The organism is Ensifer sp. (assembly GCF_035999185.1).
GTDB lineage: Bacteria > Pseudomonadota > Alphaproteobacteria > Rhizobiales > Rhizobiaceae > Ensifer.
The window spans coordinates 1-51,375 of sequence record NZ_DASYHB010000133.1 but is presented as its reverse complement, the minus strand read 5'-3'; the positions used below and the strand labels follow the sequence as shown (position 1 = coordinate 51,375).

Genomic DNA, 51,375 nt, shown 5'->3' with positions numbered 1-51,375 from the left:
CGCCTTCGAAAAGCAGACCAACATGGCGCTCCACAATGCCGGCTATCCGCTGGTTCGTGGCGCGGCAAAGGTTCCGGAATCCAAGCTTGACGGCTTCGTCGCCGCCAACCCGGAGCTTTCGCTCGATGCGGCCGCTGTTCGCGGCGGCGAAAAGACCATGGTGCCGGCCGAGAAGTTGATCGCCGACAAGCTGCTGACCAAGGATGAAGTCGGGGCGGCGACCGAAATGGCCGTCTACACGATCGCCGGCGGTGGCACCTACGCCATGGTGGCAGATCCTGCCGCCGTCAACTGGACGACGATCATCGCGGTTCTCACCGTGCTCGTCATCTACGTGACGATGGTCTACGGCCCGATCGCAGCACTGCTGGTCGAACTCTTCCCGACCCGCATCCGCTACACCGGCATGTCGTTGCCCTACCACATCGGCAACGGCTGGTTCGGCGGTCTGCTTCCGGCAACGGCCTTCGCGATGAGCGCTGCCCAGGGCGATATCTACTACGGCCTCTGGTACCCGATCGTCTTTGCAGGCATCACCCTGGTCATCGGCATGCTGTTCCTGCCGGAAACCAAGGATCGCGACATCCACGCGATGGACTAAGGCTTTCCGTCTTACGGTTCCGGGGGGAGCCAGTGATGTTTCTCCCGGAACCGATCAGTAACTTCCCCGAGCTTTTACGGCTCTCCTGACTCCGGCGCGGCCTTCCGCGCCGGCTTTTTTTATGCGCCGGGATCGCCGAGCCGGACCAGCGGCCACCCGCCCGGACCCAGGTGGAAGAGCCGATCGTAACGCGCAAACAGAAACGCCATCATCACCGAAGTCCATAGACCGAGCAGCAGCCCGGCGGCGACATCGCTCGGATAGTGCGCGCCGACGATGACGCGGGAAACGCCGATCGTCAGCGCCAGGACCAGAAACATCGGCCTGAGCTTCGGCAGCAGCATGGCGAAGACGCCAAAAAACGCGCCGGCCGCGGTCGAATGGCCGGACGGGAAGCTCTCGTACAGATCCGTGGTGGCAAAGGGCGTCAGACTGTAGGCGCCGAGTTCGGCAAAGAGTTCAGGCCGGGCGCGGCCAAAGAGGAATTTGAAAGTATGGACCAGAGCGCTGGCTGTGCCGATCGTCAGCAGGAAGTAGGCGGCGAGATCGCGGGCGGCGCCAGCCTTGCGTTGCAGAGGGCCCTGGCTTGCAGCGCGGCGCAAGACGAACGCGGCCGCAAGGATGACGCCGGAAAGGTAGATCATCCAGCCGAACGTGCCGAAATCGGTGATCATCGCGTTGAAGTCGACGATGCCGTCCGGCAAGGCTTGCGCCCTTTGTGAGAGAAGCGGATCCAGCGGGACAAGGGCGAAGACAAGGACGAATGTCGTCAACACAATCCATCCGGTGGCCGCGAGGGGTCGGTTCATACTTCTCCGTCCTGCCGCAGCGCATCGTGGCTTGCAGCGAAGGTTGACTTGACGGGCGGCATAGGCCGCCTTTCTCCCCCGATGTGTCGGTTCTTTCGACAAATTCAAGGCTGACAAACGCAAAACACCTCCGGATGAGCTCCGGAGGTGTTTTTGTCGCATGCGTGAAGACGCCAGCGTGGCGCCTGCGGGGATCGTTCGTCGCTTACTTCGACAGCGCCTTGAATTCGGCAAGGATGGCGTCGCCCATCTCGGTCGTTCCGACCTGGCGCGCACCTTCGGCCATGATGTCGCCGGTGCGGATGCCCTGGTCGAGCACGTTGGCGATCGCCTTTTCCAGATTGTCGGCTTCCTTCACGAGGTTGAAGGAATAACGCAGGCACATGGCAAAGGAGGCGATCATCGCGATCGGGTTGGCAATGCCCTTGCCGGCAATGTCGGGTGCCGAGCCGTGCACCGGCTCATAGAGCGCCTTGCGCTTGCCGGTGACGCCGTCGGGCGCACCGAGCGAGGCCGAGGGCAGCATGCCGAGCGAGCCGGTGAGCATGGCGGCCACGTCCGACAGCATGTCGCCGAACAGGTTGTCGGTGACGATGACGTCGAACTGCTTGGGCTGGCGCACCAGCTGCATGCCGCCGGCATCGGCCAGCATGTGCTCGAGCTGGACATCCGAATACTTCGCCTTGTGCGTTTCGGTCACCACCTGGTTCCACAAGACGCCCGACTTCATGACGTTGCGCTTTTCCATCGAGCAGACGCGGTTCTGTCTTGTGCGGGCGAGCTCGAAGGCAACGCCTGAGATGCGTTCGATCTCGTAGGTGTCGTAGACCTGGGTGTCGATGCCGCGCTTCTGGCCGTTGCCGAGATCGATGATCTCCTTCGGTTCGCCGAAATAGACGCCGCCGGTGAGCTCGCGCACGATCAGGATGTCCAAGCCTTCGACCAGCTCGGGCTTCAGCGAGGAAGCAGCAGCCAGCGCCGGATAGCAGATCGCCGGGCGCAGGTTGGCAAACAGCTGCAGGTCCTTGCGCAGGCGCAGCAGGCCGGCTTCCGGGCGCACCTCATAGGGCACCGCATCCCACTTCGGGCCGCCGACGGCGCCAAACAGCACCGCATCGGCGGAAAGCGCCTTTGCCATGTCCCCTTCCGAAATCGCCTGGCCGTGGGCGTCATAGGCCGAACCGCCGACCAGGCCCTCGTCGGTCACGAAGCCGGCCGAAAGCTCGGCGTTCATGTAGGCGATAATTTTGCGGACTTCCGCCATGGCTTCCGGGCCGATGCCGTCGCCGGGCAGAAGGAAGAGGTTGCGCACAGTCATGGATAGTCCTTCTCGCGGGGGAAACGACTGCATGTTTCCTTAAGTCGTTGCCGATCTAAGGGCAAAAACATGCAGCTTCAAAAGTGTTACGGCGACCTTGGTGCGTCTGAACAGACGCACGGCGCTGTAGGCCGCGTCTTAGCGCAACTTCGTGTCGAGGGAAATCGGCGAAACGAAAGATTTGTGCGCGCTCGCGAGCGGCACGTTCCCGGCGGAACAGCCGCTCTGCCGAGGAGGTGCAATGTTCGTGCAAAGGCTGCGCACCTGCTCGGCCATCGACCCCTTCGAGGAGACAGACATGCGCAAGTTCGTCCACGCAGTCGCCGCACATATCCGCGCCACGACCAGAAACTTGACCTTTGCCGGCACGCAGCGAAGCAAGCGGTCACCCGCGTCTTCATATAGCTGGCTTAGCTTTCCTCTTGACTGAATCAGTGCCGCCGGATCGAATGCCCGGGTTCAACCCTGGGGATCCGCCATGTCCGAGACGCTGTTGACGGGGGCCTTTCTCGCCGCCCTCTCCTATACGCTCATTCCCGGTCCTGCCTTTCTCGCGCTGCTCGGCATCGGTGCCGGCCAAGGGCGCAAGGCGGGCGCCCTGTTCATGGGCGGACACCTCGCCGGCGACATTCTCTGGTCGACCCTTGCCCTGGTTGCGATCGTCGGCGCCCGTTCGGTTGGCTCGACCATCTTCGATATTCTGGGGCTCTTCTGCGGCCTTTATCTCGGCTGGATCGGCTGGACGGCGCTGCGCGCGCGGCCGGCCGGAGAAAACCGCGCGCTGATGACGGTCGAGCGGCCGCTCAGACGCGGACTGATCTTCGGGCTCACCAATCCCAAGGGGTATCCGGTGGCGCTCGCCACCTTCACCGCGCTGCTCGCCGGCTCGGCCAATGCGCTCGATTTTGATGCTCTGCCGGCGCTGCTCGGCGTTTCGCTCATCGGTTTTCTCGTTGCCGACCTGATCCTCATCGTGATCATCGGCGCTTCGGTTGTGCGGCGCTTCTACCGCCGCCACGAGCTGGCGATCGTCCGGCTGTCCGGTCTCCTTTTCATCGGCTTTGCCATTCAGGCGGTCTGGCATGCCGCGCCGGGTCTTCTCGGGCTGCGCAAAGCTTGACGGCGGACGCGCCGGCAACCACCTACATTTTTGCCGCTTCCTCCTGTCATGGTCGGCGGTCTCCCTCCCCGGCCCCGCGCCGAGCCTGCATGCGAAAGGATTTCTGATGACCAATCTCAACCCCGCGCTCACGCAATGGACCGGCCACGAGGGCCTGCCGCGTTTCGACCTGGTCAAGGACGAGGATTTCGCTCCGGCGTTCGAGGCGGCGTTCAGAGAGCATGAGGCAGAGATCGATGTGATCGCCGATAACCCGGAAGCGCCGACCTTCGGCAACACCATCGTCGCGCTGGAGATTGCCGGCGACAGCCTTTCGCGCGTCTCGTCGATCTTCTGGAACAAGGCCGGCGCCGACACCAACGAGACGATCCAGGCGCTGGAACGGGAGATCGCGCCAAAAATGTCGCGGCACTACTCCAAGATCGGCATGAATGCGGCGCTGTTCAAGCGCATCGACACGCTGTGGGAAGCACGCGAGACACTAGGCCTCGACCTCGAAGCGACCCGCGTTCTGGAGCGGCACTGGAAGGGCTTCGTCAAGTCCGGCGCCAAGCTCGAAAAGCCTGAGCAGGAGCGGCTGGCCGCAATCAACGAGAAGCTTGCCGGCCTTGGCGCCAAGTTCGGCCAGAACGTGCTTGCCGACGAGAAAAGCTGGGTGCTGTTCCTCGCCGGTGATGAGCAGCTTGCCGGCCTGCCGGAATTCCTGCGTGACGCGATGGCGGCGGTTGCTGCAGATCGCGGCCAGAAGGGAAAATACGCTGTCACCCTGTCGCGCTCGATCATTGAGCCGTTCCTGACCTTCTCGGACAATCGTGAACTCAGGGAACAGGCTTTTCGCGCCTGGATCGCACGCGGCGAGAATGGCGGTGAAACGGACAATCGCGGGCTCATTGCCGAAACGCTGGCGTTGCGTGCCGAGAAGGCCAGGCTGCTCGGCTACGAAAGCTTCGCGGCGCTGAAGCTCGATGACACCATGGCAAAGTCGCCTGATGCGGTGAACGGTCTCCTGATGCAGGTTTGGGATAAGGCCGTTGCCCGCGCCCGTGAGGAAGAGGCGGAGCTGTCGCGGCTCGTCGCCGCCGAGGGGCGCAACCACGATGTCATGCCCTGGGACTGGCGCCACTACGCCGAAAAGCTCAGGGCCGAGAAGTTCAACTTCTCCGAAGGAGAGCTGAAGCCTTACCTGCAGCTCGAAAAGATCATCGACGCGTGCTTCGATGTCGCCAAGCGCCTGTTCGGCATCACGGCGACGGAGAAGAAGGGCATTGCCGCGTACCATCCCGATGTGCGGGTTTTCGAAATCAGGGATGCCTCCGGCAGGCTGGTGGCGCTCTTCCTCGGCGACTATTTCGCCCGGCCGTCGAAGCGCTCCGGCGCCTGGATGAGCTCCTTCCAGTCGCAGCACAAGCTCGCGCTAAAAAACGGTGCCAAGGGCGAGCTGCCGATCATCTACAACGTCTGCAACTTTGCCAAGCCGGCGGAAGGCAAGCCCGCTCTCTTGTCGCTCGACGACGCCCGCACGCTCTTCCACGAGTTCGGGCACGCGTTGCATGGCATGCTATCCAACGTTACCTATCCGTCGGTTTCCGGCACGGGTGTTTCACGTGACTTCGTCGAGCTGCCGTCGCAGCTCTACGAACATTGGCTGACGGTACCGGAAATCCTCAAGCGTTACGCGGTGCACTACCAAACGGGCGAGCCGATGCCGGAGGCGCTGCTCGAAAAGGTGCTTGCGGCGCGGACTTTCAATTCCGGCTTCGCGACGGTCGAATTCACCTCGTCGGCGCTTGTCGACATGGCGTACCATACGGCCGAGACGGCTCCCGAGCCGATGGCGCTCGAAGCCAAGAAGCTCGATGAGATCGGCATGCCGAAGTCCATCGTCATGCGCCATCGCAGCCCGCATTTCCTGCACGTCTTTTCCGGCGACGGCTACTCGGCGGGCTACTATTCCTACATGTGGTCGGAGGTGCTCGATGCTGACGCCTTCGCCGCCTTTGAGGAAACCGGCAACGCCTTCGATCCGGCAATGGCCGCTCGCCTCAAGGACCACATCTATTCCGTCGGCGGCTCGGTCGATCCGGAGGATGCCTACAAGGCATTCCGCGGCAAGCTGCCGAGCCCGGATGCGATGCTGGCGAAGAAGGGGCTGGCCGCCTGATGGTCGCCAGGTGACGGCGATCGACCGGTCACGCCGCCCGGCGTGATCGGCTTGCCCAAAGGCCGCGAGCGGTTTCGCAGGCCGCATCGAAATCATCGGTTTCACCAAGGCTGACAAGTGCGGCCGCAGCGGTGGTGACGATGGTCGTCTCCGCCCGCTGGTCACGGGCAGCTCCGGTCCAGACCGCCTGCCAATATTCGCGGCTGCTCAGTCCGGTGCGCGCTTCGGCCGGTGGGGCCGTTCTTGCCGGAACGACGAGATCCGTGGCTGCTCCATCGATGAGGCGGAAGAGTGTCGTCTGGCGATAGGGCGTGAATTCGGCATGGTCGCGCGTGTTGCCAAGGATCGTCAGTTGCTTGGCACCAAGCAAGAGGGCGATGTCGCGGCTCAATGTCAGGCTCGACGGATTGGCGACCCCGAGCAGGCTTGCGCGCGCGCCCATCGGGTTGATGAGGTGGATGGCCGCATTCAACGGCAAACGCATCTCCATCAGACGGTAGAGACCCAGCAGGCGATAGATCTGGGGGCCAAGCTCCGATAGCGGCAGGTAGGCTATGCCAGCCGATGCCAGCGCCGCGTCGGCAGCATCGATCGACCGGCAGATCGGGATGCCCGCGGATGCGGCTGCGACCTCCAGCTTGTGCCTTTCCTCACTGTCCTGGCCATAGTTGCCGTGCAACACGACGCGGTAGCCGGCGGCAGCGACGAGACGTGCCGCATGCAGAAACCAGGGCGCCGTCTTCAGCTTCGGCGAGAGATAACACGGCCAGTCGAGGTCCGCGGCGCCGCTTCCGGGCTCGATCCCGCCGATGTATCGGCGCATGGCGCGCACGAAGCCTGCGATTTCGACCGCGGTTGGTCCACGATAGTGCAGCACCGTCATCAGCGCGCCGATCTGTACCGGGTCCGCTTCGCCGGCAAGAATGATCGCCAAGGCATCTTCCGCCTCGTCTTCGCTCAAAGGGCGGCTGCGGCCCGCTCCGGTGCCGATGGTGGCGATGCAGCGGGCCAGTCGTTTCTCCGGCGCGGCGTTGCCGTCGATTTCGGCCAGTTTGAGCGCGAAATCCTCAGGTGCCGGTTCGCCCTCCAGCAATCGGCTGGGTCGAACAGCCAAGGGTGGCGTGTTGCTGAGCCCCTGCCCTCTCCAGCCGGAGTGCCTGGCTTGCTCTGCCGTCGCTGCCACATCGCCATGATGTGCACCGAGCAGTGCCTCCGTCTCTGCGGCAAGGGCACGCACACGCAGCCGCAGGGACTCGGCGAGCGGTGTCGGGCGGAGGCCATGGCCGGTGCGCAGGAACAGCGGATCGTCATAGTCCTTGCGCAATTGGCCGAGCAGCCGGCTCATCGCCGAGGGTTGCAGCCCGACGCTTGCAGCCGCGCGGCTGACGCTGTTTTCCCGGAGCAGCGCGTCAAGTGCCACGAGCAGCCGCAACTTGCCGAGGTCTGTCTGGCGTTCGTTCGAGAGCGGCCTATCCATCGTCCCGTCCGCCGTTTCTTTCGCCATCGTTCCTGCCGCCCTCATGTCTCATCCGGCATATTCGCAGGCCGTGTTTTGCGCCTATTCAAATTTAGAACGGTTCCAAAACAGCAGCGTTGCCGCCGACTTCGCCAATATCTAAGTGGACTGCATTACTCAAGATATATGTGGGGCGAAGATGGTGAAGCGGATGGGGCTTGCGATGGAAACGGACTGCGTGCGGCGACAGGCTGCGCGGTCGTTCCAACGCGGTTCGCATGGTTGGTCGCGGCATTTCATGAGCATCTGCCTTGCCGGCACGGCGCTGGCGATACCGATCGAGGCTCAGGCCCAGAAGGCCAAGGAGAAAGACAAGGACCAGGCGACCGAGCTCGAGCAGATCGTGGTGACGGCGACCGGTTTCGAGCAGAACGTCAAGGACGCACCGGCGAGCATCACGGTGGTATCCGGCGAAGACCTGCAGAAGCGTTCGTTCCGTGATCTGACGGATGCGCTGAGGGATGCCCAAGGGGTGGCGGTAACCGGCGTTGCCAACGAGCGCGACATCTTCATTCGCGGTCTGCCCGGCTCCTACACCTTGATCCTCGTCGACGGCAAACGGCAGAGCACGCGTGACGCCCGCACCAATGGCAATTCCGGCTTCGAGCAGAGCTTCATTCCGCCGGCCGCAGCCATCGAGCGGATCGAGATCGTGCGTGGCCCGATGTCGTCGCTCTATGGTTCCGATGCCATGGGCGGCGTCATCAACATCATCACCCGCAAAGTTGCCGATACCTGGACCGGTTCGGTCACGACCGACGGTACGATGCAGCAGCACCAGCGTTTCGGCAATTCCGGCCAGATGTCGTTTTACACAAGTGGCCCGATCCTGAAGGACACGCTTGGCATGCAGATCTGGGGCCGTGGGCTCAAGCGCGGCGAGGACACGTTTCTTTCCGGTATCACCGGCTCGAAGGAGCATGATCTGACGGCGCGCCTGGCCTATACGCCGAACGAGGACCACGACTTCTTCCTGGAAGGCGGCAAGGCCCGGCTGAAGCGCGACGCCAATGTCGGCAACACCATCGCTCCGGGTCCTCGGGCTGTCAGCACCTACAACGAAAACGACCGCGACCACTGGTCGTTTTCCCATACCGGGCGCTGGGGGCCGACGACCTCTGAATTCTCGATCCTGCAGGAGTGGGCAGAGCGGAGGAACTACAACTATAGCCAGGCCGACGGCCGTTTCGTCAAACAGCCCCGCGCGCCTCAGGTGCGCAACACGGTCATCGACGGCAAGTTCACCACGCCGTTCGAGCTCGGCGGAAACCATACGCTTGTGACCGGAGGGCAGTATTTCGAGGCGCGGCTGTCCGATCAGAACCCGGGACGGCGGACGGGGCGGAACGAAACCTTCTCGGCCACGCAATGGGCGCTGTTTGCCGAAGACGAGTGGCGTATGGTCGACAGCTTTGCGCTGACGACCGGCCTGCGTTTGGATCACCACCAGGAGTACGGCTATCACCTGAGCCCGCGCATCTACGGCGTCTGGGATGCGACCGATCAGTTGACGGTGAAGGGCGGTGTTTCCACCGGCTTCCGCGCTCCCGATATCCGTAGCATCGCGCCGGGTTATGCCTACACCACAGGCGGCGGCGGTTGCACCTACGGGCCGACCGGCACCTGCGGCGTGATCATCGCCGATCCGAACCTGAAGGCCGAATCAAGCACCAGCTATGAGATCGGCACGGTCTGGGACAATGGCGACGTCATCCTCGGCGGCACCTATTTCTATACGGATTTCAAGGACAAGATCAGCAACTTGCCGGTGATGGACGCCTCCGGCAATCCGGTGCGCTGGAGCGAGGATCCGAACTACCGTCTCTGGTACAACTACAACATCGACGACGCGGTCATTCAGGGTGTGGAACTGACGGCGACGTGGAATGCGACCGCGGACCTGACGCTTCGAGCCAGCTACACCTACACCCAGTCGGAACAGAAGACCGGGGATTTTGCCGGCTTCCCGTTGGCGCGCACGCCCGAGCACATGGCCAATCTCCGGGCCGACTGGTACACGCCGGTCGAAGGCCTCGAGGCCTGGGCATCGATCAACTATCACGGCGAGGAAATCTCTGCCGGGCCACGTGTCTCCACCACCAGTGGCAAGCCGGTGAAGATCAATGGCAAGACGGGGTACAAGTACGATGCCTATGCCACTGTCGATATCGGCACAAAGTACGATGTCGGCGAAGGGCTGACGCTGAACGCGGCCGTGTACAACCTTTTCGACAAGCAGGTCGAACCGACGGATTTCAATGCCGTCGGCGAAGGCCGCCGCTTCTGGCTGAGCGTGACGGCGACGTTCTGACCGGGCCATTGCCCCGATAAAGTGAACGGCGCCTGGTGGGCGCCGCTCTGGCATTTTTCTTAAATCATTTCATTGTTTCGTCGAAACAGTGAAATGATCTAACTCTCTCATATTACGCCATTCCGTACGGAAAACCGTTCTACACTTTTCCTGGAATTGCTCTAGGCGTTCTGGTCAATTCCGAAAGTCGATAGCAGGCTTTGCATCCGCTGCGCCGCCAGTTCCGGCCGGTCGAGCACGTTCGCCCGGTCGGCCAGCCGGAAGATATCGGCGTAGTGCAGAACGCCACGGGCGGACTGCATGCCGGCGGGCATGGTGAAGTGGCGCTGATGGCCGTTCAGCCAGGCGAGAAAGACGACGCCGGCCTTGTAGTACTGCGTCGGCGCTTCGAAGATCTTGCGCGACAAGGGCACGGTCGGCTCGATCACGCTCCGGAAGGTCGAAAGATCATTCCTGGCGAGCGCTGCCAGCGCCTTTGACGCGGAGGGCGCCACTGCGTCGAAGATGCCGAGCAAAGCGTGGCTGTACTTGCGGCCGTCGCCTTCGATCAGTTCCGCATAGTTGAAGTCGTCGCCGGTAAAGCAGAGCACGCCTTCGGGCAGGCGATCGCGCAGCGCCACCTCCCTGGCGTTGTCGAGCAACGAGATCTTGATGCCTTCGACCTTGTCACGGTTGGCTTCGATGATCGACAGCACGGTATCGAGCGCCTGGTCGAAATTCTCAGAACCCCAGTAACCCCGAAGCTGCGGGTCGAACATGTCGCCGAGCCAATGCAGCACGACCTTGTGCTGCGTCTGGCCGAGGATTCGCCCATAGACATGACGATAGTCATCGGCAGACCGGGCAACGCGGGCAAGCGCCCGGCTCGCCATCATGATCGCCCTGCCCCCCTCGCCTTCGACGAAGCCGACCTGCTCCTCGTAGGCGGCAATCACGTCGTCCAGCGACCGTGCATCCGTCGGCGCCAGATGATCGGTGCCGGCGCCGCAGGCAAGATCGGCGCCCGGAACCTGCCGCGCTTCACTGATTGAGCGGCGGATCAGTTGCTGCGCCCCCGGCCAGGCGAGGCCCATGCCGCGCTGCGCCGTGTCCATGGCTTCGGCGATCTTGAAACCGAGGCTCCAGAGATGGTGGCGAAACGCCATCGTCGCTTCCCAGTCGATGGCCGGATTGCCCCAGGGATCAAGATCGGCAAGCGGGTCGGAGACGACATGGGCGGCCGCATAGGCAATCCGGTTGAAGGTCGGCGGCGTCAGTGGCCGTTCGATCGGCGTTCCCGTCAATCGGAAGTGTTCAAGCGAACCGTCTTGGCGCGGCAGCGTCAGGCTTGTCATCGGGATGGATCTCCTCCGCGGAATTCTCTCTTGGAATACTTTGGATCGTTCCAAATGGCAAGCGGCAATCTTTTGGGCGAGGCAGGCTTTTCGGTGTCTTCCTCTGAGATTTTCATTAAATAATTGGTATATAATGATAAAAGTCTCAGCGTTGGCGAGAGATTTGCGGTCAAGCGATATCGATCGCGCCTATGACATTCCGTTAATCGGGAAAAAAGTGATCGACGCGCTCTTGACGGAATTGGAACGTTCCAATTATGAAAGAGAAAAGCGGCTAAGAGAATTCGGGAGGATGCTGTGGTCAAGGAACGGGTGACGGTCATCGATATCGCGCACGCTGCCGGCGTGTCGAAGTCGACGGTGTCGCTCGTTCTTCAGGGCAGTTCGCTCGTCAACGAGGCGACGCGGGCCAAGGTCAACGCCGCCATCCGCGATCTCGGTTACGTCTATAACCGCGGTGCCGCCAACCTTCGTCAGTCGAGGTCCAAGATCATCGGCATCGTCGTCAACGACCTGACCAACAGCTTCTTTGCCGAGCTTGCCGTCGGCGTCGATGCCGTCGTTCAGTCTGCCGGCTTCGTTCAGTTTCTTGCCAATACCGGCGAGAAGATCGAGCGTCAGCGCGAAGTCGTCGCATCGATGCGCGAGCATGGGGTTTCAGGCCTGATCGTGTCGCCGGCGCGCGGTACCGAAGCGGCAGATCTTGCGCCGCTGGTCGAGAGTGGAATTCCTGTCGTACTCGTCGTGCGCGATATCGCCGGTGCCGAGGTCTCCTCTCTGATTTCCGACAACCACGCCGGCGCGATGGCCGCGGTGCGGCACCTGATCGAGCGCGGTCACCAGCGCATCGCCTTCCTCGGTGGTTTTCCGGATACCGCCGTCTTCGAGGCGCGCATGCGCGGCTATCGCGATGCGCTGATCGAGGCGGGCATGCCGGTTTCTGACGCGATGATCATCGGTTCGGCGCCGTCGCGTGCCGGTGGCGTGACCGCTGTCGAGCAGGCGATGATGCTTGCAGATCGGCCGACGGCAGCGCTCTGTTTCAACGATGCGGTGGCCTTCGGCGTCTGCGACGGCTTGAGGGCGCGGCGCCTGGAGCCGGGTGCCGACTTTGCCGTCATCGGCTTCGACGACGTGATCGAGGCGAAGACCGCGGTGCCGGCCCTGACGACGGTATCCGTCGATCCTCAAGGGATGGGCCAGCGGGCGGCCGAACTGCTTTTAAAGCAGATCAAGGCCGGCAAGGCGGAGCCGGAGGCGATCGTCGGTTCGGTCCGTCTCGTCGTTCGCCAGAGCTGTGGCGGGCAGGTGGAAAGAAAAAGGGAGGCACTGGCATGACGCGATGGGGTCTGATCGGCGCAAGCACGATTGCGCGCGAATGGGTGATTGGCGCGATCCGCGCCGCCGGCGGCGAGGTCGTCTCCGTGATGAGCACCAGCGCGGAGCGTGGTGCTGCCTATGCCGAGGAGAATGGCATCCCGAAGTCGGTAACCTCGGTCGAGGAACTGGTCGGCGATCCCGATGTCGACGCGGTCTATGTGTCGACCACCAATGAATTGCATCGCGAGCAGACGCTGGCGGCAATCGCCGCCGGCAAGCATGTGCTCTGCGAAAAGCCCTTGGCGATGACGCTGGAGGACGCCCGCGACATGGTCCAGGCGGCGCGTGAAGCGGGTGTCGTGCTCGCCACCAACCACCACCTGCGCAACGCCGCCGCCCACCGCGCCATGCGTGAGGCGATCGCGGAAGGCAAGATCGGCCGGCCGATCGCCGCGCGAGTCTTTCATGCCGTCTATCTGCCGCCGCATCTGCAGGGCTGGCGGCTGGAGCGCCCGGACGCCGGCGGCGGCGTTATCCTCGATATCACCGTGCACGATGCCGATACGCTGCGCTTCATCCTCAACGACGACCCGATGGAGGCCGTGGCCATCAGCCACAGCGCTGGCATGGGCAAGGAGGGGCTGGAAGACGGCGTCATGGGCGTCATTCACTTCCGCTCCGGCGTCATCGCCCAGTTCCACGACGCCTTCACCACGAAATATGCCGAAACCGGCCTTGAAGTGCACGGCACAGAGGGCTCGCTGATCGGCCGCAACGTCATGACGCAGAGGCCTGTCGGCACGGTGACGCTGCGCAACGCCGATGGCGAGAGCGAGCTGACCCTCGACCACCGCAATCTCTACGAAACGGCAATTTCCGCCTTCCATGCCGCTGCCCAAGGCAACGGCCGTCCGTCGGCGACGGGCGAAGACGGCGTCTGGTCGCTGGCGACAGGCCTTGCCGTCGTCAAGGCGGCGGCCACCGGCCAGGCCGTGGCGATCGAAACGGGACTTTGAACGGATGTCGATGAACAAGCACATATCGCCGGCTGAAGCGGCTGCCCTGATCCCGGACGGTGCGGTGGTTTCCGTATCGTCGTCGAGCGGCCTCGGTTGCCCGGACCTGATGCTCAAAGCCATCGGCGAGCGCTTCGAGGCGACCGGACACCCGCGCAACCTCACGACGCTGCATCCGATCGCAGCCGGCGACATGAGCGGCATCAAGGGTGTCGACTACATCGCCAAAAAGGGTCTGCTGAAAAAGATCATCGGCGGCTCCTATCCCTCCGGCCCGTCGAGTGCGGAACCGCCGCTGATCTGGCAGATGATCGGCGCCAACGAGGTGGCTGCCTACAATGTCCCTTCCGGTATCCTGTTCGACATGCACCGCGAGGCGGCGGCCAAGCGCCCCGGCGTGATGACCAAGGTCGGCCTCGACACCTTCGTCGATCCGTCGCGCGAAGGCTGCGCGATGAACGCTTCGGCCGCAGCCGAACCGGTCGTGAAGAAGGTTTCGTTCGAGGGCGAAGACTGGCTCTATTTCAAGGCGATCGCGCCGCAGGTGGCGATCATCCGGGCGACGACGGCGGACGAGCGCGGCAACCTCACCTATGAACACGAAGGTGCTTATCTCGGCGGTCTCGACCAGGCGCTCGCCGCCCGCAACAATGGCGGCATCGTCATTGCCCAGGTCAAGCGCATCACCAAGGAAGGCTCGCTCAAACCCCACGATGTGCGGGTGCCGGGCGTGCTGGTGGATTATGTCGTCGTCGATCCTGACCAAAAGCAGACGACCCAGACGCTTTACGATCCCGCGATCTCGGGCGAGATCTTCCGGCCGCTCGACAGTTTCCGCGTGCCGGAATTCAACATCCAGAAGGTCATTGCCCGCCGCGTGGCGCAGGAGTTGCAAGCCGGCAGCGCCGTCAATCTCGGCTTCGGCATTTCGGCCAACGTGCCGCGCATCCTGCTCGAAGAAGGGCTGCACGGTGCCGTCACCTGGGTGATCGAGCAGGGCGCCGTCGGCGGCGTGCCGCTCTTGGACTTCGCCTTCGGCTGTGCGTCGAACGCCGATGCTTTCATGCCCTCGCCCTACCAGTTCACTTACTTCCAGGGCGCCGGCTTCGACGCCTCGCTGCTCTCGTTCCTCGAGATCGACCGTCACGGCTCGGTCAACGTGTCAAAACTCTCCTTCCGTCCGCATGTGACGGCCGGCGCCGGCGGCTTCGTCGACATCACCGCGCGGGCAAAGAAGATCGTCTTTTCCGGCATGTTCAACGCGGGCGCAAAACTTGCGATCGCCGACGGCAAACTGGTCATCGAGAAGGAAGGCAAGCTGAAGAAGCTGGTCAACGAGGTCGAGCACGTCACCTTCTCCGGCCGTCGCGGCATCGAGCAGGGCCAGGACATCACTTATGTGACCGAGCGCTGCGTGATGAAGCTGACGCCTGAGGGCGTGATGCTGACCGAGATCGCGCCGGGCGTCGATCTGCAGGCGCATATTCTCGACCAATCGGAAGTCCCGCTGATCGTGTCCGACACGCTGAAGACGATGGATGTCGCCCTGTTCCAGGAAGCACCGATCGGTCTTGAGCTGCCAAAAAAGGCGCAGCGCCGGCTTGACGGAGGCGACCGTGGCTGAGGGACGCATCCGCATCGAGGTGGACGGCGCGATCGCGACGATGACGGTTGCGCGGCCAGAAAAACTCAACGCATTCGACATCGACATGTTGAAGGCGCTGGCCTCGGCCTGCGATGAGGTCGAGGCCGACCGCAACATCCGCGTCGTGATCCTGACCGGTGAAGGCAAGGCGTTTTCCGCCGGCGGTGACATCAAGGCCTGGGGCGGCATGGATGCGCCCGCGTTCGGTCATGACTGGGTGCGTTTCGGCCACCGTGTCTTCGAACGCCTGGCGACGCTGCGCATGCCTGTGATCGCCGCGCTCAACGGCCACGCGCTCGGTGGCGGGCTGGAGCTTGCGGCCGCGGCCGATATCCGGCTGGCCGAGGCGCAGATCAAGATCGGCTTGCCGGAGACGAGCCTCGGCATGGTGCCTGGCTGGTCCGGCACGCAGCGGCTCGTTTCCCGCTTCGGTGCCCAGATCGTCAGGCGCATGGTGCTGGGCGGCGAGATGTTCACGGCCGAGGCGGCCCTTCGCGAAGGTCTGGTCGATGCGGTCGTCGAGACCGGAACCGTTCTTGCGGCTGCCCGCGACTATGCGGCGCGTGTGGCCAAGCGGGGGCCTGCGGCGCTCGAGATATCGAAACTGATGATCGCTTCGGCGAATGGAGAGGACAACGGCTCTGCGGTCGAAGCGCTCGGCTCGATCCTCGTTGCCAAGACCGGCGACCTCAAGGAAGGCGTCGCCGCCTTCACCGAAAAGCGTGAAGCCCAATTCAAGGGAGAATGGTAATGACCGTGCTCGTGAAACCCAAGCCGATCGAGATCCACAAGGTCCGGGCCTTCCAGATGCTGATCGACGGCAAATGGGTGGACAGCGCCGAAGGCCGCACGATCGAGCGCGTGGCGCCGGGCCATGGCGTCGTCGTCAGCCGCTATCAGGCTGGCACCAAGGCCGATGCCGAAAAGGCGATCGCTGCCGCCCGCCGCGCCTTCGACGAGGGTAGGTGGCCGCGCATGACCGCGTCCGAGCGCTCGCTGGTGCTTTTGCGGGCTGCCGACATCATCGCAGAACGTGCCGATGAACTCGCCTATCTCGATGCGATCGAGTCCGGCAAGCCGATCAGCCAGGCGAAGGGCGAACTTGGTGGCGCCGCTGACATCTGGCGGTACGCTGCGGCCCTTGCCCGCGACCTGCATGGCGAAAGCTACAACACGCTTGGCGACGGCACGCTCGGTGTCGTATTGCGCGAGGCGATCGGTGTCGTCTCAATTATCACGCCTTGGAACTTCCCGTTCCTGATCGTCAGCCAGAAACTACCCTTTGCGCTTGCGGCCGGCTGCACCACGGTCGTGAAGCCGTCGGAGCTGACCTCGGCCTCGACGCTGCTGCTCGGTGAAATCCTGGAAGCGGCCGGCGTTCCCGCTGGTGTCGTCAACATTATCACAGGCACTGGGCCAGAAGTCGGTGCGCCAATGACGACCCATCCAGACGTCGATATGGTGTCCTTCACCGGCTCGACCGGCGTCGGTCGCCTGACCATGGCCAATGCCGCGCAGACGCTGAAGAAGGTGTCGCTGGAGCTTGGCGGCAAGAACCCGCAGATCGTCTTTCCCGACGCCAATCTCGACGAGTTCATCGATGCCGCGGTCTTCGGCGCCTATTTCAACGCCGGAGAATGCTGCAATGCCGGTTCGCGGTTGATCCTGCACCGTGACATCGCCGATGAGGTGACGCGCCGCATCGCCGATCTCTCGGCAAAGGTGAAGGTCGGCGATCCGCTTGATCCCGAAACCCAGGTCGGCGCGATCATCACGCCACAGCATCTGGAAAAGATTGCCGGCTATGTTTCTGCCGCGTCAAAGGAAGGCGCTGCGGTCGCCCATGGCGGCACGGTGCTGGATCTCGGCATGGGCCAGTTCATGGCGCCGACGATACTTTCGGGCGTGCGTCCGGAGATGCCGGTGGCGCGTGAGGAAGTGTTCGGTCCGGTCCTTTCCGTCCTGACCTTCGAGACGACGGAAGAGGCGATCCGCATCGCCAATGCGATCGACTACGGCCTATCGGCCGGCGTGTGGAGCCGCGATTTCGACACCTGCCTGACGATCGGCCGCCGCGTGCGCGCCGGCACCATCTGGATGAACACCTTCATGGACGGTGCGTCGGAGCTTCCTTTTGGTGGCTACCGCCAGTCTGGCCTTGGCCGCGAACTCGGTCGACATTCGGTTGAGGACTACACCGAGACAAAGACGCTCAACATGCATATGGGGCCGCGCACTGGCTGGTGGATGCCGCGTTAAGGCTTGGGTTCAGGGAGGAAAAACGATGCGGATCGGGGGCGGAAAACAGGAGCGGAAGGCAGCGCCACGCGGCGCAGCCCTGCGTATCCTCTGCGCCCGGTCAGGCGGAGGAACCGAAGCTTGCGGGGATCTGCGGACAGAGAAGCAGTTGCAGCTTGCTGGTGTCGCTCTCGCCACCGATCTTCTGCAGGAGCACCCGGCCCATGTCCTCGCCGGTTGCGGTCAGGTCCTCGTAAATCGTCTCGACCTGCGGCTGGATGGCGCTCAGCAGGTGCGACGTCTGCTTGGCGACGATGTCGTACTCGCGGCCAAGCGTCAGTCCGCAATCACTCATGCCGGTGATGGTCGCCAGTGCGCAGACCTCGCCGCCGCACATGAAGCTGTCGGGCGGATCGGCCTCGGTATAGCGCTGGCGGACGCGGTCGCGGATTGCCCCGGCCGGGCTGTCGAGATCGATGCCGGTGAGGATTTCGTAGGCGCAGCCCGCTTCGCGCACCGCAGTCATGAAGCCGTGCTGCAGGTGGCCGGTGAAGGTGAAATCGGCCGGTCCGCTGATCAGCGCCGGCTTGCGCCTGCCCTTGGCGATCAGGCGCTTCGTCGCCTGATAGGAGAAGGTGAAATTGTCGTAGTCGACGTAGGGGTGCGGCGTGGAAAGTTCGGTGCGCCCATGGGTCACGAAGGGAAAACCGAGATCGGAGAGCAGCCGGACACGCGGATCGAGCGGTTCGGTGCGCGAGAAGATCAGGCCGTCGGCCATGGCGTTGCGGGTGATGTAGTGCACCGCTTCCACATTGGTCTTGTTGAGGAAGTTCGGCATGACGATCAGGTGGTAGGCAGTGCCCTGCAGCGCCTTGGCGATACCGCTCATGATCGAGGTGCCGTAGCCGAGGATTTCCTCGTGCGGGTCGAGCAGAACGCCAATTACGTTGGTGCGGCCGGTCTTCAGGCGCTGGGCCGCGCGGTCGGGCGAGTAGCCGATCTCGTCGGCGACCTCACGCACGCGCTTGCGGGTCTCAAGCGAGATCTGCGGCGCATCGGAGAGCGCGCGCGAAACGGTGGTGACCGCAAGGCCGGTGATTTCCGCGATCGTGCGAAGCGTCGGCTTGCCGCGCTTGGCGGCAGAACCACTGTCTTCGGCGTGAACGGGCTTGGAAGGGTCGGCCAATGCTGATCATCCTGAAAGCGGGCAAGAGCGGCTTTTGTAACGTGGTGCGAACGCATAGGCAATCGAATCATGAAAACGTTTTAAATCTCGCAATGCGACATTGATTGCTGCGGTGCAATACCCAGAATGCGCTATATAATTCAGTAAATTCAAACGGTTCCGAAGGTGCTAAAATGCAAATTGGCGGAATGCTTGACTTGCTGAATTTATAACGTTTTAAATGGCCAGCCGCTGGCTCAAGCGGCGCGAATTCCGGGGTGGAGGAGGTTCCGCCTCGTTAACTTGCAAACGGGAGGATAACGATGCGCAAGTTGATGACGACGACGGCCGTTGTGGCGCTGATAATGGCGGCCACCGCCGCGCGCGCAGCCGAAAATGTGGAAGTTCTGCACTGGTGGACATCCGGTGGCGAAGCCGCCGCACTCGACGTTCTGAAGAAGGACCTGGAAAGCAAGGGCATTTCCTGGACCGACATGCCGGTTGCCGGTGGTGGCGGCACGGAAGCCATGACCGTTCTGCGCGCCCGCGTCACCGCAGGCAACGCGCCGACCGCCGTGCAGATGCTCGGCTTCGACATTCTCGACTGGGCCAAGGAAGGCGCACTCGGCAACCTCGACGAGACCGCTTCCAAGGAAGGCTGGGACAAGGTGATCCCGACCGCCCTTCAGCAGTTCTCGAAATATGACGGCCACTGGATCGCTGCACCCGTCAACGTTCACTCGACCAACTGGGTCTGGATCAACAAGGCGGCGCTCGACAAGGCCGGCGGCAAGGAGCCGACGAACTGGGACGAGCTGGTTGCTCTTCTCGACAACTTCAAGGCGCAAGGCATCACCCCGATCGCCCATGGTGGCCAGCCCTGGCAGGATGCAACAATCTTCGATGCGGTCGTGCTCTCGCTCGGCACGGACTTCTACAAGCAGGCCTTCATCGACCTCGACCCGGCAGCGCTCGGCGGCGACAAGATGAAGGAAGCCTTCGATCGCATGACGAAGCTGCGCTCCTATGTCGACGACAACTTCTCGGGTCGTGACTGGAACCTCGCTTCCGCCATGGTCATCGAGAACAAGGCCGGCCTGCAGTTCATGGGTGACTGGGCCAAGGGCGAATTCCTGAAGGCCAAGAAGGTGCCGGGCACCGACTTCGTCTGCATGCGCTTCCCGGGCACGCAAGGCTCGGTCACCTTCAACTCCGACCAGTTCGCGATGTTCAAGGTTGCCGACGACAAGGTACCGGCCCAGCTCGCCATGGCTTCGGCGATCGAAAGCCCGACCTTCCAATCGGCCTTCAACGTGGTCAAGGGTTCGGTACCGGCTCGCACCGACGTTCCGGACACGGCCTTCGACGACTGCGGCAAGAAGGGCATCAAGGACCTGGCCGAAGCCAACACCAACGGCAAGCTCTTCGGTTCCATGGCGCACGGCCATGCCAACCCGGCAGCCGTCAAGAACGCGATCTACGACGTCGTGACGCGTGAGTTCAACGGCGAACTGACGTCCGACGAGGCCGTCAAGGAACTGGTCGCAGCCGTCGCGGCCGCGAAGTAACGGGCTCGTTCCGGGGCGCGCTCAAAGCGCCCCGGACACCCACTCCGACATGCAAGCGCCGTCGAACCGCCGTGGCCAATGGGACGCGGGGTGGGGCGCTTTGATACCCAGAACCTCGCGCGGATGCCGATACCAGGGATTTCCCGACGGCCGCGCCAGAAGTGGTGAACGTTCATGGATAGCCGCAGTCGCCTGCAGGACCTGATACCGAAGCTGGTCCTTGCCCCGAGCTTCCTCATCGTCCTGATCTTTGTCTATGGCTTCATTGCCTATACCGGCTTCCTGTCGATGACGGACAGCAACATGCTGCCGTCCTACAATTTCGTCGGTCTAAGCAACTATGCCAAGCTCTGGGCGCTGCCGCATTGGTGGCGGGCGGTGAGCAACCTGGCGATCTTCGCCGCGCTCTACATCGCCATCTGCTCCGTGCTCGGGCTCGGGCTGGCTATCCTGCTCGACCAGAAGATCCGCGCCGAAGGGTTCCTGCGGCCGATCTATCTCTACCCGATGGCGCTGTCCTTCATCGTGACAGGCACCGCTTGGAAGTGGTTCCTCGACCCCGGCATCGGCCTTGAAAACACCATGCACCTCTGGGGCTGGGAGAGCTTCTCCTTCAACTGGATCAAGGACCGCAACTACGCGATCTACTGCGTCGTCATCGCCGCCGTCTGGCAGTCGACCGGCTTCATCATGGCGATGTTCCTGGCCGGCCTTCGCGGCGTCGACAATGAGATCATCAAGGCGGCGCAGATCGACGGCGCAAAGACCTCGACGATCTATCGCCGGATCATCATTCCCTTGATGCGCCCGGTCTTCCTCTCGGCCTTCGTCGTGCTCGCGCATCTGGCGATCAAGGCCTACGACCTGATCATCGCGCTCACCGGCGGTGGGCCGGGGCAGGCGACCGAACTGCCGGCGACCTTCATGTATTCCTACACCTTCACCCGCAACCAGATGGGCATCGGCGCGTCCTCGGCGATCATCATGCTGGTGATGATCTTCTCGATCATCGTTCCCTATCTCTATTCCGAAATCCGGGGAGCAAAACGCTGATGAGCGCTCCGAGCCCAGACAACATCATCTCGCACAACCGCCTCACCCGCGCGTTGATCTACACCGCGCTGATCCTCTTTGCGCTCTATTCGCTGCTGCCGCTCTACGTCATGCTGGTGAATTCGGTGAAGCCGCTCGACGAGATCCGCCAGGGCGGCATGCTCAACCTGCCGCAGTCCTTTACCATCGAGCCCTGGCTTCAGGCCTGGTCGACGGCCCAGATCGGCGTGCAGCCGACGGGCCTGAAACCCTTCTTCATCAACTCGATCCTGATGGTCGTGCCGGCCGTTGCGATCTCGACGATCATCGGCGCGCTCAATGGCTACGTGCTGACGAAGTGGCGCTTTCCCGGTGCCAACATCTTCTTCGGCATGCTGCTTCTGTCGTGCTTCATCCCGTTCCAGATCGTGCTGATCCCGATGGCGCGCATCCTCGGTATCCTCGGGCTCGCCGGTTCGATCTGGGGCCTGATCTTCGTCCACGTGATCTACGGCATCGGCTTCACGACGCTCTACTTCCGCAACTACTACGAGGCGTTCCCGACCGAGCTGGTGCGTGCAGCACAGATCGACGGCGCAAGCTTCTTCCAGATCTTCTGGCGCATCCTGTTGCCGTCGTCCGGACCGATCATCGTCGTCTCGGTCATCTGGCAGTTCACCAACATCTGGAACGACTTCCTGTTCGGCGCGTCCTTCTCCGGACCCTATTCGACGCCGATGACGGTCGCACTCAACAACCTCGTTTCGTCCTCGACAGGCGTCAAGGAATACAACGTCCACTTCGCAGGCGCGATCCTTGCCGCCCTGCCAACGCTCATCGTCTACATCGTGTCCGGCCGCTACTTCGTTCGCGGGCTGATGTCGGGCGCCGTGAAAGGATAAGCTCATGTCTTTCTTGAAAATCAGCAACCTGCGCAAATCCTATGGCTCGCTCGAGATCCTGAAGGACATCAACCTGGAGATTGAAAAGGGTGGCTTCCTCGTGCTCGTCGGCCCGTCCGGCTGCGGCAAGTCCACGCTTCTCAACACCATCGCCGGTCTGGAGCCGATCACCTCGGGCGAGATCGCCATCAATGGCCGCTCGGTCGCCGATCTGCATCCGTCCAAGCGCGACATCGCCATGGTGTTCCAGTCCTATGCGCTCTATCCGAACATGACGGTTGCCGGAAACATCGCCTTCGGCATGGAAATCCGCGGCGTGCCGAAGGAGGAGCGTGAAAAGGCAATCAAGCAGGTCTCGGAAATGCTGCAGATCGGCCATCTGCTCGATCGCAAGCCGAGCCAGCTTTCCGGCGGCCAGCGCCAGCGCGTCGCCATGGGCCGCGCACTCGTGCGCAATCCGCAGGTCTTCTTGTTCGACGAGCCGCTCTCCAACCTCGACGCCAAGCTGCGCGTCGACATGCGCACGGAAATCAAGCGGCTGCACAACCGCATGAAGACGACGATCGTCTACGTCACCCACGACCAGATCGAGGCGATGACGCTGGCAACGAAGATCGCCGTCCTGAAGGACGGGGTGCTGCAGCAATTCGGCACACCGGCCGAGATCTACAACAACCCGGCCAACATGTTCGTCGCCGACTTCATGGGCTCGCCGGCGATGAACCTTCTGACTGCGCGGATCGAAAAGAATGGTTCCGACATCGCGGTCACGCTGGCGCGTCCGAATTCCGAACCGCTGAAGCTCGCGGTGCCACAGGCCAACGGCGCGCTCTCGGCCTATGCCGGCAAGGACGTGGTCTTCGGCATCCGACCGGAGGCGCTGACCGACCCTGACGGTGCCGATCGCAATGCCAAGGTGGTCGCCGAGGGCGAATGCCTGATCGAGGTGGTCGAACCCGCAGGCTCCGATACGTTCGCGGTCACGCGTCTCGGCGGCAAGGAGATCGTTGCTCGGCTCAGAGCCGACGCTCGCATCGCGCCCGGCCAGACCTCGCGTCTCGCCTTCAACCTCGACAAGGCGGTGTTCTTCGATCCGCAAAGCCAGCAGCGGATCGCGTAACGAACAATGCAGGAGCAGCCGGACATCGTCATCATCGGGTCGGGGATCGGCGGCTCCACCATTGCGGCGGGGCTTGCGGGCTCTGGTGCCCGCATCGCCATCCTCGAGCGCGGCGAGCGCCTGCCCGACACGCCGGAGGCGCGCAGCTACAGCTCTATCTTCGTCAAGGGCCATTTCCGGCCGAAGGAGATGTGGCGCGAGCCAGACGGAACCGAGTTCAACCCGGGGAACTTCTACTTCGTCGGCGGCAATTCCAAGCTCTTCGGCGCGGTGCTTCTGCGCTACCGCGCCGAGGACTTTACCGAGATGCAGCATCTCGGCGGCATTTCGCCGGCGTGGCCCTTTGCCTACGAAGAGCTGGAGCCCTGGTACGGCAAGGCCGAGCGCCTGTTCGAGGTGCGCGGTGAGCTGGGCGACGACCCGACGGAGCCATTCCACAGCTCGTCATACCCTTATGGCCCGGTGCCGGACGAGCCGGCCATTGCCCGCGCCCGCGCCGAGCTGAAGGCACAGGGGCTGCATCCGGCGACACTGCCGCTCGGCGTCGATATCGACACGTGGCTGTCCGGCGGGCGCACGCCCTGGGACGGATTTCCGAACACCGGCAAGGGCAAGAAGGATGCCGAGACGGCACCGCTCGCTGCCGCGCTGAACGATCCGAACATCGAGCTGATCACCTCGGCGCATGTCGACACGCTGGAGGCAGGTCCGGGTGGACGGATCGATGCGATCCACTACACGCATCGGGGCGAGAGAAAGAAGCTGTCGCCGAAATTGGTGATCCTGTCAGCGGGCGCGATCAATTCGGCCGCCATCCTGCTGCGCTCCGGCGATGGCAAGGGGCTGGCCAACGCCTCCGACCAGGTCGGCCGCAACTTCATGAACCACAATTGCAGCGCCATGCTGGCGATCAGTCCGTTCAAGCGCAACGACAGCGTCTACCAGAAGACGTTGATGCTGAACGATTATTACCTGACCGGCGGCAGGAACGGTCTGCCGCTCGGCAACGTGCAATTGCTCGGCAAGATCAACGCCGACATCCTCAAGGCCAATGCACCGGGACTTGGCTCCTGGGCGCCACGCTTCGCCTTCGATCTCATGGCCGGCCATGCGGTCGACTGGTACATGATGACCGAGGACCTGCCGAACCCGGAAAGCCGGATCATGGTCGATGGCAAGGGCATCATCATGCAGTGGCGGCGCTCCAACATGGAGGCGCTCTCCAGTCTGGAGGCGAAGATGCGCGAGCATTTCAAGGCGGCCGGTTATCCGATTGTACTGTCGCAAGCGTTCGACAAGCGCACGCCGTCACATCAATGCGGCACGGTGCGGATGGGCGCGGACCCGAAGGACGCGCCGCTCGACACCTATTGCCGCGCCTTTGATCATCCCAATCTCTTCATCGTCGATGCCGGCTGCCTGCCGACGTCCGCTGCCGTCAACCCGGCGCTGACGGTTGCCGCTCAGGCGCTGCGCGTCGCCGACCATATCGTTGCAAAGGAGCTCCGCTCATGACGTCCTCGACGCGTCCCGTCGCCATCGTCACCGGCGGTCGCCGTGGCATCGGTCTCGGCGTTGCCCGCGCGCTTGCCCGCGAGGGTTTCGATATCGCGATCACCGGCCTCGGCGCCGCGGATGCCACGACCGCCCAGACGCTGTCCGAGCTTGCGGTCGATAACGGCCGGGCCATCTACATCGAGGCAAACCTGGCCGATGTCGGCGGTCATGCGGCGACCGTCGAGCGCATTCGCACCGAGCTTGGACCGATCCGTTGCCTCGTCAACAATGCCGGCATCGCCTCGGTGGTGCGGGGCGATTTCCTCGACCTCTTGCCGGAGAATTTCGACACGATCGTCGCCACCAACCTGCGCGGGACGGTGTTTTTCACCCAGGCCGTTCTGATCTCGATGCTGACGGATTCGGCCGGTTCGACACCACGGTCGATCATCAACATCACCTCTGTATCGGCGACGATGACATCGCCCGAGCGGCTCGACTATTGCATGACCAAGGCCGGGCTTGCGGCCTTCAGCCAAGGGTTGGCGTTAAGGCTTGCCAGTTCAGGCATATCCGTCTTCGAGATCCGCCCTGGCATCATCCGCTCCGACATGACCGCCGGCGTTTCGGGAAAATACGACACGTTGATCGATGGCGGTCTGGTGCCGATGCGGCGCTGGGGCGAGCCCGACGATATCGGCAACATCGCGGCCGGGCTTGCCGGCGGCAAATTCGGCTTTGCCACCGGCTCGGTCATCCAGGCGGATGGCGGGCTTTCGATCGGCCGACTCTAGTCACAGACAGGATTTGTAAAAGCTCGCACGCGGGCAGTTCTTGAAGTTATCACGTCGAAAATTTGGAACGTTCCAAATCGCGGCGACGGAGGAAAACAGGGAATGAGTTACGACTACATCATCACCGGTGCCGGCCCGGCCGGCTGCGTTCTTGCCAACCGGCTGTCGGAGGATCCGTCGGTGCGTGTCCTGTTGCTGGAAGCCGGCGGCGGCGACTGGAACCCGCTGTTCCATATGCCCGCCGGCTTTGCCAAGATGACCAAAGGGGTCGCCAGCTGGGGCTGGGAAACGGTGCCGCAGAAGCACATGAAGGGCAGGGTACTGCGCTATACACAGGCCAAGGTGATCGGCGGCGGCTCCTCGATCAACGCCCAGCTCTATACCCGCGGCAATGCCGCCGATTACGATCTCTGGGCGTCTGAGGACGGCTGCACCGGCTGGGACTATCGCAGTGTGCTTCCCTATTTCAAGCGCTCGGAAGACAACCAGCGCTTTGCCGACGACTATCACGCTTATGGCGGACCGCTCGGCGTCTCGATGCCGACGGCGGCGCTGCCGATCTGCGACGCCTATATCCGCGCCGGCCAGGAACTCGGCATTCCCTACAACCACGATTTCAACGGCCGCCAGCAGGCGGGCGTCGGCTTCTACCAGTTGACCCAGCGCAACCGCCGACGGTCGAGCGCGTCGCTTGCGTATCTCTCGCCGATCAAGGACCGGCGCAATCTGACGGTTCGCACCGGCGCGCGCGTCGCCCGGATCGTGCTTGAGGGCACCCGCGCCGTCGGTGTCGAGGTTGTCACGGCCAAGGGCAGCGAGATCATCCGGGCTGAGCGGGAAGTGCTGGTTTCCTCCGGCGCCATCGGGTCGCCGAAGCTGCTATTGCAGTCCGGCATCGGCCCGGCGGATCACCTGAAATCAGCAGGCGTTTCAGTGAAACACGACCTGCCGGGCGTCGGCGGCAACCTGCAGGATCACCTTGATCTCTTCGTGATTTCCGAATGCACCGGCGACCACACCTATGACGGCGTGGCAAAACTCCATCGCACGCTATGGGCCGGCCTGCAATATGTGCTCTTCCGCTCGGGCCCGGTGGCGTCGTCACTGTTTGAGACCGGCGGCTTCTGGTATGCCGACCCCAATGCGCGCTCGCCCGACATCCAGTTCCATCTGGGGCTAGGCTCGGGGATCGAGGCCGGCGTCGAAAAGCTGAAGAATGCCGGCGTGACGCTGAACTCCGCCTATCTGCATCCGCGCTCGCGTGGCACCGTGCGGCTTTCCTCTTCCGATCCGGCCGCTGCACCGCTGATCGATCCCAACTATTGGGAGGATCCGCATGACCGCAAGATGTCGATCGAGGGCCTGAAGATCGCCCGCGAGATCATGCAGCAGGCAGCACTCAAACCCTTCGTGCTGGCCGAGCGCCTGCCGGGCAATTCGATCGTCAGCGACGAGCAGTTCTTCGACTATGGCTGCGCCAATGCCAAGACCGACCATCACCCGGTCGGCACCTGCAAGATGGGTACGGACGCTTCAGCCGTTGTCGGCCTCGATCTGAAGGTGCGCGGGCTTGAAGGCCTGCGTGTCTGCGACAGCTCGGTGATGCCGCGCGTTCCCTCTTGCAACACCAACGGCCCGACGATCATGATGGGGGAGAAGGGCGCAGACATCATCCGCGGGCTGCAACCGCTGCCGCCGGCGATCTTCGCCCACGAACGCAACGACAGCCGCCCGCGCGCCCGCGCCGATATCCGTTGAGGTCCCCATGATCCGCCATTGCGTCTTCATCCGCTTCCGCCCCGAAATCACTCGGCAGGAAAAGGCGACGATCTTTGCCGAAATATCTGCGCTGAAGTCGCGGCTACCCGGCTTTCTTGCCGCGCATGTCGGCGCCAATGTCAGCCCGGAAGTGGGCATGGACAAGGGGTTTGCCGAAGGCTTCATCGTCGACTTCGCCGATGCGGCGGCACGCGACGCCTATCTTGAGGACGAGGAGCATCGCAAGACCGGCGCCAAGATCGTCGCCGCCGCCGAAGGCGGCATCGCCGGCATCTTTGTCTACGATCTCGAAATTGGCGGCTGAGTGAACGCCATGATCGATGCGCGCCCCTTCCTGACCCGGCTGTTCGAGGAAGCCGTTCGCGCCGCTGACCCCTATGAGGCGATCAAGGCGCACCTGCCTGACCCGCCGAAAGGGCGGACGGTCGTCGTCGGCGCCGGCAAGGCGGCAAGCCAGATGGCGGCCGCTTTCGAGCGGCTGTGGAAGCGTCCTTTCAGCGGCACGGTCGTGGCGCGGCACGGACCGGTGGAGCCGTGCGAGACAATCACCGTGCTGCAATCGGCCCATCCGGTTCCGGACGAAGCGGGGCTTGTCGCGTCGGATGCGTTGCTGAAGACGGTCACAGGTCTGACCTCGGACGATCTGGTCATCGCGCTGATCTCCGGTGGCGGTTCCGCCCTGTTGCCGGCGCCGCCAGAAGGCCTGGAACTTGCCGACGGGATCGCGGTGAACAGGGCGCTGCTGGCCTCGGGGGCTCCAATTTCGGCGATGAACGTCGTGCGCAAGCACGTGTCGCGGATCAAGGGCGGGCGGCTTGCTGCTGCCGCCTATCCGGCACGCGTCGTCAGCCTCGTCGTCTCCGACGTTCCCGGAGATAACCCGGCCTTCGTCGCTTCGGGGCCGACCGTTCCCGATCGGAGCACCGCCGAAGAAGCGCTCGAAATCGTTGCCCGCTATCGCATGGAGCTTCCCGACGGTGTGATGGCGCATCTGCGCTCAGAGGCAGCGACAGCACCCGGTCCCGACGATCCGCGGTTCGTCGGCCACGAATGCCACGTGATCGCATCTGCCGCCGTTTCGCTCGAAGCGGCCGCGGCCAAGGCGCGTGAACTCGGCATCGAGGCGCACATCCTTTCCGATGCCATCGAAGGCGAGGCGCGCGACATCGGCCGCATGCACGCGGCCCTTGCCCGCGAGGTGGCGCTGAGGAACCGTCCTTTCGACAAGCCGGTGGTGCTTCTGTCCGGCGGCGAGACGACGGTGACGATCTCCGGCAAGGACTATGGCAAGGGCGGGCGTAACAGCGAGTTCCTCTTGTCGCTGGCGCTCGATATCGACGGTGTCTCGGGGATCGATGCTCTTGCCGCCGATACCGATGGCATCGACGGTTCGGAAGACAATGCCGGCGCCTTTGCCGATGGGCAGAGCATTTCCCGCATGCGGGCGGCTGGTATCGATCCGCGGCTCCATCTCGCCCGCCACGACGCCTGGTCGGCCTTTTCGGCGAGCGGCGATCTCTTCGTGCCCGGGCCGACCGGAACGAATGTCAACGATTTCCGGGCGCTGCTGATCCGCTGAGGCGCGGCGTCTGCAAGGAAGTTAGCCGGATTCCATCTTCGATTGGAAACGACAACGCCGCCGCCGAGAACATTCGGCGGCGGCGTTTCCTTGACGGAGCTTATCTTACTTGGCGCGCTTCAGAGCATCGCCGAGGATCGAGACGATCTCATCAAAGTGCTTCTCTTCGGCGATCAGCGGCGGCGAGAAGGCGATAATGTCGCCGGTCACGCGGATCAGCAGGCCCTTTTCGAAGCAATCGACGAAGACGTCATAGGCGCGAGCGCCGATCGCGCCGTCGCGCGACTGCAGTTCGATGCCGGCAATGAGCCCGATCGTGCGGATGTCGATGACATTGGGCAGACCTTTGAGCGAATGCATCGCGTCGTGCCAGGCGTCCTGCAGCTCGACGGCGCGGGTCATCAGGCCCTCGTCGCGGTAGATATCGAGCGTGGCGATACCGGCGGCGCAGGCAGCCGGGTGGCCGGAATAGGTGTAGCCGTGGAAGAGCTCGATCGCGTTTTCCGGACCGTGCATCAGCGCGTCATGCACCTTGCGGCTGGCAAAGACCGCGCCCATCGGGATCGCGCCGTTGGTGAGCCCCTTGGCCGCCGTCACCATGTCAGGCGTCACGCCGAAGAAGTCGGTGGCGAAGGCAGCGCCGAGGCGGCCGAAGCCGGTGATCACTTCATCGAAGATCAGCAGAATGCCGTGCTTGTCGCAGATCGCGCGCAGGCGTTCGAGATAGCCCTTCGGCGGGATGAGCACGCCGGTCGAGCCGGCAACGGGCTCGACGATGCAGGCGGCAATCGTCTCGGCGCCATGCAGCGCCACCAGACGCTCGAGATCGTCGGCAAGCTCGGCGCCGTGCTCCGGCTGGCCCTTGACGAAGGCGTTCTTGGCGGGGTCGTGGGTGTGGCGCAGATGGTCGGAGCCAGGAAGCTGCGGGAAGACGCGGCGGTTGTTGAGGATGCCGCCGACCGAAATGCCGCCGAAGCCGACGCCGTGGTAGCCACGTTCGCGGCCGATGAGGCGCGTGCGGGTGCCCTGGCCGATCGCGCGCTGATAGGCGATCGCGATCTTCAGCGCGGTATCGACCGATTCCGAGCCCGAGCCGGTGAAGAACACGCGGTCGAGTTTCTGGCCTTCAGGTCCCGGCGCGATCTCGGCGAGGCGTTCGGCAAAGTCGAAGGCGATCGGGTGGCCCATCTGGAAGGACGGGGCGAAATCCATCGTCGACAGCTGGCGCTCCACGGCCGCGGCTATCTGCCGGCGACCGTGGCCGGCGTTGACGCACCAGAGACCGGCCGTGCCGTCGAGGATCGTGCGACCATCGGTGCTGGTGTAGTGCATGCCCTCGGCGGACGCGAGCAGACGCGGGGCCTGCTTGAACTGCCGGTTGGCGGTAAACGGCATCCAATAGCTGTCGAGTACGGGGGCGTTGGGCTTGGTGTGCTGGTTCATGGCATCCTCCTGAGGTCGCGCGATTGACGCCATGATTTGATTTGCTAAACAAGTCCTTTTCTGTTGTCAGTTAAAGCATTGATTTATAACGTCGTTGAGTGGCGAGTTTTCGCTATTCCGAACAACCTGAACAGGGAAATGTGCGCCCATGAGCGTCGATATCGGAAACCGGCTTCGTCATCTGAGGCTGATGCACAATCTGTCGCAGCGTGAACTCGCCAAACGTGCCGGTGTCACCAACTCTACGATCTCACTGATCGAATCGAACGCCTCCAACCCGTCAGTCGGTGCGCTGAAGCGCATTCTCGACGGGATCCCGATCGGGCTTGCTGAGTTCTTCTCCTTCGAACCGGAGAAGCCGCGCAAGGCATTCTACGCGGCCGAGGAACTGGTCGAGATCGGCAAGGGACCGATTTCCTATCGGCAGATCGGCGACAACCTCTTCGGCCGCAGCCTGCAGATCCTGAAGGAGGTTTATCAGCCGGGCGCGGATACCGGAAAGGTACCGCTGGTGCATGATGGCGAGGAGGGGGGCATCGTGCTTTCGGGCCGTATCGAGGTCACCGTCGATGACGAGCGGCGCATTCTCGGGCCAGGCGACGCCTACTATTTCGAAAGCCGCCGGCCGCATCGGTTTCGTTGCGTCGGGCCGGTGCCTTGCGAAGTGATCAGCGCCTGTACGCCGCCGACGTTTTGACGGGGAGGAGTTTGCGACTGCCCCTTATCCCGCTGCCGCGACCTTCTCCCCGCAGGCGGGGAGAAGCGATATGTGGCTCGCTCCCAATCCCTCTCGGTACCTGGGGGCACGCCAAGCAGCTGCGCTTCGTGCGGAGCGAAGGCAGAAGATTCGTCGTGTGGAAAAGGGGTTGGTGCAGCGATCTCGACGCTGTCCCCTCTCCCCGCAAGCGGGGAGAGGGCTAGGGTGAGGGGCATCTCCGAGCTCGGAGTGCCCGACAACTGTTTGATTACGAGAGCCGCGCGCAGGCGTCGGCGATGCGCGTGAGGGCTTCCTTCAGTTCCGATTCCGAGGTCGCGTAGGAGATACGGAAGAACGGCGAAAGACCGAAGGCCGAGCCTGGAACGACGGCCACATGGGCGTCGTCGAGCAGGTAGGCGCAGAAGTCCGTATCGGTCTCGATCGTCTTGCCCGAAGGGGTGACCTTGCCGAGCATGCCGGCGCAGCCGGAGAAGGTGTAGAAGGCACCTTCCGGAACGCGGCAGTCGAGACCGTCGATGGCGTTGAGACCATTGACGACGAGGTCGCGGCGACGCTGGAAGCTGGCGGTGCGTTCCTTCAGGAACTCCTGCGGTCCCGTGAGCGCTGCCACCGAAGCGGCCTGACTGACGGAGGAGGGGCAGGAGGTCGCCTGGCTCTGGACCACGGCCATGGCCTTGATCAGGTCACGCGGGCCACCGGCATAACCGATACGCCAGCCGGTCATGGCATAGGCCTTGGAGACGCCGTTGACCGTCAGAGTGCGGTCTTTCAGGCGTGGTTCCAGCTGGGCCGGGGTGACGAAACGGAAGCCGTCATAGACGATGTGCTCATACATGTCGTCGACCAGCAGCCACACATGTGGGTGCCTCAGGAGCACATCCAGCAGCGGCCGGTAGTCGGCTGCGCTGTAGGCGGCACCCGAAGGGTTCGACGGCGAGTTCAAGAGCACCCAGCGCGTCTTCGGCGTGATCGCCGCTTCGAGCTTTTCGGCGGTCAGGCGGAAGCCGGAGGAAGCGTCGCAGGGGATCAGAACCGGCTTACCTTCGCAGATCTGGACGATATCCGAATAGGAGGTCCAGTAGGGCGTCGGGATGACGACTTCGTCGCCAGGATTGATCGACGCCATCATGGCGTTGAACAGGATCTGCTTGGCGCCCGTCGCCACCGTGATCTCGTCCTGCTCGTAAGCGAGGCCGTTTTCACGCTGGAACTTTTCGCGGATCGCCTTCTTCAGGTCCGGCGTGCCGTCGAGTGCCGTGTATTTGGTGTCGCCGCGCTTGATTGCCTCGCAGGCGGCGTCCTTGACGTAGTCGGGCGTGTCGAAGTCCGGCTCGCCCGCGCCCAGAATGATCACCGGCTTGCCTTCGCGCTTCATGGCCTGCGCGCGGGCGCCGATCTTCAGGATTTCGGACACCCCGATCGAGGAGATCCGCGAGGCGGGCTGAAAGCCCGCCTCCTTGACCGTTTGGTTGATGGTCATGGTCGTTACCTACTCAGGAGCGCCGGTTATTCGATGTCGAACGACACGCCCTGCGCCAGCGGCAGAGCCTTCGAATAGTTCACCGTGTTGGTGGCGCGGCGCATGTAGGCCTTCCACGAGTCCGAACCGGATTCGCGACCGCCGCCGGTTTCCTTTTCACCGCCGAATGCGCCGCCGATTTCAGCGCCCGAGGTGCCGATGTTGACGTTGGCGATACCGCAATCCGAGCCGTCGACGGCGAGGAAGCGTTCGGATTCCTGCATGTCGCGGGTGAAGATCGAGGACGACAGGCCGGCTGCGACCGCATTGTGGTCGTCAAGAACGGCGTCGAAATCGCTGTACTTCATGACGTAGAGGATCGGTGCGAAGGTTTCTTCGAAGACCGGGCCGGCCTGCTTGGGCATTTCGACCAGAGCGGGCTTGGCATAGTAGCCGTTGTCGTAGCCGAGTTCGACGCGTTCGCCGCCGGTGACGCTGCCGCCGTGCGACTTGGCTTCAGCGATCGCCTTCTGCATGCCGTCGAAGGCAGCCTTGTCGACCAGCGGGCCGACCAGCGCGGTCGATTCCAGCGGGTTGCCGACCGAAACCGAACCGTAGGCCTTCTTCAGGCGCGGCACGAGCTGGTCGTAGACGCTTTCATGCACGAAGAGGCGGCGCATGGTGGTGCAACGCTGGCCGGCGGTGCCCATGGCGCCAAACGCGATGGCGCGCAGCGCCATGTCGAGATCGGCCGAGGGGCAGACGATGCCGGCATTGTTGCCGCCGAGTTCAAGGATGGCGCGGGCGAAGCGCTTGGCAAGGCGCGGGCCGACGTCGCGGCCCATGCGGGTCGAGCCGGTGGCCGAGACCAGCGGAACCTTCGGGTTGTCGACGAGGACTTCACCGATGGCGCGGTCACCGATCAGCACCTGCGACAGGCCTTCCGGCGCATCGCCGAAGCGGGCGACGGCACGCTCGAAGATTGCCTGCGAGGCAAGGGCGGTGAGCGGGGTCTTTTCCGACGGCTTCCAGACGACCGAGTTGCCGCAGACGAGCGCCAGCGCCGTGTTCCACGACCAGACGGCGACCGGGAAGTTGAAGGCGGAGATCACGCCGACAACGCCGAGCGGATGCCAGGTTTCCATCATGCGGTGGCCGGGGCGCTCGGTGGCGATCGTCAGACCGTAAAGCTGGCGGGAAAGGCCGACGGCGAAATCGCAGATGTCGATCATTTCCTGGACTTCGCCGAGGCCTTCGGAGGTGATCTTGCCGGCTTCGATCGAAACCAGGCGGCCGAGGTCGGCCTTGAACGCGCGCAGTTCTTCGCCGAGGAGGCGGATCAGTTCGCCGCGCTTCGGGGCCGGAACGAGGCGCCAGGCCTTGAAGGCTTCATGGGCCTTCTCGATCTTGGCGGCGGCTTCCGCGGCCGAAACCGTCTTGAGGTTGCCGATCTTCTCGCCGGTGACCGGGCTATAGGACGGCATGTCGCCGCCGGTGTAGAGTTCCTTGGCGACGCCCATCTTTTCGAGAAGCGCTGCGGCTTCCTTGGTCACGTCGACTTTCTTGGTTGCGATGTTCATGGTCTGACTCCCGTCTTATTGGTTTGGATCATTCGTTGGAGCGGAATGCGGGCGGAAAACCGCATACACTTTTCCTCATTCCGCTCTGGGCTATCCGAAGCGCACGCTGCCGAGTTTTCCCGGCGAGGTGAGCGTCTTCAGGCCTGCGGCCATGTCCTTGAGTTTGTCTGGTGTATAAAAGTCGTAATAGGCCTGATTGCGGCGGCCGATCGCGTGTTCCGCGCTGAAGCTGCCGTGATACTCCTCGACGGCGACGGCGAAAACCCATTGGCGCAGCCGCGGCTCGAAAGTCTCGTCCTTGAGGAGCTCGCTGTCCTTCGGCACGACGAGGTTGAAGTGCACGCCACCATCGCCGATATGGCCGAAATCGCAGACGGTCACATCGGGGAATTTCGAGGGCATTTCAGCCTTCATATGGTCGCAGAAAGCCATGATGTCACCCCGGCGGAAGGAGACGTCGAAGGCGATCAGCTTGCCCAGGTGCTTGACGCCCTCGGACAAAGCGTGGCGCAGCGCCCAAATCTCGTGCGGCGGGCCGACGAACGCATCGGCGAGCGGCGCTTCCTCCATCTCCCAGATCTCGGCCAGCGCCGTTTCCAGCACCGCGTCGAGCGATTGCTCGCCCTCGCGCGGCGCCCAGGTGCGGCTGATCTCGGCAAGGATGACGTAGTCAGGGACCTGGCCAGCCTGGAACGGGTTCTTCAGCGACGGCACATGGGCAAAGGCCGCTCTGACGGAATTGCTAGACATGCCCTCAAAGGCAGAGAGATAGGCGCCAAGACGCTCTTCCATGGCGCGCAGCAGCGGCAGGACATGGGCGCCGCTCGCTGGAACGAGCAGAGCCGTCGCGGTCTGCTGCGGCAGGCGTTCGAGGTTCAGCACGCATTCGGTGATGATGCCGAAGGCGCCCGAGGTGCCGACGAAGAGCTGCTTCCAGTCGATGCCGGTGTTGTTCTTGCGCAGGTCGCTTTGCAGGTCGAGAACGGTCCCGTCCGCGTCTGCAAGCACCACCTTGAGGCCGAGCGTGTTGCGGCGCACGTCGCCATACTTCAGGAAGCGCGAACCGCCCGTGTTGGTGGCGATCATGCCGCCGATGCGCGGGTCGGCGCCAAGGTCGATTGGAAAGAACAGGCCGTGCTCTTCCAGCCGCCGGTTGAGATCGGAGAGCCGGAAACCGGCATCGAGACAGACCGAGCGGTTGTCGAGGTCGAGTTCGAAGCGTTTCGCCAGCCGGTCGAGGCTGAGGACGGCTTCATCACCCGATTGGTCCGGGGTCGAGCCGGAAACGAGGCCGGTGTTGCCGGATTGCGGGATCAGCGCGATGCCGTTTTTCACACAGTAGGCAACGACAGCGGAAACTTCTTCGGTCGTCGCCGGCCGCAGCACGAGCGACGTCCGGCCGCGATCGTAGCGCGCGCCGGTCTCGTAGGCATCCAGATCTTCCGGACGCGTGACGACACCCTTGTCTCCAAGGATGTCGCTCAGCGCGTCGATGTGCAGTTGATCGATCATCAGAGAAGCATCATTCCGCAGCGATGGCGCCGGTCAAGGCCTGGATGCAGCTTTCGATCGAGGCCTGTTCGATACCGGCATAGTGGTCGAACTCGTTAAGTACGGTCGCGCCGAGATCGGTCTCGAAACGCTTCTGGTTCGGGCTTGCAACGAAATCCTGCTGCGCGCCGTCGCCGAGGTTCGACTGGAAGATGCCCGCGGCGCTGACCGGCAGGAAGTCTTCATACACGATCGCGTCGAACTGGACGAGGCCATCGGCGATCAGCGCTTCGATGTCGCGCTTGGCTGAAATTCCGGTCTTGCGACCCTTCTCCGTCAGCGAGTAGCTGAAATAGCCGAGACCGGCCTCGCGGATGCCTGCCCAGGTGTCCGGGAAGGGTTCGAAAGCCCCGGCAAGGGCGGCTTCGTATTCGCGGGCGTTGGAGCCGTCGGCGGCCGGGCGGACGATCTTGCGCGAGGCGTCGAGCAGATCGTCATAGAGCGCGCGGCCCTTCGGGGTCAGCGCGATGCCGCGTTGTTCGATCTCGCCGAAACGGGCCGTGTGCGAACCTTCTTTCCAAGCGCCGTCGGCGTCCTTGAAGGAGACTGGCTCTTCCAGTGCCTTGAAAGACGTCTGGCGCAGAAGGATCGGGCACTTGCGGGTCGGCGGGCCCTCGACCACGGCCTTCGGCGCGATGTCGTATTCCGGCATCAGCGCCTGCACTTTGTCGATGTCGAGCGTGCGCGGCGTCAGGTGGTTGATGTGCGGACCCTTGAAGGAAACGACGTCGGCAATCAGGCGGTGGGCGTCGTGGAGGCGCTTGTACATGTCGGCGCTGACATTGGCCTTGTCGTGCCAGCGGAAGGTTTCGAGCACTTCCGAAACGAAACGCTCGGCATCCGCCTTGTCGAGGCCACCCTCGCGCTCGGCCTTTTCAGCGAGCTCCACGGCACCGTCGGTGAAGATGCGGCGTTCGGCGAGGATCACGTCCGCTTCGGCGCGCAGTGCTTCGTCGGCAATGAGATCGAGGCGCAGCAGCGAGGTGAAGACGCGGAACGGGTTGTGCTTCAGCGCGGCATCGCCAACCGGGCGGAAGGCCGTCGAGTGAACCGGAACACCGGCGGTCGACAGGTCGTAGTAGCCGACGGGATACATGCCCATGACGGCGAAGACGCGGCGCATCATCGAAAGCTCGGCCGGGGTGCCGAGCCGGATCGCGCCGTGGCGCTCTTCGGAGATGCGGTCGAGCGAATCCGTCGCGTCGAGACGCTCTTTCAGCTTGGGGTGGGCGGCGAGCGTATCGGCGTTCACCTTGGCGACCAGCTCCATCAGCGTGCCGTAGGCCGGCACCTCTTCGCGGTACATGACCGACATGGCTGCGGAAAAGGCCGAACGGATGTCGTCGGCGGATACGAAACTATTCTCTTTCACTGGGGCTCGCCTCGCGCTATGGGTGAAGGACAAGGTCATTCTCATTTCGGATCATATTCGATCGAACTGGCCATTGATCGCGTTGCTTCCGACTATGTTGATGCGAGGGCGGAATGAAGTTAAGCCGCAGACTGGTTCCCGACGTGACGACGCTGCAGGCGTTCGAGTGCGCGGCCCGACATGGCAGCTTTACCCAGGCCGCAGCCGAACTGAACCTCACGCAGAGCGCGGTCAGCCGCCAGATCAAGGATCTCGAAAACCAGCTGGGCGTGCTGCTCTTCGAGCGCGTGCGCCAGCGTGTGATCCTGTCGGATGCCGGCCAGAAGTTCCTGCCGGAGGTGCGCCGCCTGCTCAACCAGACGGAAGAGCTGATGGTGCGGGCCATGGCGTCTGCCCGGGCGGACTCGACGCTGTCGATCGCGTCGCTGCCGACCTTCGGCAGCCGCTGGCTCGTGCCACGCCTTCCCGATTTCCTCAAGCGCCATCCGGACACCGTGATCAACATCGCCTCGCGTTCGGCGCCGTTCGATTTCGAGGAGCAGAATTTCGATCTCGCCATTCACTACGGCCAGCCGGTCTGGGCGCGCGCCACCTGCAGCTATCTCTGCAGCGAAATCATCGTGCCGGCGGCAAGTCCGACCATGCTGGCAGCTCACCCGGTCGAGGCGCCTCAGGATATCGTCACCGGCCCGATGCTCCATCTCGCCACACGGCCGAAGCTCTGGGCGCAATGGTTCGAGGCCAACGACATGGATGGGAGGGGTGCCTATCGCGGCAACCGTTTCGATCAGTTTTCGATGGTGATCGAGGCGGCGATCGCCGGGCTCGGCTTTGCTCTTCTGCCGCGCTATCTGATCGAGCAGGAACTTGCGGACGGAACCTTGCGGATCGTGCTTGATCGGCCGATGCAGACGGAAAACAGCTACTATCTCGCCGTGCCCGAGGGCAAACTCGAGAACCCGATCAGCCTCGCTTTTCGCGAATGGATCACCGAACAGGTGGGTTGAGCCGGTCGGCGCTTTTCTTCAAATCGAAGGAACCTTCCTCGCCCCTTCACGTTTCGCCTTGTCTGCCATCCGCGATGAAGCTTGAGAAGGGGCGTTTGAGAGAGCTGTATCGAAGTGCCAAGGGGGTCCGCACTGCGGCCGGCATCGGCCTGAAACGACTGTGCGCAAATCGTCCAAACTTGTATGAGCAATCCTTGCAAGCTGTTGGCACCACGGCTAAAAAATGCCATTTTCATGCATCACCGCGGCCTTGAAAATCAATGCGCCGCCGGCTTTGCGATCTCCGATGCCCAGTCGCGGGCGGTGCCTGTTACCGCCAGGTCCCGGTTTTCCGGGAGATGACGGTGGATGGGAGGACACATGACCGTGTCTAGCAATGCGCCGGCTCAGCCTGATTTCTCAGGGCCACAGCCAACCCGGACCCCCACCGAGGGCCGGGCCGATCAACCCCGGTTGGATTCAGAACCCGTACCCATGCAGCTTCAAACTACGCCGCCCACCTCTCCGCGCGAACCGGAAGCGAAGCAGATCGACTATAACGATTCGATCCGCGCAACCTTCTTCTCGATGGACGATCTCCGGCAATCCGGTGAGGACCTCGCACTGAAGGGCGTCTCGTCTCTGCCGGGCTTCTTCCCGTTCGAATTCCGTCCGCGGCATCGCGAAAACGAAAACGAGATTTTGCGCGTCTATCGTGCGACGGCTGCGGACGTTGAGGCGGGAGCGACGATCACGCCGGCCGCCGAGTGGCTGCTCGACAACCATCACGTCGTCGAGGAGGCGATCCAAGAAGTCCGTCGCGATTTCCCCCGCCGGTTCTATCGCCAGCTGCCGACGCTTTCGGTTTCGGGAACCGTGATCCCGCGCACCATGGCGCTTGCCTGGCTCTATGTCGCGCATACGCACAGCACGGTGACGCGCGAAAGCGTCACGGCGATCGTGGAAGGTTTCCAGAAGCACGATACGTTCAAGATCGGCGAGCTCTGGGCGTTGCCGTCCATCCTGCGTTTCGTGCTGATCGAGAACCTGCGGCGCATCGCGATCCGCGTCGAGCGTTCGCGCGGCATGCGCCGCAAGGCCAACGACGTCGCCGACCAGATCGTCCGTTTGAACGACCCGGAAAAATCCCGGACCTTGCTCGCCGAGTCGGAAGCAATGGCCGCCGACAACACCTTCGTCGCGCAGTTGCTCTACCGCATGCGCGATGGCTCGCAGACTTCGGGCGCGGTCATCGCCTGGATCGAGGAGCAGCTTGAAAAGCGCGGCAGCGACGTCGAAAGCGCGCTGGTCGCCGAGCAGAACCGCCTCTCGTCCGGCAATGCGACGATGAGCAACATCATCCGCAGCCTGCGCGAGATCGACGACACCGATTGGGCCGTCTGGTTTGAGAGCGTCAGCAAGATCGACGCTGCACTGCGCGAAGGTACGGACTACGCCTCCCTCGACTTCGGCTCGCGCAACAAATACCGCGACACGATCGAGAAGCTGGCGCGCCGCTCCGGCCACAGCGAATACGAAGTGACCCAGATCGCCGTCGAGATGGTGCGCGAGGCGGAAGACGCGGCCAAGACCGAGGCGCCGCTGCAGGAACCGAACGTCGGCTCCTTCCTTGTCGGCAAGCAGCGCAAGGTACTGGAAAAGAAGATCGGCTACCGGCCGTCCGTGCTGCAGACGATCATTCGCCTCAGCCGCAAGCTCGACTGGTTCGCGATCGCCGGACCGAACATCCTCCTGACGATCCTCGCGATGATCGCCGTCTATTCCTTCGTCAGCCCGATGGCGATCCCGAGCGGGGCGAAGCTGATCATGCTGCTGCTCTTCGCGCTGCCGGCGTCCGAAGGTGCGATGGGTCTCTTCAACACCCTGGTGACGCTGTTCGTCAAACCGTCCCGTCTTGTCGGCTACGAGTTCATCGACGGCATTCCCGAGCACGCCCGCACGCTTGTTGCCGTGCCGTGCCTGATATCCAAGCGCGACCATGTCGACGAACTGGTGCGCAATCTCGAAGTGCATTACCTCGCCAATCCGCGCGGCGAGATCTACTTCGCGCTCGTCAGCGACTGGGCCGACAGCAAGGTCGAGGAGGCAAGCACCGATACGGACGTCCTCGACTACGCCAAGCGCGAGATCGCCCAGCTCTCGGCGCGTTATGCCTATGACGGCAAGACGCGTTTCTACCTGCTGCATCGCCGCCGCCTCTACAACGAGCAGGAAGGCGTGTGGATGGGTTGGGAGCGCAAGCGCGGCAAGCTGCACGAGCTGAACATGCTTCTGCGCGGCGACCGCGACACGTCGTTCCTGCAGGGCGCCAACACGGTGCCGGAAAACGTGCAATACGTCATGACGCTCGATTCCGACACGCGCCTGATGCGCGATGCGGTGACGAAGCTCGTCGGCAAGATGTACCATCCGATCAACCGTCCGGTGGTCGATCCGAAGACCCAGGACGTGATCGCCGGCTATAGCCTGCTGCAGCCGCGCGTGACGCCGTCGCTGACCACGGGCAGTGAAGCATCGGCCTTCCAGCGCATCTTTTCGGCCAACCGCGGCATCGACCCTTACGTCTTCACCGTCTCCGACGTCTACCAGGACATTGCCGGGGAAGGCAGCTTCACCGGCAAGGGCCTCTACCATGTCGACGCCTTCGAGGCGGCGCTCAAGGGCCGTATCGAGGAAAACGCCGTTCTCAGCCATGACCTGCTCGAAGGGTCCTACGTGCGCTGCGCGCTGGTGACCGACGTCGAGCTCGTCGAGGATTTCCCGACCCGCTACGAGGTCGAGATGTCGCGCCAGCATCGCTGGGCGCGTGGCGACTGGCAGCTGCTGCCGTATATTTTCAACTTCTCGAACGGGCTGTCGATGCTCGGCCGCTGGAAGATGTACGACAACCTGCGCCGTTCGTTGATCCCGCTTGCCTGGCTCATCGCATCCGTCATGGGCTGGTACTACATGGAGCCGACCGAAGCGCTGATCTGGCAGATCGTCCTGATCTTCAGCCTGTTCGTGGCTCCGACCCTGTCGCTGATCAACGGCCTCTTGCCGCGCCGCAACGACATCGTCGCTCGCGCACATCTTCACGCCGTGCTGACCGAAGTCCGTGCCGCCAATGCGCAAGTGGCGCTGCGCATCGTCTTCATCGCCCACAATGCGGCAATGATGTGCGACGCGATCGTGCGCTCGCTCTACCGCACCTTCGTCAGCGGCAAGCTGATGCTCGAATGGCGCACGGCCGCGCAGGTGCAGAGCGCCGGCCACGGCACGATCGGCGACTATTATCGCGCCATGTGGATCGCGCCCGCACTGTCGGCGATCTCGCTCGCGCTTGCGGCTATCTCCGATACAGGCCTGCCTTTCATTGGCATTCCCTTCGCCCTGCTCTGGGCGCTGTCTCCGGCGGTTGCCTGGTTCGTCAGCCAGTCGGCCGAAACCGAAGATCAGCTCGTCGTTTCCGACGAGGCGATCGACGAGATGCGCCTGATCGCGCGCCGCACGTGGCGTTACTTTGAGACCTTCGTGACCGCCGAGCAGCACTTCCTGCCGCCGGACAACTTCCAGGAAACACCGCAGCCGGTCCTGGCAGAACGGACCTCGCCGACCAATATCGGCGTCTACCTGCTGTCGGTTATCTCGGCGCGCGATTTCGGCTGGATCGGCTTCGAGGAGACGATCAACCGGCTGGAACAGACGATCGCCACCATCGACCGGATGCCGAAGTATCGCGGCCACCTGTTCAACTGGTATCGGACCAACACGCTCGAAACCATGGAGCCGCGTTACATCTCGTCGGTCGACAGCGGCAACCTGGCCGGCCACCTGATCGCCGTTTCGTCGATGTGCCGCGACTGGGCCGAAGCGCCGTCGGCGCACGTGCAGGGCAGCCTCACCGGCATCGGCGATGTCGTGGCGATCCTTCAGGAAGTGCTGCACGACCTGCCCGACGATCGCAAGACGGTTCGCCCGCTGCGCCGCCTGATCGAGGAGCGTATCGTCGGCTTCCAGAACGCGCTCGCCGCGATCAAGCGCGAGCACGAATTTGCCTCTATCCGGGTGATCAACCTCGCGGTGCTTGCACGCGACATGCACAAGCTCACGGTCAATCTCGACCATGAGGTGCGCACGCCGCAGAGCGGCGAAGTGACGAAGTGGGCCAGTTCGCTGGTCACCACCTGCGAAGCCCATATCGCCGACGGCGTCTTCGATCTCGGCGCCATCGAGGCCTTGCGCCAGCGCCTGCTGGTGCTGAAGGACCGGGCGCGCGATATCGCCTTCTCGATGGATTTCGGCTTCCTGTTCCGGCCTGAGCGCCGGCTGTTGTCGATCGGCTTCCGCGTCAATGCCAACGAGCTCGACGAGGCGTGCTACGACCTCCTGGCTTCGGAAGCGCGCCTCACCAGCCTGTTTGCGATCGCCAAGGGGGATCTCCCGACCGAGCACTGGTACAAGCTTGGCCGTCCGATCGTGCCGATCGGCGCACGTGGTGCGCTGATCTCCTGGTCCGGCTCGATGTTCGAATACCTGATGCCGCCGCTGGTGATGCAGGAGCGGCAGGGCGGCATCCTCAACCAGACCAACAATCTGGTCGTGAAAGAACAGATCAACCACGGTCGTCGTCTCGGCACGCCCTGGGGCATTTCGGAAGCAGCCTTCAACGCGCGCGACCACGAACTCACCTACCAGTACACCAACTTCGGTGTGCCGACGCTCGGCCTCAAGCGCGGCCTCGGCCAGAACGCGGTCATTGCGCCCTACGCCTCGATCCTTGCCTGCATGTACGATCCGAAGTCGGCGCTCGCCAACCTCGCACGCCTTCGCGAAGTCGGTGCGCTCGGCGCCTATGGCTACCACGATGCCGTCGACTTCACGCCGACGCGTGTGCCCGAGGGGCAGAAATGTGCTGTTGTCCGCAACTACTATGCGCACCACCATGGCATGTCGATCGCGGCCGTTGCCAACGTCGTCTTCAATGGCCGTCTGCGCGAGTGGTTCCACGCCGATCCGGTGATCGAGGCGGCTGAATTGCTGCTGCAGGAAAAGGCGCCGCGCGACATCCCGATCATGAATGCCAAGCGCGAGCCGGAATCGGTCGGCAAGGGCCAGGACGACCTCCTGCGTCCGGAAGTCCGCATCATCGAGAATCCGCTGGCACAGGATCGCGAGACCGTGTTTCTCTCCAACGGCCACTATTCGGTGATGCTGACCGCCAATGGCGCCGGCTATGCCCGCTGGAACGGCCAGGCCGTGACCCGCTGGAAGCCGGACCCGGTCGAGGACCGTACCGGCACCTTCATCTTCCTGCGTGACACGACGACCGGCGAATGGTGGTCGACGACGTCGGAGCCGCGGCGTGCGCCCGGCGAAAAGGTGCTGACCCGCTTCGGCGACGACAAGGCGGAATTCGTCAAGACCGTCGGCGACCTCACCAGCGAAGTCGAATGCATCGTTGCGACCGAACATGACGCCGAAGGGCGGCGGGTCATGCTGCTCAACACCGGCACCCAGGATCGCTTCATCGAAGTGACGTCCTATGCCGAACCGGTGCTTTCGACCGATGAGGCCGACAGCGCCCATCCGGCCTTCTCGAAGATGTTCGTGCGGACGGAAATCAGCCGTCGCGGCGACGTCATCCGCGTCAGCCGCAACAAGCGCAGTTCCGGTGACCCGGACATGGAGGTGGCGCATCTCGTCACCGACAATGCCGGCAGCGACCGCCACACGGAAGCCGAGACCGACCGCCGCCGCTTCATCGGCCCGGGCCGCACGCTGGCGGAAGCCGCAGCCTTCGATACGGATTCGGTGCTGTCGGGAACGGACGGCTTCACACTGGACCCGATCATGTCGCTGCGTCGCGTCGTGCGGGTTCCCGCCGGCAAGAAGGTCAGTGTCGTCTTCTGGACGATCGCAGCGCCAAGCCGTGAGGAAGTCGACCGGGCGATCGATCGCTATCGCCATCCGGAAACCTTCAACCAGGAACTCATCCACGCCTGGACCCGCAGCCAGGTGCAGATGCGCCATGTCGGCGTGACGTCGCAGGAAGCGGCGAGCTTCCAGATGCTCGGCCGCTACCTCGTCTATCCGGACATGCACCTGCGTGCCGATGCGGCGACGGTGCAGGCGGGCCTCGATTCGCAGACGAAGCTGTGGCCGCTGGCGATTTCCGGCGACTACCCCATCTTCTGCCTGCGCATCAACGACGACGGTGATCTCGGCATTGCCCGCGAAGCGCTGCGTGCGCAGGAATATCTGCGCGCCCGCGGCATCACCGCCGACCTCGTCATCATCAACGAGCGGGCCTCGTCCTATGCGCAGGACATGCAGCATGCGCTCGATTCCATGTGCGAGAACCTGAGGCTGCGCGGTCTCTCCGACGGCCCGCGCCAGCACATCTTCTCGGTGCGCCGCGACCTGATGGAAGCGGAGACATGGTCGACCCTGCTGTCGGCGTCGCGCGCCGTCTTCCACGCCCGCAACGGCACGATCTCGGACCAGATCGCCCGCGCCAACTCGCTCTATTCGCCGGTCCCGGTGAAGGGCGAGAAAAGCAGCGAGTTCGTCGGGCCGCTACTGGCGGCGCCGCAGGAGAACGGGGAAGTCACCCCGGCTGAGATCAAGGGTGATGGCCTTTCCTTCTGGAACGGCTTCGGCGGCTTTGCCGACGGCGGCCGGGAATATGTCGTGCGCCTGCGCGGCGGCGAAGCGACGCCGCAGCCCTGGATCAACGTGATCTCCAATGACAGCTTCGGCTTCCACATCTCCGCAGAAGGCGCTGCCTATTCCTGGAGCCGCAACTCGCGCGACTACCAGCTGACACCCTGGACCAACGACACGGTTATCAACCGTCCCGGTGAAGCGATCTTCATTCGCGATATGGCGAGCGGCACCGTCTCGACACCCTATGCGGCGCTGTCACGCCGTCGCTCCGTCGTCTTCGAAACGGCGCACGGGCTCGGCTACTCGACCTTCCGCAGCACCCAGGACGAGCTTGAAATCGAGGCCACCCAGACTGTTCACCGCAGCCTGCCGGCCAAGCTTATCCGCGTGTCGATCCGCAACCGTTCGGCGTCGGCGCGGCAGCTCAGGCTCTATGGCTACAATGAGTGGGTGCTCGGCAACAACCGTGCCCGCTCGGCGCCGTTCGTCCTTTCCAAATGGGACGAAACCGCCGAGGCGCTGGTGGCGACCAATCCGTATAGCATCGACTTCTCCGGTCGTTCCGCCTTCTTCGCCGTTGAGGGCGGGGAGGCTGCCGGCCACACGTCGAGCCGACGGGAGTTCCTGGGCGCGATCGGCGGCATCCTGGTGCCGCAGGCGGTTGTCTCGGGCGCTGAACTGTCGGGGTCTATCGACGTCGATGGCGACCCTTGCGCGGTGCTTGCAACCAACATCACCATCGAGCCCGGTGCCGAGCGCCAGGTCACCTTCATTCTGGGTGATGCCGACACCGAAGACCAGCTCCGTGCTGTCGTCGGCGAGCTGCGTGAAACCGCGTTCGACACGGTGCTTGAGGCGAACAAGTCGTTCTGGCGCGATTTCACCGACATCGTGAAGGTGGAAACGCCGGATCCGGCCTTCAACGCCATGATCAACCACTGGCTGCCCTATCAGAGCCTCGGCTGCCGCATCATGGCGCGCTCGGCGTTTTACCAGGCAAGCGGTGCCTTCGGCTTCCGCGACCAGCTGCAGGACACGCTGGCCTTCCTGATCCATCGTCCGGAGCTTGCCCGCGCGCAGATCCTCAATGCTGCGGCTCGGCAGTTTACCGAGGGTGACGTGCAGCACTGGTGGCTGCCGGGCACCGGTGCGGGCGTGCGCACGATGATCTCGGACGACGTCGTCTGGCTCGCCCATGCCGTGACCCGTTACAACACGGTGACCGGCACCTCCGATCTTCTGGCCGAGCGGCTCCCCTTCATCAAGGGACCGGCGCTGGAGGAGGGGCAGCACGATGCCTTCTACAAGCCGGAGATCTCCGAGGAGATCGGCGACATCTACGAGCATTGCGCCCGGGCGCTTGATCTCGCGATCAAGCGGACCGGCGAGAACGGCCTGCCGCTGTTCCTTGCCGGCGACTGGAACGACGGCATGAACCGGGTTGGCGAGAAGGGCCAAGGCACGAGCACCTGGCTGGGCTGGTTCCTGGCCGGGACGCTGCGCGGTTTCCTGCCCTATGCGCGTGAGCGCAAGGACGAGGCCCGCGTCACCCGGTGGGAGGCGCATCTCGAGGCTCTCAAGAAGGCGCTCGCGACGGCCGGATGGGATGGCGACTACTACCGTCGCGGCTACTACGACGACGGCACGCCGCTCGGCACCAGCGAGGCGCTGGAATGCAGGATCGATTCGATCGGCCAGTCCTGGAGCGTGCTCTCGGGCGAGGGCGACGAACAGCGTTCGTTGAAGGCGATGGATGCGGTCATGGCCGAGCTGGTCGATCCCGACCAGCGCATCGTACGGCTATTCACGCCGCCGCTCGAACGGTCACCGCAGGATCCGGGCTACATCAAGGCCTATCCGCCCGGCGTACGCGAAAACGGCGGGCAGTATACCCACGCTGCCACCTGGGTGGCTCTCGCCTTTGCCGAGCAGGGCAGGGCGGAAGAGGCCTGGCGTGTGTTCCAGATGCTGAACCCGATTTCACATGCCGACAGCCGCGAGGCGGCCGAGCACTACCGCGTCGAGCCCTATGTGGTTGCCGCCGATATCTACGGCGAAGGCGACCTGGCGGGCCGCGGCGGCTGGACCTGGTACACGGGTTCTGCAGGCTGGCTCTACCGCGTTGGCATCGAGGGTATTCTCGGTATCCGCAGGCAGGGCGACAGGCTGGTCATTCGGCCGGTGCTGCCGGCCGCCTGGGACGGCTACTCGGCGGAAGTGACGCTTAACGGCGCTCGGCACAAGATTTCGGTCAAGCGCGACGAGAAAAGTGGCGAGCCGATCGTCAGCATCAACAATAGTGTCACAAAAAACGCGCATGAAGGCATTTTGCTGTAGCGGCCGGTCTTGATGACAGGATGAAACCGGCTTTGTTTCCGCAAGGGCAAGGCCGGTTTTTTCTTTGCGGACCTGCCGGCGGCACGACCTCGAAGGCCGGGTTCGTGTCATTTCAAGCTGCTGCGACCGCGCGCGTTGTGCGGTGCCGCTCCTCATGGTGCCGGCCATTCCGCTCGTTTGACGGTATGGGCCGCCGGCGCCCGTTTCAACAGGGATGGGGCGGGGCGCCAAATCCTGGAAAACGGACTGCATGCTGCAAAAGACTTTTCAGGGCGACGTACACTCTACGGTCGCCCGAATGGTTCCGAGGGAGCGTGACGCCCGCCTCGACGTGTTCAGGGCGCTGTGTCTCTTGACGATCTTCGTCAATCACGTTCCCGGACAATATCTCGAATATCTGACGCACAAGAACTTCGGCTTCTCGGATTCGGCCGAAGCCTTCGTTCTGATCTCCGGCCTTTCGGTCGGTCTCGCCTATGGCGCCACGTTCGTCGCCGGCGGGCGGCTGGCGATGACGCTGAAAATCTGGCGCCGGGCGCTGGCGCTCTACATCGCCCATATCATGACCAGCATCGTCACGCTGGCGATCTTTGCCGGCGGCGCGCTCTATTTTGGCCGGCAGGACCTGATCGGTGAAATCAACATCCGGCCAATGGTGGAACAGACGGAGCAGGGTATCGTCGCCATGGTTCTGCTCGGACACCAGCTCGGCTACAACAACATCCTGTCCATGTACGCGGCGCTGTTCCTGATGCTGCCGGTCGTCCTCTGGCTCAACGGGGTCAGCAAGAAATTGCTGTTGCTGTTATCGGCCGCCTTGTGGCTGGCCGCCGGCATCTACAAATTTGTGCCGTCGAACTTCCTCGACGAGGGCTACTGGTTCCTCAATCCCTGGTCCTGGCAGTTCCTGTTCGTCATCGGCGTCGTCTCGATGACATCAGTGCGCAACGGCAGGACCTTGCCGCGGTGGCGCTGGCTGATCGCGCTTTCGGCCCTCTATCTCGTGGTCTCGGCGGTCTGGGTGCTGTTTTCCTTCTGGAGTATCGACCTCTCCTTCGGCCTGCCGGCGGTTCTCACCGGTTTCGACAAGACGTTCCTGTCGTTGCCGCGGCTGCTGCACGTGCTGGCAATCGCCTACATCATCGTGGTGACGCCAAGGATCAGCAATCTTGCGAAGCTCGATCGCGACCATCCGCTTGCCGTCGTCGGCCGCCATTCTCTGGCCGTTTTCATCTTCGGCACGATCCTGGCGATGGCGGGGCAGGTGCTTCTGTTCGTCACCGGGCGCAATCCCGTCTTTGGCAGCCTCTTCGTGCTTGCGGGCATCGGGCTGCATTTTGCCTATGCCTACTATCTCGAATGGTTGAAGGGGCTGACGGCAGCCAAGCCGCTGCGGGCGACGTGAGGCACGCCGCCCCGCTGTTTCGGTCGCCTTGGCGCTAAAGCGCATTGCGATCTTTCAGATACGCCTTTCGCGCTTTAGGTCTTTGATTTCGCGCATGTCGTTGTCGCAAAACCGCTGCACACTTTTGCGCGACATGCTTTAGTTCCTAGCGCCGAGCGCAAGCCGGCAGGCCAGCCCTGCGAAGACGCCGGCGAGCAGGTACTGCGGCAGCTTCGGGAAGCGGCTGAATCCGGACAGACGCCGGCGGATATGGCTGCCTGCAAGGATGACCGATCCGTTCACGACAAGCCCGATCCCGTTCAATATCGTTGCGAGCAGCAGCATCTGCAGGACCATCGAGCCGCTGTCGGGTTTCACGAATTGCGGGAACAGCGCCAGCACGAAGAGTGCCATCTTCGGATTGAGGATATTCGTCAGCAGGCCCTCCGCGAAGATCCTCCGGCCTGAAAGCCGCTTAAGTGTCGAGATCGGGGAGCCGCCCGCTGCGTCCGCGCGGATCGTTTTCAAGGCGAGATACAGCAGGTAGGCGCAGCCCGCCCAGCGCACGATCTCATAGGCAATAGGCACGGTCAGGAAGAGCTGGGAAAGCCCGAGTGCTGCGGCGAGCGCGTGGCCATAGGTGCCGAGCGCGATGCCGGCATAGGTCAGAAACCCGGCTGCACGCCCCTGGCTGACGCTACGCGACGCAATCAACAGCATGTCGGGACCGGGCGTGGCGGTGAGCACCAGGCTTGCGGCGGCGAAGAGTGCGATGGTGGAGATATCCGGCATTGGTGATTCCCTTGGAATTGAAGCCGGAATTCCGCTCTATCAAGTTTCACGGAAATGACAAGCCGCTTGGCGGGCCGCGTCGAATGGCCGGAAACAAAAAAACCACCCGCCTTGCAGCGGGTGGTTTCGATGTGTTTGAACTTGGGCGAGCGACTTATGCCGCCGTGTGGCTCATACGGACGTCCTCGTCCGTCAGGATGCCGCTGGCGCGAAGGAGCGCTGCAAAGCGGCCGTTGCTCTGGCTGAGCTCGTTGAAGCCGCCCATCTCGACGATCCGGCCCTGATCCATGAAGATCACCAGGTCGGCTTCGCGCACCGTCGACAGGCGGTGGGCGATAATGAAGGTCGTTCGGTTCTTGCGAAGCGCATCGATCGCATCCTTGACACGGGCCTCGGTCTCGACGTCGAGGGCGCTGGTCGCCTCGTCGAGCACCAGGATCGGCGCGTTCTTGAGGATCGCGCGGGCAATCGCCACACGCTGGCGTTCACCACCCGACAGGCGGTTGCCGCGTTCGCCGACCACCGTGTCGTAGCCGGTCGTGCGGCCTTCGATGAAGTCGCAGGCGGCGGCAGCCTCGGCGGCGGCCATGACTTCTTCGATCGTCGCATCGTCACGGCCGAGACGGATGTTGTCCGAGATCGAACGGTTCATCAGGCCCGCATCCTGGAAGACGGTGGCGATCGAGCGGCGCAGCGACTTGCGCGTCACCTTCGAGATGTCGTTGCCGTCGATCAGGATCTGGCCGTCACGCGGCTCGTGGACGCGTTGCAGCAGGTTGACGAGCGTCGTCTTACCGGCGCCGGTCGGGCCGACGATGGCGATCGTCTGGCCGGCCTTGGCCGTGAAAGAGACGTTGTGCACGCCCTGGTTCGTGTTGGCAAAGTCGAAGGAGATGTTGCGGAACTCGACCTCGCCAGCAACAGCCGGAAGCTCGGTGGCACCAGCCGGCTCGTCGCGTTCGCGCACGGCGTCTTCCAGCGTGAAGAAGTCCTCAAGCTTGGCGCGGGCTTCGAAGATTTGCGTCACGAAGGCCTTCATCTGGTCGAGGCGACCGATCAGAAGGTTGGCAAAGCCGATGAAGGCGATGACTTCGCCGACGCCGAGTTCGCCGCGCTGTACCAGCACGGTGCCGATGACGAGGATGGCCATCATCGAGATGGTGGAGGCGACGCGGTTCAGACCGCTTGCGAGCGCCCACCAGTCGAGCACCGGGAACTGAGCGGAGATCAGCCGTTCGGTGAACTTCTTCAGCTCACGGGTTTCAGCCTCGATGCGGTTGTAGCTGTGCACGACCGAGACGTTGCTGATCGCGTCGGACACGTGGGAGAAGACCGTGTGGTAGTGGTTCTCGACGGAGGCCTGGCCCTCCTTGGTGCGGCTCATCACCACCTTGCTGATCATGACATAGGCCGCGCCGAGCACGAGGAGCACGAGCGAGAGACGCACGTCCATGGCAAAGGCGGTCGGAATAAGCAGCATCAACGCAACAGCAGTGGCCAGATGCTGGCGCATGAATTCCAGCCAGAGACCGAACAGGGTTTCGCAGGCGCGCAGCAGCGTGTGCAGCGCGTTCGACGTCCCGCGCTGGCTATGCCAGGCGAGCGGCATGGAAACGATACGGCCGAAGGCTTCCGTCAAAAGCGTAGCGCGGCGGCCATGGGCCAGCCGGTCCGCCTCGCGGGCGACCAGCACGAAGGCGACGGTGTTGAAGACGCCGAGACCTGCCCACATCAGCAGCATCGGCGTGACTTCGCCTTTCGACGAAATGGCGTCGATGATGCGGCCGAACAGGATCGGTTCGGCAATCGTGATTGCCGCCAGAATGACGTTGGCGAGAACGATCGCCGACACACGGAACTTGTGGACCGCAAGATAACTGAGCGCTCTTGCATACACCTGGAACAATGACACTTGTCTCACCCCTTCCGGGTACCGGATTTGACGCGCCGCAGTCCTTCTGCGGCGGATGCACCCGCGTCCTCGAGGCTTTCAGTGACGGGTCTTGGGACCGCCGTTCGAGCACTCGGGGCCGCGCTGAGACGGTCTTTTGCGGCGCAGGGAAGCCTTCGTCGGACGCATGGACAGCCACTCGTTTTCCCGTTTCCGCGCGCGAGCGTGCTTGGCGAGAATATTCATAGTCTGCTATCTGTCGTGCCAACTCCGATTTCTTGCATATTTCGCATAAGACCGGGCGTGGTATGACGGATTATCGCGGGTGCAACATGAATGGTCGCTGAACGGTGCCTTTATGTCCGGAT

Annotated in this window: 34 protein-coding genes; 22 read left to right on the top strand and 12 right to left on the bottom strand. The window is 63.3% G+C overall.

All coding sequences use genetic code 11. The features are described from left to right. Positions 1–601 (top strand): MFS transporter (locus VGO04_RS17625; RefSeq protein WP_327497270.1); only part of this gene is annotated, 601 nt, incomplete at its 5' end. A gap of 119 nt (positions 602–720) precedes the next feature. Here VGO04_RS17625 and VGO04_RS17620 read toward each other — a convergent pair. After that, positions 721–1,410 (bottom strand): phosphatase PAP2 family protein, encoded by a 690-nt coding sequence (locus VGO04_RS17620; protein ID WP_327497269.1) that lies wholly within the window; start codon positions 1,408–1,410, stop codon positions 721–723. 205 nt (positions 1,411–1,615) lie between these two features. Continuing rightward, on the bottom strand, positions 1,616–2,728 hold the full coding sequence (gene leuB, locus VGO04_RS17615; protein WP_327497268.1) for a 3-isopropylmalate dehydrogenase: 1,113 nt from the start codon (positions 2,726–2,728) through the stop codon (positions 1,616–1,618). Positions 2,729–3,206: 478 nt separating this feature from the next. On the opposite strand from leuB, the gene VGO04_RS17610 reads away from it, so the two are divergent. Together VGO04_RS17610 and VGO04_RS17605 are read left to right on the top strand one after the other, a co-directional pair. Then, positions 3,207–3,848 carry a LysE family translocator gene (locus tag VGO04_RS17610; RefSeq protein WP_327497267.1) on the top strand — a complete coding sequence of 214 codons (642 nt, stop codon included), beginning with the start codon at positions 3,207–3,209 and terminating at the stop codon, positions 3,846–3,848. 106 nt (positions 3,849–3,954) lie between these two features. Continuing rightward, positions 3,955–6,009 (top strand): M3 family metallopeptidase, encoded by a 2,055-nt coding sequence (locus tag VGO04_RS17605; RefSeq protein ID WP_327497266.1) that lies wholly within the window; start codon positions 3,955–3,957, stop codon positions 6,007–6,009. Between the two features lie 28 nt (positions 6,010–6,037). On the opposite strand, the gene VGO04_RS17600 is transcribed toward VGO04_RS17605, so the two are convergent. Beyond that, entirely contained in the window at positions 6,038–7,486 is a 1,449-nt protein-coding gene (locus VGO04_RS17600; protein WP_327497265.1) for a glycosyl transferase family protein, read from the bottom strand. Positions 7,487–7,763: 277 nt separating this feature from the next. Here VGO04_RS17600 and VGO04_RS17595 point away from each other — a divergent pair, with 277 nt between their 5' ends. Further along, positions 7,764–9,836 (top strand): TonB-dependent receptor domain-containing protein, encoded by a 2,073-nt coding sequence (locus VGO04_RS17595; protein ID WP_327497264.1) that lies wholly within the window; start codon positions 7,764–7,766, stop codon positions 9,834–9,836. A 161-nt stretch (positions 9,837–9,997) separates the two neighbouring features. Here the strand turns inward: VGO04_RS17595 and VGO04_RS17590 are convergent, their stop codons facing one another. Beyond that, positions 9,998–11,170: a dihydrodipicolinate synthase family protein gene (locus VGO04_RS17590; protein WP_327497263.1), complete on the bottom strand. Its 1,173-nt coding sequence runs from the start codon at positions 11,168–11,170 to the stop codon at positions 9,998–10,000. A 297-nt stretch (positions 11,171–11,467) separates the two neighbouring features. On the opposite strand from VGO04_RS17590, the gene VGO04_RS17585 reads away from it, so the two are divergent. Genes VGO04_RS17585 through VGO04_RS17565 form a run of 5 tightly spaced genes read left to right on the top strand, consistent with a single transcriptional unit; the run spans position 11,468 to position 17,410 of the window. Then, positions 11,468–12,508, top strand: coding sequence for a LacI family DNA-binding transcriptional regulator (locus VGO04_RS17585; protein WP_327497262.1), 1,041 nt, complete (start codon positions 11,468–11,470; stop codon positions 12,506–12,508). Then, positions 12,505–13,506, top strand: coding sequence for a Gfo/Idh/MocA family oxidoreductase (locus VGO04_RS17580; RefSeq protein WP_327497260.1), 1,002 nt, complete (start codon positions 12,505–12,507; stop codon positions 13,504–13,506). The genes VGO04_RS17585 and VGO04_RS17580 overlap by 4 nt, the downstream gene beginning before the upstream one ends. A gap of 4 nt (positions 13,507–13,510) precedes the next feature. Beyond that, positions 13,511–15,130 carry an acyl CoA:acetate/3-ketoacid CoA transferase gene (locus VGO04_RS17575; RefSeq protein ID WP_327497259.1) on the top strand — a complete coding sequence of 540 codons (1,620 nt, stop codon included), beginning with the start codon at positions 13,511–13,513 and terminating at the stop codon, positions 15,128–15,130. Further along, entirely contained in the window at positions 15,123–15,902 is a 780-nt protein-coding gene (locus tag VGO04_RS17570; RefSeq protein ID WP_327497258.1) for an enoyl-CoA hydratase/isomerase family protein, read from the top strand. The genes VGO04_RS17575 and VGO04_RS17570 overlap by 8 nt, the downstream gene beginning before the upstream one ends. Further along, positions 15,902–17,410, top strand: a complete 1,509-nt coding sequence (locus VGO04_RS17565; protein WP_327497257.1) for an aldehyde dehydrogenase family protein — start codon at positions 15,902–15,904, stop codon at positions 17,408–17,410. Before VGO04_RS17570 ends, VGO04_RS17565 begins: the two co-directional genes overlap by 1 nt. 100 nt (positions 17,411–17,510) lie before the next feature. Here the strand turns inward: VGO04_RS17565 and VGO04_RS17560 are convergent, their stop codons facing one another. Then, positions 17,511–18,575, bottom strand: a complete 1,065-nt coding sequence (locus tag VGO04_RS17560) for a LacI family transcriptional regulator (protein ID WP_327497256.1) — start codon at positions 18,573–18,575, stop codon at positions 17,511–17,513. Positions 18,576–18,877: 302 nt separating this feature from the next. Between VGO04_RS17560 and VGO04_RS17555 the strand changes: the two genes are divergently transcribed. The 9 genes from VGO04_RS17555 (at position 18,878) to VGO04_RS17515 (ending at position 28,825) form a co-directional block, all read left to right on the top strand. Next, entirely contained in the window at positions 18,878–20,122 is a 1,245-nt protein-coding gene (locus VGO04_RS17555) for an ABC transporter substrate-binding protein (protein WP_327497255.1), read from the top strand. Between the two features lie 174 nt (positions 20,123–20,296). Beyond that, positions 20,297–21,175 carry a sugar ABC transporter permease gene (locus VGO04_RS17550; protein WP_327497254.1) on the top strand — a complete coding sequence of 293 codons (879 nt, stop codon included), beginning with the start codon at positions 20,297–20,299 and terminating at the stop codon, positions 21,173–21,175. Further along, a complete protein-coding gene (locus VGO04_RS17545; protein WP_327497253.1) occupies positions 21,175–22,056 on the top strand; it encodes a carbohydrate ABC transporter permease in 882 nt (293 codons plus the stop codon). Before VGO04_RS17550 ends, VGO04_RS17545 begins: the two co-directional genes overlap by 1 nt. A gap of 4 nt (positions 22,057–22,060) precedes the next feature. Next, complete coding sequence (locus VGO04_RS17540) at positions 22,061–23,176, top strand: ABC transporter ATP-binding protein (protein WP_327497252.1); 1,116 nt, start codon at positions 22,061–22,063, stop codon at positions 23,174–23,176. Positions 23,177–23,182: 6 nt separating this feature from the next. Continuing rightward, positions 23,183–24,691: a GMC family oxidoreductase gene (locus VGO04_RS17535; RefSeq protein WP_327497251.1), complete on the top strand. Its 1,509-nt coding sequence runs from the start codon at positions 23,183–23,185 to the stop codon at positions 24,689–24,691. After that, the gene (locus VGO04_RS17530) at positions 24,688–25,467 is read left to right on the top strand and encodes a 3-ketoacyl-ACP reductase (protein ID WP_327497250.1); all 780 of its coding nucleotides are present in this window, start codon (positions 24,688–24,690) and stop codon (positions 25,465–25,467) included. The genes VGO04_RS17535 and VGO04_RS17530 overlap by 4 nt, the downstream gene beginning before the upstream one ends. A 102-nt stretch (positions 25,468–25,569) precedes the next feature. Then, on the top strand, positions 25,570–27,225 hold the full coding sequence (locus VGO04_RS17525) for a GMC family oxidoreductase (protein WP_327497249.1): 1,656 nt from the start codon (positions 25,570–25,572) through the stop codon (positions 27,223–27,225). Positions 27,226–27,232: 7 nt separating this feature from the next. After that, positions 27,233–27,550: a Dabb family protein gene (locus VGO04_RS17520; RefSeq protein ID WP_327497248.1), complete on the top strand. Its 318-nt coding sequence runs from the start codon at positions 27,233–27,235 to the stop codon at positions 27,548–27,550. 9 nt (positions 27,551–27,559) lie between these two features. Further along, complete coding sequence (locus VGO04_RS17515; protein WP_327497247.1) at positions 27,560–28,825, top strand: glycerate kinase; 1,266 nt, start codon at positions 27,560–27,562, stop codon at positions 28,823–28,825. A gap of 105 nt (positions 28,826–28,930) precedes the next feature. Here VGO04_RS17515 and VGO04_RS17510 read toward each other — a convergent pair whose 3' ends face one another. After that, entirely contained in the window at positions 28,931–30,268 is a 1,338-nt protein-coding gene (locus VGO04_RS17510) for an aspartate aminotransferase family protein (protein ID WP_327497246.1), read from the bottom strand. Positions 30,269–30,416: 148 nt separating this feature from the next. On the opposite strand from VGO04_RS17510, the gene VGO04_RS17505 reads away from it, so the two are divergent. Further along, the gene (locus VGO04_RS17505; RefSeq protein WP_327497245.1) at positions 30,417–30,965 is read left to right on the top strand and encodes a cupin domain-containing protein; all 549 of its coding nucleotides are present in this window, start codon (positions 30,417–30,419) and stop codon (positions 30,963–30,965) included. A 268-nt stretch (positions 30,966–31,233) separates the two neighbouring features. On the opposite strand, the gene VGO04_RS17500 is transcribed toward VGO04_RS17505, so the two are convergent. The 4 genes from VGO04_RS17500 to hglS form a co-directional block, all read right to left on the bottom strand. After that, positions 31,234–32,466, bottom strand: a complete 1,233-nt coding sequence (locus VGO04_RS17500) for a pyridoxal phosphate-dependent aminotransferase (RefSeq protein WP_327497244.1) — start codon at positions 32,464–32,466, stop codon at positions 31,234–31,236. Between the two features lie 26 nt (positions 32,467–32,492). Next, on the bottom strand, positions 32,493–34,025 hold the full coding sequence (locus VGO04_RS17495; RefSeq protein ID WP_327497243.1) for an aldehyde dehydrogenase family protein: 1,533 nt from the start codon (positions 34,023–34,025) through the stop codon (positions 32,493–32,495). A gap of 90 nt (positions 34,026–34,115) precedes the next feature. Continuing rightward, on the bottom strand, positions 34,116–35,537 hold the full coding sequence (locus VGO04_RS17490) for an FAD-binding oxidoreductase (RefSeq protein ID WP_327497242.1): 1,422 nt from the start codon (positions 35,535–35,537) through the stop codon (positions 34,116–34,118). A gap of 10 nt (positions 35,538–35,547) precedes the next feature. Then, positions 35,548–36,948 (bottom strand): 2-oxoadipate dioxygenase/decarboxylase HglS, encoded by a 1,401-nt coding sequence (gene hglS / locus VGO04_RS17485; RefSeq protein ID WP_327497241.1) that lies wholly within the window; start codon positions 36,946–36,948, stop codon positions 35,548–35,550. A 113-nt stretch (positions 36,949–37,061) separates the two neighbouring features. Between hglS and VGO04_RS17480 the strand changes: the two genes are divergently transcribed. The 3 genes from VGO04_RS17480 (at position 37,062) to VGO04_RS17470 (ending at position 48,345) form a co-directional block, all read left to right on the top strand. Further along, on the top strand, positions 37,062–37,955 hold the full coding sequence (locus VGO04_RS17480; RefSeq protein ID WP_327497240.1) for a LysR family transcriptional regulator: 894 nt from the start codon (positions 37,062–37,064) through the stop codon (positions 37,953–37,955). Between the two features lie 360 nt (positions 37,956–38,315). Beyond that, the gene (ndvB, locus tag VGO04_RS17475; protein WP_327497239.1) at positions 38,316–46,940 is read left to right on the top strand and encodes a cyclic beta-(1,2)-glucan synthase; all 8,625 of its coding nucleotides are present in this window, start codon (positions 38,316–38,318) and stop codon (positions 46,938–46,940) included. A gap of 250 nt (positions 46,941–47,190) precedes the next feature. Next, positions 47,191–48,345 carry an OpgC family protein gene (locus VGO04_RS17470; protein ID WP_327497238.1) on the top strand — a complete coding sequence of 385 codons (1,155 nt, stop codon included), beginning with the start codon at positions 47,191–47,193 and terminating at the stop codon, positions 48,343–48,345. 138 nt (positions 48,346–48,483) lie between these two features. On the opposite strand, the gene VGO04_RS17465 is transcribed toward VGO04_RS17470, so the two are convergent. Together VGO04_RS17465 and VGO04_RS17460 are read right to left on the bottom strand one after the other, a co-directional pair. Next, positions 48,484–49,116, bottom strand: a complete 633-nt coding sequence (locus tag VGO04_RS17465) for a LysE family translocator (protein WP_327497237.1) — start codon at positions 49,114–49,116, stop codon at positions 48,484–48,486. A 154-nt stretch (positions 49,117–49,270) separates the two neighbouring features. After that, the gene (locus tag VGO04_RS17460) at positions 49,271–51,028 is read right to left on the bottom strand and encodes a glucan ABC transporter ATP-binding protein/ permease (RefSeq protein ID WP_327497236.1); all 1,758 of its coding nucleotides are present in this window, start codon (positions 51,026–51,028) and stop codon (positions 49,271–49,273) included. Positions 51,029–51,375 lie beyond the last annotated feature (347 nt).

Excerpts from the sequence above, each read along its gene's own strand:
- VGO04_RS17550 (WP_327497254.1), top strand. The coding sequence starts at position 20,297 with ATGGATAGCCGCAGTCGCCTGCAGGACCTGATACCGAAGCTGGTCCTT.
- VGO04_RS17520 (WP_327497248.1), top strand. The coding sequence starts at position 27,233 with ATGATCCGCCATTGCGTCTTCATCCGCTTCCGCCCCGAAATCACTCGG.
- VGO04_RS17565 (WP_327497257.1), top strand. The coding sequence starts at position 15,902 with ATGACCGTGCTCGTGAAACCCAAGCCGATCGAGATCCACAAGGTCCGG.
- VGO04_RS17605 (WP_327497266.1), top strand. The coding sequence starts at position 3,955 with ATGACCAATCTCAACCCCGCGCTCACGCAATGGACCGGCCACGAGGGC.
- VGO04_RS17535 (WP_327497251.1), top strand. The coding sequence starts at position 23,183 with ATGCAGGAGCAGCCGGACATCGTCATCATCGGGTCGGGGATCGGCGGC.
- VGO04_RS17595 (WP_327497264.1), top strand. The coding sequence starts at position 7,764 with ATGAGCATCTGCCTTGCCGGCACGGCGCTGGCGATACCGATCGAGGCT.
- VGO04_RS17600 (WP_327497265.1), bottom strand. The coding sequence starts at position 7,486 with ATGGATAGGCCGCTCTCGAACGAACGCCAGACAGACCTCGGCAAGTTG.
- VGO04_RS17470 (WP_327497238.1), top strand. The coding sequence starts at position 47,191 with ATGCTGCAAAAGACTTTTCAGGGCGACGTACACTCTACGGTCGCCCGA.
- VGO04_RS17490 (WP_327497242.1), bottom strand. The coding sequence starts at position 35,537 with ATGATCGATCAACTGCACATCGACGCGCTGAGCGACATCCTTGGAGAC.
- VGO04_RS17465 (WP_327497237.1), bottom strand. The coding sequence starts at position 49,116 with ATGCCGGATATCTCCACCATCGCACTCTTCGCCGCCGCAAGCCTGGTG.
- VGO04_RS17580 (WP_327497260.1), top strand. The coding sequence starts at position 12,505 with ATGACGCGATGGGGTCTGATCGGCGCAAGCACGATTGCGCGCGAATGG.
- VGO04_RS17590 (WP_327497263.1), bottom strand. The coding sequence starts at position 11,170 with ATGACAAGCCTGACGCTGCCGCGCCAAGACGGTTCGCTTGAACACTTC.
- VGO04_RS17540 (WP_327497252.1), top strand. The coding sequence starts at position 22,061 with ATGTCTTTCTTGAAAATCAGCAACCTGCGCAAATCCTATGGCTCGCTC.
- VGO04_RS17555 (WP_327497255.1), top strand. The coding sequence starts at position 18,878 with ATGCGCAAGTTGATGACGACGACGGCCGTTGTGGCGCTGATAATGGCG.
- VGO04_RS17480 (WP_327497240.1), top strand. The coding sequence starts at position 37,062 with ATGAAGTTAAGCCGCAGACTGGTTCCCGACGTGACGACGCTGCAGGCG.
- VGO04_RS17620 (WP_327497269.1), bottom strand. The coding sequence starts at position 1,410 with ATGAACCGACCCCTCGCGGCCACCGGATGGATTGTGTTGACGACATTC.
- VGO04_RS17505 (WP_327497245.1), top strand. The coding sequence starts at position 30,417 with ATGAGCGTCGATATCGGAAACCGGCTTCGTCATCTGAGGCTGATGCAC.
- VGO04_RS17515 (WP_327497247.1), top strand. The coding sequence starts at position 27,560 with ATGATCGATGCGCGCCCCTTCCTGACCCGGCTGTTCGAGGAAGCCGTT.
- VGO04_RS17545 (WP_327497253.1), top strand. The coding sequence starts at position 21,175 with ATGAGCGCTCCGAGCCCAGACAACATCATCTCGCACAACCGCCTCACC.
- VGO04_RS17500 (WP_327497244.1), bottom strand. The coding sequence starts at position 32,466 with ATGACCATCAACCAAACGGTCAAGGAGGCGGGCTTTCAGCCCGCCTCG.
- VGO04_RS17525 (WP_327497249.1), top strand. The coding sequence starts at position 25,570 with ATGAGTTACGACTACATCATCACCGGTGCCGGCCCGGCCGGCTGCGTT.
- VGO04_RS17575 (WP_327497259.1), top strand. The coding sequence starts at position 13,511 with ATGTCGATGAACAAGCACATATCGCCGGCTGAAGCGGCTGCCCTGATC.
- VGO04_RS17530 (WP_327497250.1), top strand. The coding sequence starts at position 24,688 with ATGACGTCCTCGACGCGTCCCGTCGCCATCGTCACCGGCGGTCGCCGT.
- VGO04_RS17495 (WP_327497243.1), bottom strand. The coding sequence starts at position 34,025 with ATGAACATCGCAACCAAGAAAGTCGACGTGACCAAGGAAGCCGCAGCG.
- leuB (WP_327497268.1), bottom strand. The coding sequence starts at position 2,728 with ATGACTGTGCGCAACCTCTTCCTTCTGCCCGGCGACGGCATCGGCCCG.
- VGO04_RS17510 (WP_327497246.1), bottom strand. The coding sequence starts at position 30,268 with ATGAACCAGCACACCAAGCCCAACGCCCCCGTACTCGACAGCTATTGG.
- ndvB (WP_327497239.1), top strand. The coding sequence starts at position 38,316 with ATGACCGTGTCTAGCAATGCGCCGGCTCAGCCTGATTTCTCAGGGCCA.
- VGO04_RS17610 (WP_327497267.1), top strand. The coding sequence starts at position 3,207 with ATGTCCGAGACGCTGTTGACGGGGGCCTTTCTCGCCGCCCTCTCCTAT.